Genomic DNA, 48288 nt, shown 5'->3' on the forward strand with positions numbered 1-48288 from the left:
TAAAAATTGACGTTTCACGTTGTTTGTTTCGTTCAGTTTTCAAAGAACTACGTTGTCGCTCACAAGCGACTTTATTAATATAACATTTTGTTATATTTTCGTCAACAACTTTTTTTAATAAGTTGTTTTTCGTTTGTTTTGCTTGTTACCTTTCGTGGCAACGGATATAAATATACCAGTTTAATTATTAAAATGCAATAGTTTTTCTAATAAAATTTTTAACTTAGTAAAAAAGTATAAAAACAGCACATTTCTTCTATATAAATATAATTTCTCGCACCATCAAGATCTATTATACCCACGCAACTCATACTCAAATAAAAAAAGCTTTGGAGAAATCTCCAAAGCTTAGTCTTGTTTATGACGCATAGCAGGGAATAATAATACATCACGAATAGATGGTGCATTTGTTAATAACATAACTAGACGATCAATACCGATTCCTAATCCACCCGTAGGAGGCATACCGTACTCAAGAGCTTCGATATAATCATCATCCATCATGTGAGCTTCGTCATTACCTTGCTCACGCTCTTTTAATTGAGCTTCAAAACGTTCTTTTTGATCAATTGGATCGTTTAACTCAGTGAATGCATTTGCATGTTCACGTGCAACGATAAATAACTCGAAACGATCTGTGAATCGTGGATCTTCGTCATTCTTTTTCGCAAGTGGCGAAATTTCTACCGGATGACCGTAAATAAATGTTGGTTGAATTAATTTATCTTCTACTTTTTGCTCGAAGAACTCATTAATGATATGACCAACTTCCATTGTATCCTTAATTTCTACATTATGTTCTTTTGCAAGCTCACGCGCTTCTTCTACACTCATCGGAGTCCAGAAATCCGCTCCAGAGTGTTGCTTAATTGCATCTACCATATGAAGACGTGTCCATTCTGGTTCTAGATTAATTTCATAATCACCATATTGGATCGTTGTTGTACCCAATACTTTTTTCGCAATATGAGCAACCATATTTTCTGTTAGTTTCATAATATCATTATAATCAGCGTACGCTTCATATAATTCAATCATCGTAAACTCAGGATTATGACGAGTTGATACACCCTCATTACGGAATACACGGCCGATCTCATAAACTTTTTCTAATCCGCCCACAATAAGACGTTTTAAATGAAGTTCAATTGCGATACGCATATATAATTCCATATCTAACGCATTATGATGCGTAGTGAAAGGACGAGCAGATGCTCCACCCGCAATCGCGTGCATCATAGGCGTTTCTACTTCAAGATAACCGTTGTCATCTAAATATCTTCTCATTTCACGAATGATTTTACTACGAGTAACAAATGTTTCACGACTTTCCATACTTGTAATTAAGTCTAAGTAACGTTGACGGTATCGTTGTTCAACATCTTTTAATCCATGGTATTTATCCGGTAATGGACGAAGAGATTTCGTTAAAAGCGTAAATCCTGTTGCTTTTACTGAAAGTTCTCCAACGTTTGTTTTGAACACTTTACCTTCAATACCTACTAAGTCACCTAAATCTGCTGTCGTAAATAACTCGTACTCTTCATCTCCAACAGTATCTTTACGAACGTAAATTTGAACTTGTCCGTGTAAATCTTGAATGTGTGCGAATCCAGCTTTTCCTTTACCGCGTTTTGTCATAATACGACCAGCGATAGAAACCGTGATTTCCTTCTCTTCTAATTCTTCTTTAGAGAATTCTCCATATAGACTTACTAAGTCGGTTGTTGAATTTGTGCGTTCAAATCGTTTACCGAACGGATCGATTCCTTGCTCACGTAAATTATGTAGCTTTTCACGACGAACAAGCAATTGGTCGTTTAATTCTTCGTGGTTCATGTTATCCATGATATTGATATCACTCCAGCTCTATTAATTTTTACAATATATACAGTATAGCATTTTCTACTCAACTAGAAAAACTGCCAGCAACTAACTGGCAGTTCTTCTTTCTTTCACGTAATTATAGGAAGTGTGTAGAAGAATGTCAATCTTCTCCGTCCTCCTTATTAACCAACGTAAATTGTTTGTTGTTTCGCCTCTACTTCTTCTACAAATGCACCTAATACATTCGCAAGGTCTTCACGCGTGTTGCAAGTATTGATACCATTACGCACACTCGCATTACCACGAACACCTTTTAAATACCAAGCCGCATGCTTTCTCATCTCTCTTACAGCAACATTTTCGTTTTTTAAATCGATAAGACGATCTAGATGCAACATACATACATCAATTTTCTCACGGACTGTTGGTTCCGGCATTAATTCACCTGTCTCTAAATACTTTACCGTACGATAAATCATCCATGGATCCCCAAGAGCTGCACGACCAATCATAACACCATCTACACCAATCTCATCAAGCATACGCTTCGCATCTTGCGGTGTTTCGACATCACCATTTCCGATAACCGGGATATTCACAGCTTGCTTTACTTGTTTAATGATATCCCAATCTGCTTTCCCTTCATACATTTGCACTCGCGTACGTCCGTGAACCGCCACAGCTTGTCCGCCAGCACGCTCAACAGCTCTAGCATTTTCTATTGCGAAAATATGTTCTTCATCCCAACCGATACGCATTTTAACCGTAACCGGCTTTTCAACAGCATCTACAACCGCTGCTACCATTTCGTATATTTTATTTGGATCTAGAAGCCACCTTGCCCCCGCATCACATTTAACGATTTTCGGTACTGGGCAACCCATATTAATATCAATAATGTCTGCTGTCGTATATTTATCTACGTATTTCGCAGCATCTACAAGCGTTTCTTTCTCTCCACCGAAAATTTGTAAACTTAATGGTTTTTCTCTTTCATCAATATATAACATATCTAATGTTCTTTTGTTATTCAGTAATATTGCCTTATCACTTACCATTTCAGCACAAACTAAACCTGCACCAAATTCTTTAACTGTTAAACGGAATGCAGAGTTACACACTCCCGCCATCGGTGCTAATACAACCGGATTTTTCATTTCAATATTTGCAATCTTTAACAATCAACCTACTCCTTCCTGCACAGTCACTTTGGCATTAATTCATCTATCGAAACATTTAACGCCTTAGCAACTTCTACTACAAAATCTTGAGAAGGCGATCGATTCCCTCTCTCAACTTCACCTAAAACAGATACTGATACCCCTAATTCTTTAGCAAAACCTTCTTGCGTGTAGCCTTTTAGCTTTCGAAAAGCACGAATGCGTCTTCCCCATTTTTCTGCTTCCATACCGTTACTCCCTCTCGCCTTTTCATTTCTTCTACTTGTGAACGTGAAATGTTTTGTTTTATATCCTGATTAATCTCTAACAACGGAACGATAACAAAAGCTCTTTCGAACATCCGCGGATGCGGAACAATAAGATTCTCTGCTTCAATATTCTCTTGATTATAAAGTAAAATGTCAAGGTCGATAGTCCTCGGCCCCCACCTAATTTCCCTTTTTCTTCCTAGGTCATTTTCTACTTTTTGTGTTACTTTCAATAATTCTTGCGGTGATAAATTGGTAGAAATTTTTATAACTAAATTTAAAAAACAACTTTGATCAGTATAGCCAACTGGATCAGTTTCATACACTGACGAAACATCATCAACTTGAATATACGGACTTTTATTTAAAAACTGAATGGCTTCAGTTAAATACGTATAACGCTCTCCAATATTTGACCCTAATGCAATGTACGCTATATTATTCATGGACGTTCTCTCGTAATTTCTACTGCTACAGCGCGATAATGGCCCGGTATCGGCGGATCTGGTTTAATCACCTTAATTGTACACCGTGAAATACTTTTATATTGCTTTAATATATCTGCAGCAATATTTTCAGCGATACTCTCCACAAGCTTATACTTTCTATCCTCAACAACTTTTCTACATAATTCGAAAAGCTCTCCATAATTGACCGAATGCTCTAAGTCATCACTTTCCCCTGCACGCTTTAAATCCAACTCCACCGTTAAGTCAACTTTAAATCTCTGACCTAATCTATTCTCCTCTGGAAACACACCATGATAACCATAAAATTCCATATCATGGATATAAATTTTATCCAATTACCTTACCCCCTTACCAATCATCGCATCCATCATTTTAGCCATACGCGCCATTTCTTTCACATCATGGACACGAACAAACTCACAACCCTTTTCAATACCAAGACAAACAGTAGCTCCCGTTCCCTCAAGGCGTTCCTCTACTGGCAAATCTAATACGTGCCCAATAAAGGACTTTCTCGAAGTACCTAAGAGAACCGGATAACCTAGCACATTTAACTGTTCTAAATTACGCATCGCCTCTAAGTTCTGCTCCGGTGTTTTAGCAAAACCGATACCTGGATCTAAAATAATATTCTCATCTCGCACACCAGCATTTTTAGCAATTTTAATACTGTCATACAAATCAGCAATCATATCCGCCATTAAATTACGATAATTCATATTATCACGGTTATGCATTAAAATGATGGGTACATCATAATGGGCTGCGACTTCAGCAATTTTCGGCTCCGCCTTCGCCCCCCAAATATCATTAATAATATGAGCACCAGCCTCAATTGCTTGCTTTGCAACTTCAGCTTTATATGTATCGATAGATATAGGTAATTTTACTTCTTTTGAAACTGCTTGAATCATCGGGACGACTCGCTTTATTTCTTCTTCTACTGATACTTTAGCAAAACCTGGGCGAGTAGATTCGCCACCAATATCAATAATATGAGCACCTTCACCTTGCATTTCTTTTGCGTGACGTACCGCAGCATCTACCTCGTTGTAACTACCACCATCAGAAAACGAATCTGGTGTTACATTTAAAATCCCCATAATTAATGTCTTTTCATTTAAATTCAATGTATATTCGCCGCAGCGTAAATCATAATCCCACTTCAAACTACACATCTCCTCTTCGTAATTCATTTCTGCTCCATAATTTCTCTCTTTGCATTCCATAAAGGTACATTAAACTTTTTGTAACCACTCCTACTTTACCCGGGAAATCCTGCGCTTCTATACGATAAAGCGGAACAATTTCTTGAATAGAGTTTGTTACGAAGACTTCATCCGCTGAAAGTAGCTCATCTTTTGTAAAGAAACCTTCCTTTACTTCTATATTTAATTCTTCAGCACTCTTTATAATAAACGCACGAGTGATACCATTTAAAATACCTGTCTCTAACGAAGGTGTATATAAAACATCACCTTTCACAAAAAATAGATTCGAAACAATACCCTCTGCAACATAACCTGCTTCAGTAAGGAAAATACCTTCCTTGCTCACAACATTTCCAATTTCACGCTTACCTAAAATATTATTTAAATAGTGATGAGACTTCAGGCGAAATGTCCCTTCCGGTGTATTTCGCACTTGTTTTAAAATAACACCTTCTTTTTCTACTACATCTCCTGGAGCTGTTAAAGGTTTTATAAAAACAATAACCGAAGGCTCTTCGTATATTTCCGTTTGTAATCCTATTTCATCTATACCCGCCGATACATTAAAACGTACATATGCATGCTTCAATTCATTCTTAGCGAGTAAATCTTTCAAAATAAGCATCACATCATTTTTTGTCATTGTCCATTTAATTTGCAATGTATCCAGCGCCTCTATTAAACGGTCATAATGATCATCCAATAAGAAAGGATGACCATTATAAATACGAAACGTTTCAAAAACTCCAAGACCATATAAATAACCATGATCATAAGGGGAAATTCTCGCTTCACTTGCTTCTACATACTGACCATTTACGTAAATTAACATAATGTCGCACTTGGACTGTATTTACGAATGAAATTCTGCAATAACTCTTTCCCATGAGAAGTCATAATAGATTCCGGATGGAATTGCACACCCTCTATCGGCAATGTCTTATGACGAAGCGCCATAATTTCCCCTTCCTCCGTCCAAGATGTTACCTCTAAGCAATCTGGTAACGTCTCTTTCTTAACAATAAGGGAATGATAGCGCGTCGCAGTAAACGGATTAGGAATATCCGAAAAAATCGTCTTTCCATCATGATGCATAAGCGAAGTTTTCCCATGCATTAATCGCTCTGCACGAACAACCTCTCCACCAAACACTTGTGCAATAGATTGATGCCCTAAACAAACTCCAAAAATCGGAATCTTCCCCGCGAAGTATTTAATAACTTCCATACTAATCCCCGCTTCATTAGGACTACATGGACCTGGAGAAATCATTAGAAAATCTGGTTTCATATTCTCGATATCTGAAATCGTCACTTCATCGTTACGTTTAACAACGAGCTCTTGTCCAAGTTCTCCAAGAAACTGCACTAAATTAAATGTAAAAGAATCATAATTATCAATCATTAATATCATTTCTCTCACCTAACCGTTTCTTCGCTACGTTCTTTTGCACGCCATAAAGCAATCGCCTTTTTTAACGACTCTTTATATTCATTTTCCGGATTTGAATCAATTACAATTCCCGCCCCCGCTTGTACATGAGCTTTTCCATCTTTAGCAAGAAGTGTTCTAATTACAATATTCAATTCTGTATCTCCAGAATAACCAATCCAACCGATTGAACCTGTATAAATCCCTCGGCGAACAGGTTCTAATTCCTCAATAATTTCCATTGTACGTATTTTCGGGGCACCAGTAATTGTTCCACCAGGGAATACAGCCTTCACTAAATCAAAAGCATCTTTATCTTCTTCCACCTCACCACGCACATTAGAAACAATATGCATAACATGTGAGTATTTCTCAATTACCATAAATTCATCTACTTCTACAGTGCCATATTTACAAACACGCCCTAAATCATTTCTTTCTAAATCCACAAGCATTACATGCTCTGCTCTTTCTTTTTCGTTCTCAATTAATTCTCTTGCTAATTCTTCATCCTCTTGCTCATCCGCGCCTCTAGATCTCGTTCCAGCAATTGGTCTTGTACTTACTTCAGTTCCTTGTTTCTTAATTAACAACTCTGGCGATCCACTAACAATTTGAAAATCCCCAAGCTCCAGGTAACCCATATATGGAGATGGATTAATTTCACGAAGACTTGTATAAATTTCTAGTGGATGCGTTTGTAAAGTTCTTTCTTGTCTCGTCGACAAGTTTACTTGGAACACATCACCCGCCCCAATATATTCTTGAATACATTCAACTGCCTTCATAAAGCTTGCTTCAGTAAAAGCAACTGCTTCACTTTTCTTTTCAGGACTTTCAAAAGGCACGGTCACTTCAGGCGCTTCTGTCGCCCAAAGACTCTTCCACTCATTTAACCGTTCTTTCGCCTCTTCATATTTATCTACATAATGCGTAATAACCCATAACACTTGTTCTTTTTGATCATAGACAAATACGTCATCAAATAATAAAAAGAAGATGTCAGGTATATTAATATCATCTTCCGCAAGAGAAGGCAGCTTTTCAATATAACGGATACAGTCATAACTGAAATAGCCAATTGCACCACCTTGAAAAGGCGGGTACTCTGGATTGTAGTCTGTTTTCCATTTCTCCATATATTCTTGCATTAAATCTAATGGATTCCCTCTTTTTATTGTTTCCTTACCGCTTTCACTTATATGTAACTTTTCACCCTTCCCTTGGATTACCGCTACCGGGTTTAAACCCACTATGTTATAACGACCGCCACGTCCACTTTCCAGCAAAATATGTTGCGTCTTATCCTGAGAAAGAAATTTATATTGCTTAAAGAAATCTAACTGATATGGAATAGAAAGCGCTAAAGATTTTCTTCGTTGCATATCAACACCCCGTCTTCTTTTATCCCACCCTCTTAGATGAACCAGCTCCAACTACATAAGTTATTTATATAGAGATTGATTATACTCGAAGGCTAGTGAAAATAATTTAATTATACTACCTCTTATTTTACATGAAGTTTTCTAGTCATTCACTCTTTTCCTATTTCCAATCCAAAAAGAAAAAGCATCCTTTTTCAAGGATGCTTTTTCAATCGCATTTAATTATGATTCAAATTGATAAAGTGGTGTACTTAAATAACGTTCACCGTTACTCGGGATAATAACAAGTACCTTTTTCCCTTTACCTAACTTTTTCGCAACTTCTGTTGCTGCATAAATAACTGCGCCTGAAGAGATACCAACTAAAATACCTTCCTCTTTAGCCACTCTTCTCGCATATTCAAATGCTTGCTCTGTTTTCACTTGAATAATTTCATCATATACTTCTACATCCAACGTCTCCGGAACAAATCCCGCCCCAATTCCTTGGATTTTATGTGGACCTGGTTTCCCACCAGATAATACTGGTGAATCTGCAGGTTCTACTGCATAAATTTTAATATCTTTATACGCTTCCTTCAGCACTTCACCAGCACCAGTAATCGTTCCACCTGTACCAATACCTGCAATAAACGCATCTAATTGTTCGCCCATTTGTTCAATAATTTCTGGACCTGTTGTTAAACGGTGAATTTCTGGATTTGATTGGTTTTTGAACTGTTGTGGTATAAAGTAGCCATGCTCTTTCGCTAATTCAGTCGCTTTACGAATTGCTCCACCCATCCCTTCAGGACCTGGAGTCAATACTAATTCAGCACCGTAAGCACGTAATAAATTACGACGCTCAATACTCATTGTTTCTGGCATTACTAAAATTGCATTATATCCTTTAGCAGCCGCTACCATCGCTAAACCAATCCCTGTGTTACCACTTGTTGGCTCAATGATTGTATCGCCCTCTTTTAACAATCCCTTTTTTTCAGCATCTTCAATCATAGCTAGTGCAATACGATCTTTAACGCTACTCCCTGGATTCATAAATTCTAGTTTTAAGTATATATCTGCGCTGTCTGATTCTACGATGCGGTTCAACTTAACGATCGGCGTTTTCCCGATTAATTCTGAAACTGATTGTGCCACTCGCATTCCTGTCACTCCTAACACCGAGTATTTTTATTGGTTTTATCTATATTTAGATTTTGTCAGAAAATTCCCTGTTTGTCAATCTATTCGGAGGGTTAATCCCCTTATTACAAATTCTCAATTAAATTTGTAATATCTTCTTTAGAGAACTTGTATCGTTCATTACAGAAATGACAATGAACTTCTGTTTCTTCTTCTTCTTCACGAATTTGCTCTAACTCTGTTTTACCTAAACTAATCAACACACTCTCAATACGTTCACGTGAGCACGTACAATTAAATTGAACATCCATTGTTTCTAATACTTTTACTTTATCTTCTCCAAGGACTGCATATAGTAGCTCTTCTGGAGAAAGACCTTGTTCGATCAATGTTGATACAGGCGGGATTTTTTGCAAACGATCTTCAATGAATGAAATTGTTTCTTCCTGTGCGCCCGGCATAATTTGAAGGATAAATCCACCCGCCGCTAATACGCTGTCATCTCCATTTACAAGTACACCCACACCAACAGAAGAAGGCGTCTGCTCAGAAACTGCGAAATAATACGTGAAATCTTCCCCTAGTTCTCCCGAAACGATTGGAGATTGACCGATAAACGGCTCACGCATACCAATATCTTTAATTACTGTTACAAACCCTTCTGTACCTACCGCTTGATATACACGTAATTTCCCTTGTTCCGTTCCTTCAAAATCAACATGTGGATTCGTTACGTAGCCACGTACATCTCCATTTGCATGAGCATCTACTAAGATAGGGCCAATCGGACCATTACCTTCTACCTTAATCGTTAACTTTTGATCACCTTTTAACATCGCACCCATCATTGTACCTGCAGTTAAAGAACGACCAAGTGCCGCCGAAGCTGTTCTCCATGTATCATGACGTCTTTGTGCCTCACTTACTGTATTCGTTGTACGTACACTATACGCACGTACTTCTCCATCAAACGCTAACGCTTTTACTAAATAATCTTTCATACTTATTTATTCACCTTTCTCATGCTGTAAATTTGCATTACGCTCATATAACATATACAAGCCTTTTAACGTTAAAAATGGATCTACAATATCAATTACATTCGATTCTTCTGAAATTAATTTCGCCAATCCACCTGTTGCAATAACTTTCGGTTCTTGTTTAGCTTCTTCTTTCATACGCTTAACAATACCTTCCACTTGTCCTACATAACCATAAAGAATGCCTGATTGCATCGCACTTACTGTATTCTTCCCAACAACACTGCTCGGTTTTGTAATTTCAATACGAGGAAGTTTTGCTGCCCTACTATATAAAGCCTCTGCTGAAATCATAATTCCTGGCGTAATAACTCCACCCATATAATGCTTTTCTTCATTAATATAACAATATGTAGTAGCCGTACCAAAATCAACAATAATAAGTGGACTTCCATACAATTGGATTCCCGCTACTGCATTTACAATTCGATCTGCGCCTACTTCACGTGGATTTTCATATTTAATATTTAGCCCCGTTTTTATTCCAGGCCCTACTACAAGCGGTTTAATTTTAAAATATTTTTCACACATACGTTCTAAAGCGAACATAATTGGTGGTACGACTGAAGACACAATAATACCTTTCACATCTTCAAACGAAAGACCCTCATGATCAAGTAACTGTTTTACAAGCATTCCATATTCATCTTCTGTCTTATGACGATCTGTTTCCATGCGCCAATGCTGACGAAGTTCCCCCTCTTCAAACACGCCTAGTACAGCATTTGTGTTCCCTACATCCAATACAAAAATCATATTCTCACCACTTATCTTATTTAATCTATATTTGTGTAGTATGTATAAAAACTTATAAAAACATCATATCACACATACTTATATAATCAGCTTTCCTATCCTCATCATTTTACAAAAAGATTGCTCTCTATTTCAATTTTTAATACTAGTTTTACTTAAATTACTTTATCCACTAAGCCCTTAATAGTAATTAACAAAAATCTTAACAAACAAAAAAGGAGTGACGATAGTCACTCCTTCATTTCTTACTTATCTTCTTTATCTTCATCGTCTTTCTTCATATTGATGTTTACTTTCACATCATCTGAAGATGTTGGACGCTCAGGTAATCTGCCATAATCATATAAATGATTAATTTGCTCTGCGTCTAATGTTTCTACTTCAAGTAACGTTTTCGCGATAATATCAAGCTTATCTCGTTTTTCAGTAAGAATATGTTTCGCACGAGCATAACATTCTTTAATAATTGTTTGCATTTCCACATCAATTTCATGTGCGATTGCATCACTGTAGTTTTGTTCTGAATGGAAGTCTCTTCCTAAGAATACCTGACCACCTTGTGAGCTACCAAATTGCATCGGTCCAAGCTTATCACTCATACCGAATTCCGTAACCATACGTCTTGCAATACCAGTTGCACGTTGGAAATCGTTGTGAGCACCTGTACTTGCTTCACCAAATACAATCTCCTCAGCTACTCGACCACCAAGTAAACCAGTGATTTTATCAAGTAACTCTGGCTTTGTCATGAAGTAACGATCTTCCTTCGGAAGCATTACCGCATATCCACCAGCCTGACCACGAGGGACAATTGTTACTTTATGAACGACATCAGCTTCATCAAGAACAACACCAATTACAGTATGGCCTGCTTCATGGAAAGCAACGATATTACGTTCTTTTTCAGAGATAACACGACTTTTCTTAGCTGGACCTGCAATAACACGATCCGTTGCTTCATCGATATCACTCATGTCAATCTTCTTCTTATCTCGACGTGCAGCTACTAAAGCAGCTTCGTTTAATAAGTTTTCAAGATCCGCACCAGAGAATCCTGGTGTACGAGTCGCAATTGCTCTTAAATTAATATGCTCATCAAGCGGTTTATTACGCGCATGTACTTTCAGTACAGCTTCACGGCCATTTACATCTGGACGATCTACTGTAATTTGACGGTCAAAACGACCTGGACGTAATAACGCTGGGTCAAGAATGTCTGGACGGTTTGTCGCAGCAATGATAATAATACCTTCGTTTGCACCGAATCCATCCATTTCAACAAGTAACTGGTTCAATGTTTGCTCACGCTCATCATGACCACCACCAAGACCTGCGCCACGTTGACGACCTACTGCATCAATTTCATCAATGAAAATGATACAAGGAGCATTTTTCTTTGCATTTTCAAATAAATCACGTACACGTGATGCACCGACACCGACAAACATCTCTACAAAGTCAGAACCACTGATAGAGAAGAATGGAACGCCAGCCTCACCTGCAACAGCACGTGCTAATAAAGTTTTACCTGTACCTGGAGGTCCAACTAATAGGACACCCTTCGGAATACGGGCACCAACTTCAGAAAACTTACGAGGGTCTTTTAAGAATTCAACTACCTCGACAAGTTCTTGTTTCTCTTCATCCGCCCCAGCAACATCTCTGAAACGAACTTTTTTCTTTTCATCATTATATAACTTCGCCTTACTTTTCCCGAAGTTCATAACACGGCTACCGCCGCCTTGAGCCTGGTTTAATAAGAAGAAGAATAAAATGAAGATGATGACAAACGGAATGATTGAAGTAAAGAATGTTACCCAAGCACTTGTTTCTTCTGCTGGTTGATACTTAACTTCGGCACCTTTCGCTTTATCATTGATTTTCTTTTGTAATTCCTCAGTATTTGGTGCATAAGTAACAAATTGTTCTCCTTGGCTAGAGTTATTGAATTGTCCTTTTACCTCAAATACACCATTTTTCGGTTGAAGTTGCACATTACGCACTTCACCGCTTTCTAGTTTAGTAATGAATTTGTCGTAGCTAACTGATGTCGTTTTTTGTGTCGAACCATTAAAATAGCTCACGATTCCAATTACTACTAAGAATATCAGTAAATAAAAGATGGTATTACGGAAGATACGATTCATTCCTAACCTCCTCTCACGGCATAAACACTATAGTAAATCGTAACATAGAAAAACTTTCCTATACAATTGTAAAGCCTGTATTTAATTAATTTGAGTAAACGCTTGGTTTTAATACGCCTACATAAGGAAGATTACGGTACTGCTCTTTATAATCTAATCCATATCCTACTACAAATTCATGTGGAACAGTAAATCCAACATAATCCGCTTTCAGATCAACCTTACGGCCTGTTGGCTTATCTAATAATGTAACAATTTTTACAGACTTCGCTTTACGATATTTGAATAAGTCTACTAAGTAGCTTAGTGTAAGACCACTATCAATAATATCTTCGACGATTAAAATATCGCGACCTTCTACAGAAGTATCAAGATCTTTTAAAATTTTCACTTCGCCTGTTGAAACTGTAGAGTGACCATAACTAGATACAGCCATAAAATCCATTTCAAGATATGTATCTGTTCTCTTTAATAAATCTGCCATAAATGGCATTGCGCCTTTTAATACACCAATTGCAAGAGGTACTGTGTTTTTATAATCCTCTGCAATAACTGCACCTAGTTCGCGCACCTTTTCTTGTATTTGTTCTTCAGAAATTAATACTTTTTCGATATCTTGATTCATCATTTCATTATCCTCCCGGAAGACTCCTTGCTTTTGTAGTGAATGATCATATATTTACCCTTCTTTGCCATCTCTTTCGAAATTGCAAATGCAGATCGCTTCAACAAGGGTACCCAAATAATGTTCCCACTTGCATCACAAACGACCGGCCATTCTTCTCTTTTTTCTTTTGGTACTTTCGCTTCGATAAAAATAGCTTTTATCTTTTTCGTGCCATCCATACCTTGTATTGACATGCGATCTCCATTTTCCCTAGAACGAATACGAAGTGGATATGATATATCATTATACTTAGCAACAAATACTGTTTCATTCATGTTACTTGGTATATCTTCGCTCACCTCTGTTACAAATTCATCCCCGTTCAATAGTGTAATGGTCCCGGGTACTGATAAATCTTGCAAAAAAGGAGAGACAATTTCTTGTTTAAATCTAAAGCTACACTCCTCGTATGTGCGAACAATTTTCAAATCACCTGGAAAATCAAGTGAACCTGAAGGTTGTGTCCGCTTAAAAAACTCAATCACCTTGTCAATATGTATAGAAGAAAGAGAAGATGGAATCTTATATTCATAAAGATAGTTTAATATTAGTTGAATCCCTCTTCTTTGTAAAGGCATAGACATGGATTCAAAGGCAGGAATTGATAAGCTAATTTGTTTATCACTTTTTTTTGTAATTACTTTATTCATTTTCTCAAAAGCTAATTCCTGCAAATAAGCCTCATCCTCTTGCATCTGCACGCTAAATTTTTGGAATTTCTCATGCATTTGTGGATTTTCTTCTTTTAAGTGAGGAAGGACATATTTACGTAATCGATTCCTTGTATATACTTCCTTTTTATTACTCGGATCTATACGTGGAATTAAATTTAGCTTATTACAGTAATCAACAATTTCTTCCTTCGTTACCCCAAGTAACGGCCTAATTAAATATCCATTATGAAAAGGACGCTTCACTGCAATTCCTGCATATCCTTTCGGAGTACTCCCTCTTACAAGACGCATTAAAATTGTCTCGACTTGATCATCTCCATGATGTCCAAGAGCAACATATCTTGCATCATATTTCTTCATTATTCTTTCCAAAAATGCATATCTGCATTCTCTAGCAGCAACCTGTGCATTCATTCCGTATTGCTGTTGATATTGTGATACATTAATCCTTATCGTTTCACAAATAATTCCCAGTTCTTCACAAAGGTCCTGCACAAACTGTAAATCCTCATGAGATTCATCACCTCTAAACATATGATCCACATGAGCTACTACAATTTCCAACTGTTTTTCCGCTCTTTTTTCTAATAAATAATATAAAAGGGCTAACGAGTCAGGACCACCAGAAACTCCCACAACAATTGTTGAATCATTCTTTAATACATCATGCTGCTTTACAAAGTCATCTACTTTTTCAACAAATGTATCTTTCAACTTCGCAATCACCTTTCATTAAACAAGAACAGCAACGTTAGTTACCTTGTCTATAATGGTACAACTTTTACAAACATTGTGCAAAAAAAAGATATACAAAAATTACATTTTTATCTTACATCCTCCGTGTATATTCATAAAATCAATAACATTACCTTTTCCCACAAAAAAACCTAGGTATTCACCTAGGTTTTTAAAATCAAATTATAGATAAACATTCCACTTATATTTTACTGCGCCTGCATTCCTACAATCGGAATCGTAGCCCACTTCGGCATATTTTTCTTCACTTTTGCCACCACAATAGTCATATCATCATTTATATAACCATCACAAGAGCGAATCACTTCTTCCATAATGATATCAGCAATTTCTTGCGGGTCTTCGGTTTGCAATTCTTTAATTTTCCGCTTCATCCATAATTCATGATTCTCTACATGCTGCGCGCCTTCAAAAATCCCATCGCTCATCATAATAAGGATATCGCCCGTTTTTAATTGTTCACCCACCACATCAACTTCAACATCTTCGATGATTCCCATCGGCAAATTACTTGCTTCAATTTTCAAAATATTATTCGCGCGTTTAACAAAACTCGGCGTTGATCCAATCTTTAAAAACCTAGCACTCGCATCCCGCAAATCTACCATAGCTAAATCTAATGTTGTAAACATCTCTTCTGTCGTTCTCAAAGAAAGGATTGAATTGATAGACTTAATAGCTATTTCTTCATCAATACCCGATTGGAGTATTTTTTGTAATAATTTCACCGTTTCCTTACTTTCCATATGAGCTCTTTGCCCATTACCCATACCATCACTAATCGCAAGTGCGTATTTACCAACACTTAAATCCATCATCGCATAAGAGTCACCCGAAACAAACCCACCGCCTTTTGCGGCTGTAGCCAATCCTGTATCAAGAGAATACGTCTTCGCCGAACCAAATGATATTAAACTGTGACCATTCGGATAAGAAGACTTTTCTTCATGTTTAACGACAATATTTTCTTTAAGGATATCCGAAAGCATCGGTGCAACTAACTTTTCACATTCACCATGTTCATTAGATGCAACTGGAATCAACATTTCAATATCAATACTTCCTCTATCTAAACAATAAATATCAACATGCTCTACTTCGACACCAAAATCACGGAACGCTTGCATAATCTGCTCTTCCTGCACTTGATGATTTTCACGCTCTCGTTGTATCTCCTTAGCAAAATCTTCCATAACTTTTGATACACCTAATAGTTGCTCCGCTACTATTCTACGATTTTCCTTCATTTGTTTTCGCAATTTTTGTCCCTCATAGAAGTGATCTAATTCACCCGCTACTAAATCCGTCACTTTTTTCCCTCTCACACAATGCTTGTCCCACTCACGAACTAATTTACGATTATGTTGCAGGGTTCCTTCTTCCGTTTCATTCATTATTTGTTTCATATAATCGTACGTTTTATCGAAATTCACTACCCAGCATTGATCCTTTTTAAAGCACGTTTGACATGTTTTCGCAGTAATTGTACTCAAAAACAAATCTGCTTCTGTCTCTTTATCTTCTTCCTCTACATACCCATATACAGAAAAACTATTAGATAAAGCAGCAAATACATTTGCGAATTGGTTGATTTTGTTCGCTGTAACATCACGCATCCTTCTTAAATATTGTTGTTGATCTTGCGAATGCTCTTGTGTACCTGGCATAAATTTAGCAATACGATCCAAAACAAGCTTTGGCGTTAATAAGAAGATAGCAATCGCTACACCTGACTCAATTAAAGTTGTTACAATATTTGTCTGCTTGTCTACATATAATGTAATTAAGCTTGTCCCTATTAATAAACCTAAACTAACACCTAAACGCTTCCCTTCTTTTAACAACCCACCAAGTAATCCAGAAAAAGCGAGAAGGCTAAGCTGAGACAAACTAGACACATTTGCTAAACTTAATATCAATCCTGTTACGACCCCCACTGTAGATCCTGTAGCAGCACCCGCAATAAATGCAAATACTAGTACTAAATACCTTGTAAAAATATGTTGAATAGAAGCATCATATACAAACCAATCTGTTGTACCCGTTAAAACAGATGCTAGTAATATAATCAAACAAACAATTTCTTCTGTCTCTAAAGCCTGTTGTTTTCCTTTCCTTTCCACTAAAAGCGGGACACTTTGTAAAAATATCATAGTTAATACGAAACTAAGCCCAGCCTCAATGGTACTAACGAGTAAATCGTACATGGTGACAGTTTGTTGCGCAAAATATACAACAACTAAGTGTGCGGTTAATGCGGAGATAAATACTTGAAATGGAACAAGTCCAACGGTTTTACGTGTAAATCTACTAAAGAAGATATTATAAATGAAGAAAGTAAAGATAGATGCAAAAGTAAAAAACAAATTATCTATCGAGACTGAAAGAGCTCCTCCCATTAGAGCTAAAAATGCTAGCGGCATCTTATCCCGCTTCATAACATAAACAGCAGCAAAAAACGGTAGTGCAAACGGTAAAATATTTGTTAATATATATGCTCTTCCCAAAAGAAAACCAATAACAACAATAATAAATCCCCATCTAAAGAAAACTTGTTCGAATTTCATTCGCAACTTACTCGTCCACTTTATTCCTCCAAGCTGACTCTCATTCATTGCCAATGCACTTGTATTCATAGTATTCCTTCCTGCTTTAGGCATATTTTTAACACCACCTGCATAGTTTAATTACTGTCATTATAAAAGATGATTGTTGGGATTTTTGTCAAAACAACAGTTTTCACTTTTATAATCGTTCGACTTTTTATTCGAAATAACTCTACAGATATACACGGTATGTAAGTTATCCTTGATTTTTTAATTAAATATTCAGAAAATATAGGGTGATTTTGTAGAAGTGTTGTATGTCTTAATCCATTTAACAAAAAAAGATCATGCAAATTTGCATGATCTTTTTAGATGACCCGTACGGGATTCGAACCCGTGTTACCGCCGTGAAAGGGCGGTGTCTTAACCACTTGACCAACGGGCCGTTAAAATAAATATAGCGGCGGAGGGGATCGAACCCCCGACCTCACGGGTATGAACCGTACGCTCTAGCCAGCTGAGCTACACCGCCATGTCGTCTTATTTAACGGACAATTAGTATCTTACATCAGATATTATTTAAAGTCAACACATCTTGAAAACTTTTTTAAAATATATTTTCACATATAAAAAAGCACCCTGAGCCATCACTCTGGGTACCTCTCTATATGTTAAAAACTAAACGCCTTATTATCCGCGACGTGCGCCACGGCCACCACGTTTAGACTCTGTGTTACGCTTTAAAGAAGTTAAACGATCTTCGCTATCCTTTAAGAAGCGTGCCATCTTTTGCTCAAATGTTTCTTTTGGAGCTCGGTCGTTACCGCCACCACGATTATCTCTGTTGAAAGAGCGATTATTACGTTGTGGACGTCCAGAACGTTGTTGATCACCACCGCGTTGGTATTCACCGCGTGGACGATCTCCTTCTGTTTTTTCACGTTCTTTCGCTTTTTTGATAGATAAACCAATCTTTCCATCTTTTTCAACATTAATAACTTTTACTTCTACTTGGTCGCCCACTTTTAAGTGATCGTTAATATCTTTTACATAGTTATCAGCAACTTCACTAATATGAACAAGACCAGTTAAGCCTTCTGGCAGCTCCACAAAAGCCCCAAAATTTGTAATACCTGTTACTTTACCCTGTAACTTGCTGCCTACCTCGATTGACATAAAAAAAATGCTCCTCCTTAGTGGTTAAAAAGTCAAATTTTACTTTATTATATATAATCCTAAAATATAGTGTCAATAAGACATACTCTACTTCGAAACAGGAAAAATTATCTCCCCTTTACCAGAGAAGAAATAATCCCTTCTAGCAATCTTTAATACGTACTCTTCATCATTTAACTTTTGAACTTCGTCTTTTAGACTTTTTTCTTTATTCGTTAATGAATCCAGTTCTTTTTTCATGTCCTTAACTTTTGCTTCTTTTGCTTTAATGGAACTGTTTTGTTGATAAAACGTTACACTAATACTCGCAATAATTGTAAAAGTAAAGACAAGAAAAACCGCTAAACGGCGATAAAGTCGCTTCCTGTTCTCATCCGTTTGTATTATATGCTCTTTAACAGGATTTGGACTCTGTTTTTCGATTGTTCTTTGTCTCAGTTCCCTCATTTCCGAGGTCCCCCTAACTTCTTTTTTATACGCTCCCATATTTGGAAGATATGTCCCTTCAATTTTGCTATATATTGCAGGAACCCTATATGTTTCACTATAAAAAGTTTAACACGATTAGGGAGAAGTTTCCATATGAGCGAAGCAATAAATCGAACAGGCCAGAAAAAAACTTTCCATATGAAAAGTAATATCCAAATCACAATTTTCCATAACACATGTCCAATTGAAAGCAGTATACGAAATAAGAATAATATAAATGCAATAAATAGCTGCGCTATAATAATAACAGGTTTTATCATGAGTAGCTGTATAATTCGAACAAAAAAATATGTTGTTTGCATAAAAATATAGATGAGAAAATTTAACAGCTTCATGTATAGTGCTTTCAGTAAGCTTTGATATGCCGCAAAACCACATAACAATGCCAAAAACACATATATACGTAGTTCAGCTTCATTTACGAGAAGCAATACATAAAAGACGAATAATGCTTGGACAATCCAAAATAATATATCTTGTATAAATACAAGCCAACGTTTACGTTCTTGGCGCTTTAAAAAACGTTGATATGTATCTAAAGACGCTCCAATCCAAGCACCCATTCCAATCATTGAAAGCATTGTATACAACTGAATTGTTAGACTCATTTAAACAACTTACTAAAGAAACCTTTAGTTTTTTCTCCTTGATTTTCATCAATATACAGCATCTCATTAACTTTCCCTTTAATCGACACAATACCTTTTTCTACATCTAAATTTTTCATTTGTAAATTTTGACCACGAATCGTTAAAAAACCCATTACGGTCTCTAGCAAAAACTCTTCGCTATCAAAACTCTCTACCTGCTTCACACCGGTAATATCAATTATACGCCTGCCACGCATAATAATGTCATGTTCTACAGAAACATTTTGTTGATTAGAAGACGTAGGTGAGTAACCATTATTCACGTAAATCCCCCCATAGGTTTTTACTAGCTAATAGTAATGTATGAGGGGATACATAATTTTAGAACAAGCCTTCTTCCGCTTTTACTTTTTCTTCACGAACTAAGCTATACATATTTGCTGCATCTTCTTTTTTAGTTGTTTCTTTCAATTCATTTATTTTTACAGTCACTATTTTTTGACCAAAACGAATTGTTAATTCATCAGCTACTTTCACATCAGAACTCGCTTTTGCCACTTGACCATTAATAGATATTCTTCCTTGATCAGCTACTTCTTTCGCTAATGTTCTTCTTTTAATTAAACGTGACACTTTTAAAAACTTATCTAGACGCATATCAAATCCCCCTATTAACGCTCTGTTTGTTTCGCTTCTTCCCATAAAACATCTAACTGTTCTAATGATAAATCTTCCATCTCTTTATTCATTTCAGCTACTTTTGCCTCCATGTATAAAAAACGACCAGTAAATTTCTCATTAGTTGAACGTAACGCCTCTTCTGGATCTATTTTATAATGACGGGCTATATTAACAAATGCAAATAGTAAATCACCAAACTCACCTAGCATCTTTTCCTCATCCATGTTTGTAACTTCTTGCTGGAACTCTTGCCATTCTTCCAAAGCTTTCTCTATCATCGGCTGCACATCAACCCAATCAAATCCAACCTTACCAGCTTTCTTCTGAATTTCAAAGGCGCGTAGTAACTGCGGCAAACTTTTAGGAACGCCATTTAAAACAGATTCTTTCACGAATCCTTTTTCTTGTTTTTTAATTTCTTCCCAATTGGCAATCACTTCATCAGCATTGTTTACATCCGTATTTCCAAATACATGTGGATGGCGACGAACCATTTTCTCAGATAGAGTTCGAATGATATCATCTATAGAGAACCAACCTTCATCTTCTCCGATTTGAGCATGAAGCATAACTTGTAATAATATATCACCTAATTCTTCTACTAAGTGATCATCATCCTCTTCATCAATTGCTTCCAACACCTCATAAGCTTCCTCAATTAAATATTTCTTTAATGATTGATGCGTTTGCTTTTTATCCCACGGACAACCATTTGGACCACGCAGGTCTGCAATAATTTCTCTAAGAACATCAAACTGTTGATACAAGGACGCACGCTCCTGAACAGGTGGCACGTACACACTTGTTAAATTATTCAATTCCGTTTCATGATCTAACATGTACAACGGTACCTTCTTTACTTGTTCAAATGAAGTTCCTGCAGCTGTTACGATATACACTTCATAATCATCTGGCAACATCTCCATTAATGTTAATTTCACATCAGATGCAACGAATGCATCATATACTTGGCAAAAGATTAAATGTTGACGTAATTCTAATTGCCCTCTTTCAAATGATGTAGCATCAAGTAATTGAAATCCTTCAATCGGGTCAATTTTTAGGCTTGCAAACATAGGATCAAGGAAACTTTGTCCACCCTCAATTCGCACTTCAACATTTGAAACGTCTCCTTTTTCCAACAATAGCTGAACTGTTCTTTCTGCTACAAGTGGATGTCCCGGAACCGCATAGATAATTTCTGTACCTTCAGCTTGTTCTAGCAATTTATTCGCAATTGTTTCATATACAATTTCAAACGTATCATGTGCTTCATATACAGCATCAAAAGCCGTATATTGTATGCCTTCTTTCTCTAATTCTTCTATAACCGGATGTTCCTTCGTTCTAACAAACAGATGGTCTGCTTCTTTTATTTTTCGATATACACCCATCGTTAGCTGATCTAATTCACCAGCACCTAAACCTAAAACAGTAATGATTCCACTCACAACCTGTCACCTCTATCCACTCTTCTTCAATGAACCTTCTTTTTTCTCTTGTTTCATAACAGTTCCTAATTCTTTTTTTGTAAATACACGTAATTTTAAAATAAAAAACATATATGTCAATCCGCCGATGGCTACACCTAACAACGCTTCAAGCGTCGCGCTCGCTCTATGTTCCGTATCAATTACTAATCCAGACATCTGCAACACACGCGTGAACATCATTAATACAAATCCCATACAGATACCACTAATTACTACACCTAACATATTTCGCTTATTGATAAGTGACCCTGATACAGCTCTCATAAGCAACAAACTATTTAGTCCAGAAATTATGATTAACGCACATAAAGTCGCTAAGGCTGCCCCTTTCACACCAAAATAAGGCATGAATATATAATTTAACGCTAACTTTAAGCAACCTCCAAATACAACAAATAATGCTGGCTTAAATGTTTGTCCCAACCCTTGTAAAATAGAAGCCGTCGTAATTGACAATGAACTAAATAAAATAGATAAAGATAAAATAGATAAAACATCTGATCCATCACTATTTTCAAACAACATAATATTCGTAGGTTGAATAATACAAGTTAGTCCAATAGCTGCTGCAAATCCAATAACAAATGTTATTTTCATTGCTAACTTTACCTTTTCTTGAATAAAGGAAAGATCTCCTCTTTCCTTCGCCGCTGTAATAATTGGAATAAGTGATAACGAGAAAGAAGTCGTCACAACAGTACCTAATTGCATTAGCGGAATACTTCTATCATAAACACCCTTTAATACTTTTGCACTTTCAGCCTGTTCTCCCGCACCAATAAGTAAAGTGTACAAGGACATTGAATCAGCCATCTGTATAAAAATAAGCACTAAATTACTAACACAAATCGCTAACCCCTGCCAAAAAAGGATTTTAATTATCTTCCTTTTACCCTTAATTCTCGCTACACGTTTAAAAAATATGGAACGAAAATCTCGACGCATATACAACATAAGTACAATAATCCCAATAAGTCCACCCGCAATTGAGCCTAACATAGCCCCTGCACCAACTGTATATAAATCAAATCCGTGAGCAATTAGGAATAGCGATAAAAATACAATAATAGAAACTCTAATTGTTTGTTCTATTACTTGCGAAACAGCCGTTGGCATCATATTATTGAACCCTTGAAAATACCCTCTTGCTACAGACAAAAACGGCATCAATAAGAACGAAAATGAAATAACACGTAGCAACTTATCTAAGTGCATATCGCCCATAGCTATCGCGATTGTTTCGGCCCCAAAAAACAATGTAAAGAAACCTATAAAACCAATTCCTAATAAAAACCAAAAAGATACACAAATAATTTCTTCTGCTTCTTTCTGTTTTCCCCACTCTAGTCGTTCTGCAACCATTTTTGAAATGATAACAGGAAACCCATAAGTAGCTAAAATTAAACAAAATCCATAAAACGGGTAAATTTGTTGGTAAATATAAAAACCAATATCCCCTGCTATATTTTGATATGGAATACGGTAAAAAGCGCTTAATACTTTTGTAACAAAACTTGCAATCGTTAATATAATAGCCCCACGCCAAAAGGCTTGATACTTCTTCGCTTCCATACAAGAAAACTCCTTTTTCTATTCTCACCTCTCGTATTATATCATAAAGAAAAGCACAAACTCCCTTACCACCACGGGTAATACTAGGTCCCTACACGTTAAAAATATTCAACGAAAAAAGGTAGCAAAGCGCTACCTTCATTCAATATACATATATCTCCAAATAATTGATTTCTCAAAAAGAAAGATCATAATTAGGAAAGATTGCTACTTCTAAAACCAATATACCCTTACTGTTCCATTTGTTTCGCTAAGAAACTGGCAGCAGTATTAACCGCTTTATGCTCGATTTCGCTTATAATAGCTTCTTTTGAAAAAATAATGACGGCTCCAATTGGGTCTCCGTTTGCAACAATCGGTCCAACTGTATAAGAATGAACCTTTTCTGTTACACCATCGATAATGGAAATATCACTTTCGTCCGTCATAATAACAGACTTTCTTTCTTCCATCGTTTTTTCGATTAGATCGCCAACACTTTTATTTAAGTATTCTTTTTTCGATACGCCTGATACTGCGATGATAGAATCTCGGTCACAGACAAGCACATTATGTCCTAAGCTGTCATATAAAGCCTCAGCATATTCCTTTGCAAAATCACCTAGTTCACTAATTGGAGAATACTTCTTTAAAATTACTTCTCCATCGCGATCAACAAATATTTCTAGTGGGTCTCCTTCTCGAATACGTAAAGTTCTACGAATTTCCTTTGGGATTACTACCCTGCCTAAATCATCAATTCGACGTACGATTCCAGTTGCTTTCATTCTAATGCTGCCTCACTTTCTACTGATGATCAAAGTGGTGAATTTACCTGTTCATGTAAAAATCACCAACTGTTAGACATAGTATTTTACACATTAGTTCTTCTATGCACGTCGAATTGTATTTTTTTATCTTATTTTAGGCATTTATTACTTCTTTTTTCACATCTGGTAAGCCTTTTAATAAATTTTCAGCAATTGTTAACCACTTCGATGTCTCTAAGCCATTTGTTTTCATAACAATTTTCAATTGTGATCCTTCCATTCCTAGACCGATCATACGCCCAAAACTATTTCCGAGCATGAATAATTTTCCACCATCAATATTTTGACTTGCTTGTTCAGAAAACAGGAATGTTACTTCAAATTTATTCTGCTTAATTAACTCAATTTGTTCTTTCATTGCCAACACTTTAATATTTGCAATTTGTAATAAATAACCAACTTCTTGTGGGTAATCACCGAATCTATCGATCATTTCTTCCTGCAATTCTTCAATATCCTCAATTGCAGAAACACCTCTAAATTGTTTATACATCATAATTTTTTGCTTACTATCTGAAATATAAGCATCTGGTAAGTATGCATCTACCTCTAAGTCAATTTCAACATTAACTGTATTTTCAGCCCCATCTGTTCCTCTTCGCTGTTCAATTGCATCTTTTAACATTTGAGAATACAGATCAAATCCGACAGAATCAATAAACCCATGCTGTTCTGCTCCTAACAAATTACCTGCTCCACGAATAGATAAATCTCTCATCGCAATTTTGAAACCAGATCCAAGTTCTGTGAACTCTTTAATTGCTTGCAGACGCTTCTCTGCAACTTCTGACAGCACTTTGTCACGTTTATAGGCAAAGTATGCATATGCAACACGATTAGAACGTCCAACACGCCCACGAAGCTGGTACAACTGTGATAACCCCATACGATCTGCATCAAATACAATTAACGTATTTACGTTCGGAATATCTACACCCGTCTCAATAATTGTTGTACTTACAAGAACATCATGCTGTCCTTCTAAAAATGATAGCATAACAGACTCTAATTCACTTTCGTTCATTTTCCCATGTGCGTACGTTACGCGAGCATCTGGAACTAACATCGAAATTTCATCTGCTTTTCTTTCAATATCCTCTACACGGTTATATAGGAAGTAAATTTGACCGCCTCTTGCAAGCTCTCGCTCTATCGCCTCTCGCATTAATGCTGGATTATACTCTACTACATACGTTTGGACTGGGAAACGATTTTCTGGCGGTGTCTCAATAACAGATAAGTCGCGCACACCAAGCATAGACATATGAAGCGTCCGCGGAATCGGAGTTGCCGTTAATGTTAATACGTCAACATTCGCCTTCAATTGTTTAATTTTTTCTTTATGCGTCACACCAAATCTTTGTTCTTCATCAATAATAAGAAGCCCTAAATCTTTATAAGTGACATCTTTAGATAAAATACGATGTGTTCCAATTACAATATCTATTGTGCCATCCTTTAAGCCCTTAATCGTTTCATTTTGTTGCTTTCTCGTACGGAATCTACTTAATAATCCTATATTGATTGGATAATCTTGAAAACGCTCTCGAATTGTTTCATAGTGTTGCTGCGCAAGAATCGTTGTCGGTACTAAAATCGCAACTTGTTTTTCATCCATAATTGCTTTAAATGCCGCACGAATAGCCACTTCCGTCTTTCCATACCCTACATCACCACAAAGGAGCCTATCCATCGGGCGTCCGCGTTCCATATCTTTTTTAATCTCGTCAATAGAACGTAACTGATCCTCTGTCTCTTGATATGGGAAAGATGATTCGAACTCTTGTTGTTCTGCCGTATCTGGCGTATATGCATAGCCTTTTGAAGCTTCGCGCTCAGCATATAGTTTAATTAGGTCATCCGCAATGTCTTGTACAGATTTTTCAACTTTCGTTTTAACCTTTTTCCAATCATTTCCGCCTAATTTGTAAACTTTCGGATCCTTACCTTCAGACCCTACATATTTTTGGACTTGATCAATTTGTTCAATTGGAACGTATAACTTATCATTACCTTGATATTTAATATTTAAATAATCTTTATGAACACCATTAATCTCTAATGTCTCAATACCTAAAAATTTACCTATACCATGATTTACGTGAACTACATAATCTCCAACTTTTAATTCCGAATAACTTTTAATACGTTCAGCATTCGATAACTTTTGTTTACGTTGTGATTTTTTAACTTTCTTATGAAAAAGCTCCTTTTCAGTAATGACAACAAGCTTTTGCATCGGCATTTCAAACCCTGCATGTAAATCACCTACAGCAATTTGTAGCCTTCCAGGCAATAAGATATCTGTGCCTTCTACAATATCTGCCTCAATATCATAATCACTTAAAATGTGTTGTAATTTCTTCACACGTTCATCATCTGTTCCAAGTACAACAGTCGTAAAATGCCCTTCATTCCATCTATCAATTTCTGTTTTTAACAAATTCATCTGTCCATGGAAATCTTGCATTGTTTTACATGTTACATTTACAATATTTTGCGGATGTGTGTGTGCGATATGACGCAAGAATAACGTTAAATATACAAAACTTCTTTTTTTATGATGAAGAAACCCCTCAAATGCGTGAGAGAAAGATAAATCTTGAATAATTGTTCCTTCACCAAGAAGTGATATATACCATTCCGCCTCTTCTGTTTCAAGATGTGATGCTGTTTCTTGAATACGGGAAATCTCATCTAAAATTACAACACCATCTTCTGGTAAATAATCTATCAGACTAGCAGGTTCTTTATAGAAAATAGATAAGTATTTAAACATCTGTTCTATACTTTGCCCGTTTTTCAACATCTCAATTTCATGACTTACCGTCTCAAGCACTGTAGTCTTTAGTTTATCATCAGAAAGTTTTTGCATCGTCTTAGTCAAACCTTCTTCAAGATGCTGAATTCCTGATTTTAATTCTTCCTGTGAAAATAAAAACTCTGTTGCCGGACCAAACCTAACGCTTTCTTTTTTACCTTGAGAACGCTGTTCATCCACATCAAATAATCGAATAGAATCGACTTCTGTATCAAAAAATTCAATACGAAATGGTAGTTCTTCAGTTAAAGGATAAATATCTAATATTCCCCCGCGTAAACTGAACTCCCCTGGAGCTTCTACCATCGACTTACGTTCATAGCCAATATGATGTAAAGTATGCAAGAGCGCATCTAAATCAATCTCTTGCCCTAGATTGATTTCAACTTGCTTTTGCTTCCACAATTCTTTTATTGGTAAAAATCTACGCAATCCTGCCACTGGCGCTACAATGATTCCATTCTCTCCCGCAGCCAAGCGATTTAACACTTCTATACGTTGCGCCTTCAATTCTGGACTTGCAACCCCAATTTCCGATGCTATCAGTTCATTCACTGGATATAGCCACACATCTTTTTCACCAAGTAACGCCACTAAATCTTCATGTACTTTTTGTGCTTGGTATAAGTTATGTGTAACGATTAATTGTGATTTTTTTGTTTTTTTATATAAAGCCGCCATTAATAATGAACGAGAAGACGTTGCCATCCCTGATATAAGTTGTTCTTTTAACCCATCTTCTAATCCATTAATAACCGATTGTATCTCTTCATTTTTATAAAATTGCTCTAATAAACCTATCATTTTTAAAACTCCTCTCAACATAAAGAGCAAGTCATTCTATTTTATGCAAATATTTTGGAAAAGGAAAACAGAAAAATGCTTTGGACATGCCAAAGCGACAACATTTTATTGCAGAAATTTTTCATACTCATAATACTCAGGATAAGATGCGAGCGTTTCTTGACACGATTCACAAATTGTTTTTATATATATATTTCCATTCTCATGAAAATGAATCATCTCTACTACTTCTTGCTCTGTTAGTTGAAATAAAACGTCGCTATATACTTTTTCTGCGTTAATGGAGCCTACATTACCTCCGCAGTGTCTGCAATAATAATACCCTTCCATACTAGCCTCCTAAAAATTCAATTACTACTAGTATGGGTAAAACAAAAGAGAAATATTCCCAATCTCATTTTTAACTATTGAAAGTATTCATGATTTGGAGAAAAGGCTTATTTAGCCACTCTTCACATGCATCCGCTGCTTTTTCAATAGAATGGTTAACATCCGGAATCTCTTCAGATGTAAAGCGTCCTAATACATAATCGACTACCTTCATTCCATTTTTCGGGCGATCGATTCCCATACGGATACGTTGAAATTCTTGTGTTCCTAGGTGCGAAATCGTTGACTTTACACCATTATGTCCACCAGCACTACCTTTCATGCGAAGACGCAATTTACCTACAGGAATGTCTAAATCGTCGTACATAACAACGAAGTCCTCAACATCAATTTTATAATAATCCATGAGTGGACGAATACTTTCCCCAGATAAATTCATATATGTTAGCGGCTTTAATAAGATTACCTTTTCTCCATTAACAAACCCTGCACCAAATACACCTTTAAATTTTTGTTCATTCAAAGAAATGTTCCAACGCTTCGCAAGTTCATCAATGGCCATAAATCCAATATTATGCCTTGTTAATTCATATTCTCTACCTGGGTTCCCAAGTCCTACTATCAATTTCATTCTTGTACCACTACTTTCTTTTTTCGATACGAAAAGACGTAACCAAAATTGGTTACGTCTCATTCTATCCAATTAATTGAATAATACACTCACAGATTCTTCTTCGTATACACGAATGATTGCTTCTCCAATTAATGGAGCAACTGAAAGTTCATGTACTTTGTCGATTTTCTTCTCTTCTGGTAATACGATAGAGTTCGTTACAACTAACTCTTTAATATTTGAATTTTGAATACGCTCAATTGCTGGGCCAGATAATACTGGGTGTGTACAGCAAGCATATACTTCAGAAGCACCGTTCTCAACAAGAGCGTTTGCTGCTAATGTAATTGTACCAGCTGTATCAATGATGTCATCAATTAAAATCGCTGTTTTTCCTTCAATATTACCGATAATGTTCATTACCTCTGATACGTTCGGGCGAGGACGACGCTTATCAATAATAGCGATTGGCGCTTTTAGACGATCTGCCATTTTTCTTGCACGAGTTACACCACCATGATCAGGAGACACGATTACAATATCTTTAAGACCTTTTGTTTCAAAGTAATCAGAAAGAATCGGTACACCCATTAAGTGGTCGATTGGGATATCAAAGAACCCTTGAATTTGTGGAGCATGTAAATCTAGAGTGATTACACGAGTTGCACCTGCTGTTTCAAGCAAGTTTGCTACAAGTTTCGATGTAATTGGTTCACGAGAACGCGCTTTACGGTCTTGACGCGCATAACCATAATAAGGAATAACAATATTAATTGTTTTCGCAGATGCACGTTTTAATGCATCGATCATAATAAGTAATTCCATGATATGTTCGTTTACTGGGAAGCTTGTAGATTGAATAATGAATACATCGCAACCACGGATACTTTCTTCAATGTTAATTTGAACTTCTCCATCACTAAAACGATCAACAGAACATTTTCCTAGTCCTACTCCAATATGCTTTGCAATCTGCTCAGCAAGTTCCTTATTAGAGTTTAAAGAGAATACTTTCAAATTAGAATTTAGATATTGAGTCGACATCTAGATTAACCCTCCACATTATGATTTTTTCTTATTCAGCAATTGATCAACATAGTCTTCTTTGTTAACTTGACGTGCACGTGCTACCGATAATGCTTTTGATGGAACATTCTCTGTAATTGTAGAGCCTGCTGCCACATAAGCACCATCTTCAACTGTTACTGGAGCAACAAGGTTTGAATTACATCCAATAAATACCCCATTACCAATCACAGTTTTGAATTTATTCTTACCGTCATAGTTCACCGTAATTGAACCACAACCAAGATTCACGTCTTCTCCAACTTGTGCATCCCCGATATAACTCAAGTGTGAAGCTTTACTTCTATTACCAAAGACAGTTTTTTTGATTTCCACGAAGTTTCCAACGCGTACTTCGTCTCCAATAACTGAATCTGGGCGAATGTGTGCAAATGGACCAATCGATACTTCTGTACCAAGTTTACTATCATGTACAGTAGATTGACGAATTGTCGTACGATCTCCAATTTCACTATCACGAATTACTGTATGCGGTCCAATTTCACAATCAGAACCAATTACAGTGTTCCCCTCAATAATTGTTCCTGGATGAAGAACTGTATCACTACCGATAATTGCATCAGCAGAAATATAAGTGTTACTTGGATCAATAATTGTAACACCATTTACCATGTTCTTTCGGTTGATACGGTTTTTCATAATAATTTCCGCTTGCGATAGAGCGACTCTGTCGTTAACACCTAACGTTTCATCGAACTGCTCTGTTTGATAAGCTGATACGATATGACCTTCATTTTTTAAAATCTCAATAACATCTGGAAGGTAATATTCACCTTGTACGTTATCATTTGAAACTTTAGAAAGTGAAGCAAATAAAGCCTTATTATCAAAACAATACGTACCTGTATTGATTTCTTTAATAGCTAATTCTTTCTCATTTGCATCTTTATGCTCAACAATCTTTTCAACATGACCATTCTCATTACGAACAATACGGCCATATCCAGCAGGTTCTTCTATGTACGCTGTTAGCACCGTCGCCATTGCTCCTGCTTCTTTATGTTGCTGAAGTAATGCTTCCATCGTTTCAGCAGTTATTAGCGGCGTATCCCCACAAATAACTAAAGTTGTTCCTTCTTCATTTGCAAGTACACTTGCAGCTTGATCTACAGCATGTGCTGTACCAAGTTGTTCTGCTTGTAATGCAAACTCACTTACGTTTCCTAGCTGTTCTTGTACCATTTCAGCACCATGCCCAACAACCGTTACAAGTTTCTGCAATCCTAATTGAGATACTTGATCGACTACGTGTTGTACCATAGGTTTTCCACATACAGGATGCAGCACTTTGTATAGCTTAGACTTCATACGTGTGCCTTTACCTGCAGCTAGAATCACTGCAAATCTGTTTGACATATAGACCCTCCATCGCAACCTATTTATCCATTAAAGATATTATCCTAAATCATCATATATTTCAAGAAACACATTTTAACTATTAAATTTTACCATAATTCTTATAAGATGTTTTACTCTTTAGTATCTTTTTTAAGAAATAAGCTATACTATTTAAAATGATTTTGAAAAAATTAGTAGTTTCTTCTTTTTATGTTAATGAATTATGAAATTTTCAAATATAAAGCAAAAAAAACAAACTCCTGTAAATGCTTACAGGAGTTTGCTACAAAATTATAAGGCTTTTCGTCAAAGCCCTTTTCATTCGAATTTTACGAAGCACCTGCTTCTTCAAACTCAACCTCTTCTAACTCGCCTAAACGATGATACTCTGTTAAAACCGCATCTTGAATTTTAGAGCGTGTACCAGAATTAATCGGATGTGCAATGTCACGGAACTCTCCATCTGGAGTACGTTTACTTGGCATTGCTACAAATAATCCATTATTACCATCAATTACACGAATATCATGAACAACAAATTCATGGTCCAAAGTAATAGAGGCAATTGCTCTCATGCGGCCTTCTGTGTTTACGCGGCGTAATCTTACGTCAGTCACTTCCATCTTGTGTTCACCACCCTTTTCTAAATAAGCGATATATTTGTATAAATTCCACAAATTTTCTATTTTCCCTTTAATTTTTTAAAAATTTTTAAGATAAAAATTTTTAATGTAGTTGAATATAGAGATTAGTGGAGGTTATCGCTTACAAAAGGTTACTTAACTAGGGCGATTACTTCAATTTCAACGGAAACATCTTTCGGTAATTTTGCTACTTGCACACAAGATCGAGCTGGTTTATGAGTAGAGAAATAAGAGCTATATACTTCATTCACAGCATTAAAATCATCCATGTCCTTTAAAAATACTGTTGTTTTTACGACTGTATCAAATGAAGCACCCGCTTCCTCTAATACCGCTTGTAAATTTTGAAATACTTGTTCTGTTTGTACTGTTACATCTCCTGTTACAAGCTCCCCATTTTCCGTTAATGGAATTTGTCCTGAGCTATAAAACATATTATTTACAATAATCCCTTGTGAGTAAGGTCCAATCGCTTGTGGTGCCTTGCTTGTTTGAACAACTTTCATACTTTTCACCCTTTTATTATTTATTTTACTCTTTAAAAATAGTGTACGAAAGGCAGTTTGTCCATCTATTTTATAATCTATAAATAAAATAAAAAAAGATAGAGCTATCTGCTCTACCTTTTATTCAGCCTCTACAAGCCCTTCATCAAATGGTGCAAGAGAATAATTCCCTTTTTCCACTTGAATCGTTTTTTCTTTCACATCAACTTCCGATAGACGAATTAATGATACAAAATTATTAATTAGTCGTTCTTCAATATCTGTGGATTCTACTAATACACCAATACCAACAACATTAGCCTTGAACTCTTCTAACATACTCATCATACCTTGAATCGTTCCGCCAGCTTTCATGAAGTCATCAATAATTAAAACATTCGATCCTTCTGGAAGGCTGCGTTTTGCTAACGTCATTGTTTGAATTCGTTTAGAAGAACCCGACACATAGTTAATACTAACAGTCGGACCTTCTGTTACCTTATTATCTTTCCTTGCAATTACAACTGGTACATCTAAGTAATTTGCCACTGCATAAGCAAGTGGAATCCCTTTCGTTGCCACTGTCATAACCGCATCAATTGATTGCCTAGCAAAAACAGAAGCAAACAAACGACCTGCGCCATTAATATGGCGAGGATTACTTAATAAATCTGTCATGTATAAGTAACCGCCAGGCAAAATACGATCTGGATTTTCAAATAAGCCACAAAGCTCATCAATAATTAGATCTGCCTCTTCTTCACTTATATACGGTATATATTTCACTCCTCCTGCTGCTCCTGGTATCGTTTGCAATGTGCCGACCCCTTGTTGTTCAAACGTTTGCTTAATAATAACTAAATCCTCACTAATGGAAGACTTAGCCGATTGATACCTTTCAGCAAAAAAAGTGAGAGATACTAGCTGACGAGGGTTTTGTAGCAAGTAATAAGTCATATCGACTAATCTTGTACTTCTTCTAATTTTCATACTCTCACCTCAAATCACGAATATTCTAAACAAATCATAACGTATTATACGTCTTTATTCAAGCGTTTCTCGCTCTCCTAATAAACGTACCGCATAGACCTGTTCACAAAATCCTTTTAATCCGTTATAAATGCGATGCATTCGAGAATCATGGTGTACAAGTCCAAATACAGTTGGACCACTTCCACTCATCAATACAGCATCCGCTCCGAATCGCTTCATCTGTGATTTAATACGTGCAACTTCAGGATGCATTCCAAATGTTACATCTTCTAAAACGTTACCAACAGTATCACAAATCCCTTTATAATCTCCAGAATTTATGACATCAACCATTTTATCTACATTTGGATGTGTAACTCGATTTAACTTTAAATTTCCATACACATCAGCAGTAGATACACCTATATGTGGTTTCGCTAAAATAACCCAACAAGAAGGCGGAGTCTTTATATGCTCAATTTTCTCTCCTCTTCCAGTGGCAATTGCTGTGCCGCCATATACACAGAAAGATACATCTGATCCAATTTCTGCGCCAAGCTCTGCTAACTCATCAATTGTAAGCCCTAAATTCCATAATTTATTAAGACCACGTAATGTCGCTGCTGCATCACTACTTCCACCTGCTAATCCAGCTGCTACTGGAATCGTTTTTTCAATAGTAATAGATACACCTTTTTTTACATTAAACTTCTCTTTTAATAATTTCGCTGCCTGATAAGCTAAATTTCGTTGGTCGTCTGGGACATACCGATTATGGGATAAAATTTCAATACGGTCTTCTGCTAATTCCGTTAGTTCTAGACGATCTGCTAAATCAATGGTTGTCATAATCATTTTCACTTCATGATATCCGTCTTGTCTTTTTCCCAGTACATCTAACGACAGATTAATCTTTGCTGGTGCTTTCACTAGTAGCTTCAATCTATTCACCCACTCTATGTACTCAATCTTTTATCGTTTATTTTACCATAAATTTATAGTAAGACGATGACACTTCCCTAATTATAACGAAAAGCATTCAGAATGAAACTACTTATGTAAAATGATGGCACCTTTTAGAGTACAAAAAGCCGAGGAATGTCTCCTCGGCTACCGTAGCATAGAAAGTATCTTACAACTACTGGTTTCGTTTCATTAATTGCTGTTCTGCAATTTCTATAGCACGTTTCACCATGTTACCAGCATCTTTCGCACGAATTCCGCCCCATCCTTCTTTCTGAACAACATCATAAAAGCCAAGCTCTTTTGCTAGCTCTTCTTTAAATTGGTTTGACATGACACCTCTTCGTCTACTCAATGCAGAGTCCCTCCTTATTTTGCTACGGTATAGTTAGTATGCAAAATAATATAGCTTTTCATTTATGGGAATATATGTAATGATATATGGATTATAAAATGACCTCATCATGAGGGTCTCCATAAAATGTTAACTCTACTGTCTCTGTTAAAACATCTGCATAACTATAAGATACACGTTGCAACGCATCTTCTTGTTGATCCAATTGTACAACAAAAACAGAACGGTATGTTTCTGCTAGTACACCTGATTGCTCCACAGTTTTTCTTCTTCCACTATTTGCTTTTAACATAAGTCGCTGTCCAAGATGGTGATCTAATTCGCTTTTAATTTCATCTAAACGTTTTGACATATACTTCGCTACACCTCGCTGTAATTTAGATTGAACACTTAAAACACGATATATCTATCCTAATTATTAACCTCGATTCACAGCTAATATCATCTTGCGTTTGAATAGATAGAAGAAATACTATATTGTAAAAGTATCATTACGTAGTCTGTACGTTCTTGTCTCTTTTTATCCAAATTCATTTAAATCCTTCCATACAAAAAAGCAAGATACATATGTACCCTGCTTACTCTTCGTAATGTTGAAAAGGTAATCCCGTTCGTAAAATCCCTCTCGTTTCAATTCCACCTAGTCCCTTTTCACCAGTAATTGTATTACGTACGACATCCCATACATTGACTCTCTCCATAAATGAAGTAAAACTAATTTTACCAACTACATATACAGGATCTAGTGCATGAATATTAATTCTAGATGGTGAACTAGCGAAATTGGCCCCTGCACGAATTAGTGCCTCAAAGTGCGATTGACATGCCCCAGCAAAAATAACAAGTTGATCCAATGATGGATATTTTTTTCGCACTTCTCGAACAGCCTGTACAAAATGCCTTGAATGCCTATATGCCGCTAAATCTCCCTTCACTCCTTTCGATTTTGTATATGCATCATGCCCCGTAATAACGAGAATGTCTGGGCGAAAGTGATCTATTAAGTCTACTACTTTTTCATGCATCTCCGTTTCTTTACAATGAATACCTTGTACAGGAACGCCAATTTTGTTATATAAGTCTAAGCACTTGCGCAAATATAAAGGGTCTCCATCTATATGCAATACACGTCCCGGCATTTGAAAATAATTCACCTCACTTGTGTATCCACCAGTTGAAGTATGTTCATGCCTTTGTTTCATTAACACATAATCTTGTTGAAACAAACGATACGTGCGCTCCATTGTTTCTTTCTCACGCTTCACCCTTTTTTTATGTTCTCGTTGATCTATACTAATTAAATCTTCAAGTGGCGCATCCGCCACCAGTCTAATTTCCTCTCCAAACAATATAGCTATCTCGCCTTTTATTTCTATAATACGAAAAAGAATATCCCTCTTATGAGAATATCGTTCCACTAATTCTCCAACATGTAAAGCCATTCTCCTACCTCCAAACTCATTAGGCCATCTTACCTGTTTTTAAAATATGAATTTAGAGGGAGAAAGGTGACAAAAGGGACAGTTCAAGTTGAACTGTCCCTTTCATATTCTTATGATAATTTATGAAGAACCAATGCATTACTTAATGTTGCAAACTCTTCAATAGATAGCGTTTCGCCTCTTCGCTTTGGATCAATTCCTACTTCTGTTAAAATTCGATCCAATAATTCCTTATCTTTCGGGAAACCATTTAAATTATTTGATAAATTATTCATCAAAGTTTTACGGCGCTGTGCGAAACTTGCTCGTACTACTTCAAAGAAGAATGTTTCATCTGTCACCTCTACAACCGGTTTCGGACGCTTTAGAAGGCGAATAATTGCAGAATCAACATTTGGCTGTGGTACAAACACTGTACGCGGTACAGTCATAACTGTTTCAACTTCTGTATAATACTGAATAGCAATCGATAAAGAACCATACTCTTTCGTTCCAGGTTTAGCAGCTAAACGATCTCCAACTTCTTTTTGCATCATAACAACAAATCCACGAACTGGTAACTTTTCTTCAAGCAATTTAAATAAAATTGGCGTTGTAATATAGTATGGCAAGTTAGCTACTACCATTACATCTTGCCCTTCTTCAAATTGCTCATTAAATACTTCATGTACATCCGCTTTTAGTACGTCTTTATTAATAACTGTAACGTTACCATATGGTGCTAACGTCTCATCTAAAATTGGTAATAGTCTTTGATCAATTTCAAAAGCCACTACTTTTTTAGCACGCTTCGCTAATTGCTCTGTTAATGCACCGATACCTGGTCCAATTTCAATTGCACCACTTTCTGAACCAATTTCTGCATGATCGACAATACGATTTAATACATTTGTATCAATTAAAAAGTTTTGTCCTAAACTTTTTTTGAATGAAAATCCATACTTTTCAACAATGTCTTTTGTACGATTTGGCGTTGCGATATCCTTCATTTTTTTTCCTCCTGTATTACTTGCTTATAAGCTTCTCCAAATGATTCCTTTGAAACTTGAAACATCTGTAATCGTTTATGTAACTGTTTTGCATTTGTATAACCAATCTTTAATAGCTTACCCATTCTTTCTCTGCGGCTCTTTGCCATTTCTCCGCCCACTAAGCCTGCATCGACTAAATCACTCCAACTAATTTCACTTGTATAAGCTTCCATTTCTTCATGTATATTCTCTAGAGCACGGCGAATCGACTCATTAGAAGCATGTTCGATCCCAACTCCCTTTTTCCTTTTAGCAAGCGCTTCTTCCTTCGGTAAAAAGGCATGCTTACAGCCGGGAACCTTGTCAGAAATAATTTTTCGAATACGCTCTCCAGGATAATCTGGATCTGTGAAAATAATAACGCCCCTTTTTTGCTGCGCTAATTTAACTTGCTCAATAACATGATCACCGATTGCTGAACCGTTCGTTTCAATTGTATCCGCATCAACAGCACGCTTAATCGCAACTGTATCATCTTTACCTTCTACAACGATAATCTCTTTTATTTTCATGCTTGCCTCCACACTCGTTTCGTCTCTACTTAGTAAAACAAAAAAATGACGACTTTTCCATTATTATTTTCCTCATTCTTATATTTTAAAAAATAGAATAGAAAAATCTTTGTTCTCTGTCCTTATTGTAACACTTCATCATTCACATTTATTTTCTTCATCACTTCTACTAGTGTTTTTTCAAAATAAAAAAGAACAGGTTTCCCCATTCTTTTTTATTCAACACCAAATAAAGCTTTTGCATTTTTGGTTGTCATTTCTGCTACTTCCTCATAAGAAACACCTTTTAAATTCGCAATTTCTTCTGCTACGAGTTTTACATAACTCGGTTCATTTCGTTTCCCTCGAAATGGATGCGGCGTTAGATATGGACAATCCGTCTCTATTAACAATTTCTCTAATGGAATCTCCGTAGCAACCTCTTTCGGCTTTTTAGCGTTTTTAAATGTAACTGGTCCGCCTAACGAAATTAGAAAGTTCATATCAACACATCGCTCTGCTACTTCTACGCTGCCGCTAAAACAATGCATAATGCCTCCTACTTCAGCTGCATTCTCTTCTTCTAGAATATCAACAATATCTTGAGTTGCATCGCGATTATGTATAATAATCGGCAATTTCACTTTTTTCGCTAATGCAATTTGTTTACGAAATACTTCTTTCTGTATTTCTTTTGGAGACTTATCCCAATGATAATCTAAACCCATTTCTCCAAGTGCAACGACTTTAGGATGAGAAGCAAGTTCTTCTAACCAAGCTAAATGTTCTTCTGTCATGTCAATTGCATCAACTGGATGCCATCCAACCGCAGCGTAAATAAAATCATAAGCTTCAGCTAATTCCATCGCCTTTTTTATCGTTACTTCATCAAAACCAACAACAACTGTATAAGTAACTCCCGCTTCTTTCATTCGGGCAATAACTTCTTGCAAATCTTCTTCAAATTGCTCTGCATTCAAATGCGAATGTGTATCAAACAACATAATACATAACTCCTTTTATATTGAAATCCAGTTTATTCTACAAAAATAAGTTCTTTAATAACTTAACGATAACAATACTACAATCTTAATGCAAAAATAGAGAATGTAAAAAGAAAAAAGACGCTTCACACATGTTACACGTGAAACATCTCTTTTCTTGTCTTAATTACTTGATTTTTGTACCATTTGGTAGATTTTGGTCAATTGATGCTAATGACAATACGCCATTCTCTTCACCCGCTAAAATCATACCTTGCGATAATTCACCGCGTAATTTTACAGGTTTTAAGTTTGTTACACAAATAACCTTTTTACCTTTTAGGTCTTCTGGCGAATAGAATTTTGCAATTCCAGAAACAACTTGACGCTTTTCTGTGCCTAAGTCTAGTTGAATTTTTAACAACTTGTCTGCTTTTTTCACAGGTTCAGCAGATAGTACTTCAGCTACGCGTAATTCTACTTTAAAGAAATCATCAATTGTAATTTCTTCTGCCTTCGGCTCTTCTTCTTTTTTCTCTTCTACTTTAGGGGCAGAGCTTTTCATTTGTTCTTTAATGTACTCTACTTCCACTTCTATTTCTAAACGAGGGAAAATTGGGTTTCCTTTTTCTACTTTTGTTCCAGCTGGAATACAGCCAATTGTAGATAGACTTTCCCAAGATTTATGAGCCTCATCAGTAAGGCCAAGCTGAGCAAACATCTTGCTTGGTGCTACTGTTAAGAATGGCATAAGCATAATACCTGTTTGACGAAGTACTTCTGCTAAATGAGCCATTACGGAAGCTAACTTTTCACGATCATTCTCATCTTTTGCTAATACCCATGGTTGTGTTTCATCAATATATTTATTCGTACGACTAACCAATTGCCAAATAGATCCTAACGCTACAGAGAACTCCATATTCTCCATTGCTTCTTCTACTTTTTTCAAAGTATCTTGTGCAAACGCTACTAACGTTTCATCAAATTCTGTTACATTTGCTTTAAATGCAGGGATTTCTCCGTTAAAGTACTTATCAATCATAGCTACTGTACGATTTAATAAATTACCTAAGTCATTTGCTAAGTCGAAATTAATACGCTCCACAAATCCTTCTGGTGTAAATACGCCATCAGATCCAAATGGAACTTCACGAAGTAAGTAATAACGTAATGCATCCAATCCATAACGATCGATTAATGTAACTGGATCTACTACGTTTCCTTTTGACTTACTCATCTTTCCATCCTTCATTAAAATCCAGCCATGAGCAAAGACTTTCTTTGGAAGAGGTAAATCTAATGCCATTAAAATTATCGGCCAATAAATTGTATGGAAACGAACGATTTCTTTCCCAACTAAATGCACATCTGCAGGCCAGAATTTTTTATATTTCTCTTCATTTGCTGTTCCATAACCTAACGCCGTAATATAGTTAGATAATGCGTCAACCCATACGTAAATAACGTGTTTTGGGTTACCAGGAACACGAACTCCCCAGTCAAATGAAGTACGAGAAACTGCTAAATCTTCTAATCCTGGTTTAATAAAATTATTAATCATTTCATTTTTACGAGACTCCGGCTGAATGAAATGTGGATTATCTTCATAGAACTTTAATAGTCTGTCGACATATTTACCCATTCTAAAGAAATAAGATTCTTCACGAACAAGTTCTACATCATGACCACTATCTGGGCTTTTCCCTCCAACTACTTTGTCACCTTCCATAATTGGATCTACTAATTGATGCTCTGTATAGAACGTCTCATCTTGTACAGAATACCAACCTTCATATTCATCAAGATAAATGTCACCTTGATCTACTAATTGCTTAAAGATTTTTTCGACAACATCTTTATGACGATCTTCAGTTGTACGAATAAAATCATCATAAGAAATATCCATCTTCTCCCAAAGCTCTTTAATTCCTGCAACAATATTATCAACATATGCCTGTGGCGTAATATTTAACTCTTCTGCTTTCTTTTGGATCTTCTGTCCATGCTCATCAGTTCCTGTTAAATAATGCACATTATATCCTTGCATACGCTTATATCGTGCCATCGCATCTCCTGCTACTGTCGTATAAGCATGTCCAATGTGTAATTTTCCACTTGGATAATAAATTGGGGTAGTAATATAAAAGGACTTATTTTCCTCTGTCATTGTTTTGGACCTCCCGAATAACCTCATATGTATTTATAAACAGTATATCAAAAACTCATATATAAAGTGAAACTTTAATCAGTGGGGTTTTTCTTCATCCCCACTGATTATTAGCCCACATCAATCGGGCTTTTACGAGCAGCCCGAACCTCACTTATCTTCTTTAAGCCAACCTAATTTTGAATTCTGGGTCTTAATGCTCGATATCTTTATCATCTATTGCTCATATTTCAAAAAAATATACAATCTTCACTTGAAATTTGTTATTTTTTTCTGAAAATATTGTAAATAATTGTGGAATTTCCTCTCAATCTATTATATATAAGAAATAAGAAATCTATAAATCTTTTTAAAAAATATAGAATTTAAGAATTGACGGAAATGTAAATGATTGGTATCATATGTCCATAGGGTATTTTGTCGAAAAATGACGAATCTAAAAATAGACTCGAAACTTATAAACTATTTATTTAGGAGGAAAAAAATTATGAAATCTACTGGTATTGTTCGTAAAGTTGATGAATTAGGTCGTGTAGTAATTCCAATCGAATTACGCCGTACTTTAGGTATTGCAGAAAAGGACGCTCTTGAAATCTATGTTGATGACGAAAAAATCATCTTAAAGAAATATAAACCAAACATGACTTGCCAAGTAACTGGTGAAGTATCTGACGGTAACCTTTCTTTAGCTGAAGGTAAAATCATCTTAAGCAAAGAAGGCGCTGAGCAAATCTTAAACGAACTTCAAGATTATATCGAAACAGCAAAATAAGCTTCTCAATTATGAGAAGCTTATTTTTTATCGACATGATAGATTTGATATACATCTCTTTTCGACAAATCTCGATCTTTAGCGACTGTTTTAATCGCTTCTTTTGAATTCATACCTTTTTCATTTATATAGTGTTCAATATGATCATATACTGAAAGAGATTCCCACCATTGTTCTTCTGGAGCAGGTTCTTCTGTTGAACCAGCTACTAAAATACAAAACTCACCACGTACTTCATTTTGCTTCGTCCACTCAATTGCTTCTTGAATTGTCCCTCGAATAAATTCCTCAAATTTTTTCGTTAACTCTCGACACAATACAATCTCTCTATTTCCCAACACTTCCTGCATCGAAATTAAAGTATCATCTAAACGATGAGGCGCTTCATAAAACATCATTGTAGTTTGTACATAACGAAGCTTTTCTAACTCCATCTTCCGTTCCTTTTTGTTTCTCTGCAAGAAACCATAGAAATAAAACTGCTTTGTTTCAAGACCGGATGCAATTAATGCTGTAAGGGCTGCATTTGCTCCAGGAAGCGGAATTACATGATATTGCTCAGCTACTGCCTCAACAACAATATCGTAACCCGGATCAGAAATACACGGCATACCAGCGTCACTAACAAGTGCTACATTCTTTCCATCCTCTAACTTCTCTAATATTCTCTTTCCACTTACTTCTTTATTATGCTCATGATAACTCGTGACAGGTGTTTCAATTTCAAAATAATTACAAAGTTTTTTCGTTTGTCTCGTATCTTCAGCAGCAATTAAATCAACTTCTTTTAAAATTCGGATTGCACGAAATGTCATATCTTCTAAATTTCCAATAGGAGTTGGTACTAAATATAAAACTCCCTTTTCATTTTGTTGAAAGCTTTTTTGTTGCCACATAGCGTTCTCCTTTTTGCATATATGCCTCTTTTTGTTTTCTCGTTAATTGCTTAAAGTAATACTCCGCTTGCATAGCTGTACGCTTATCATCATGGGTCTCTACATATTTTAAAACGACAGGAAGCCTGACGCGTGTATACTTAGCTCCTTTGCCGCTATTATGAGTCTGTATTCGTTTTTCTATATGGTTTGTATATCCAGCATAATAACTTCCATCAGAGCACTCTACCACATAAAAAAAATGCTTATTCTTCTCCATATAAAATTGAACGTATCTCCTTTGTATATTCGTTATTGTTCTCATATACAACGAGAGGTGGTAAAATTTTTAAATCTGCATTTCCATCCTTAATTCCTTCAATTAACAATGTATTTGCTTCTTTTCCAACCTTAGGATAAACAAATCGCACACGCTTTGGTTCAATTTTATATTTACGCATTAATGTGACAATGTCGAGTAATCGCCCTGGACGATGTACAAACGCCACTTTCCCACCTTGTTTTACTAACTGACTACTTGCAGATACAACATCTTCTAATGTACACATAATTTCATGACGAGCTATCGCTAAATGTTCATTCATATTTTTCTCTGAAGTTTGAGGTGTTTGAAAATATGGTGGATTACATGTAACAACATCATATTGATGACGTCCGAGTTTCTCTGGCATATCTTTCAAATCTCCATGTATGAGGTGAATTCTTTCTTCCAGCCCATTACATTGAACACTTCTTACTCCCATATCATATAAGCGTTCTTGAATTTCCACACCAGTAATCTTTCCTTTTGTTCTTGTACTTAATAGAAGGGGGACAACTGCGTTACCTGTACACAAATCAAGTAAATTCCCCTTTTGAATTGGTACCCATGCAAAATCTGCCAGTAAAACAGCATCTAAAGAAAAATTAAATACTGATGGGCTTTGTATAATCTTCATGTCTTGCGCTAATAAGTAATCTAAACGTTCATCTTCATATAAATTCATATACTGCTCCTTTTCTTACCCTTAACCTACCCTATTTCATGTATAAAAAATTACCTTTCCAATTATAATTGGAAAGGTAATTTCACTTTTTATTTAAGAATGACAGACAGAACAAACAATCTCCCTCTTTACGTACACTTCCATAATGCAGATTGCAAATATGAAAACCTTCTTGATACAGTCTCGCTAAATTGTCATAGCCTTCACCAATATCTGTTTTCGGCTTCACTTCTTTACGCTTTTGAGTTTTTTGTTTTTCTTTATTCTGCACTTCTTCAAAACGGTGTCGCAAATTGTTATTTTCCATTTTTATATGCTGGTTTTCTTCCAACAACTCTGCAAGATGCTGTTTTAACTCTCCCAGCTGTTTGTATAAATGTCCAATTTGCTCTTCCATACTAGAAACCGATTCAAAAATATCTTTTTTCTCCACAAGCACCCACCTCATTAATCTGTGGTTTGACTCGAAACGACCCCTTTATTCACTAACTCATCTAACGTATATTCTACTATCCGTTCCTTGTCTACTAGTTCCACTTGAATTAATCTTTCTAAAATATTTAATCCGATCACACGGCCAGTACCATGCGGGGTTTGTATACGTTGATCTAAATCAGGAAGTTGTTCCTTTGCTGCCTCATATTCATCATTCTCATATTTTAAGCAACACATTAAGCGACCACATAAACCAGAGATTTTTGCAGGATTTAATGATAAATTTTGATCCTTTGCCATTTTAATGGATACAGGTTCAAAATCTCCTAAAAAAGTAGAACAACAAAGCATACGACCACATGGACCAATACCACCTAGCATCTTCGCTTCATCACGAACACCAATTTGTCTTAGTTCAATTCTTGTTCTAAAAATTGCCGCTAAGTCCTTCACTAGTTCGCGGAAATCAATCCGACCATCCGCAGTAAAATAGAAAATAATCTTATTACGATCGAATGTATACTCTACATCTACAAGTTTCATATCAAGATTATGCTCTACTACCTTTTGCTGACAGACTTGATATGCTTCTTTTGCAGCATGTTTGTTCTCTTCAACAATGGTACGATCATTTTCATTTGCAATACGAATAACCTTTTTTAGCGGTAATACAACGTCGTTTTCATCAACTTGCTTTTTGGTAATAACTACTTTTCCGTATTCAATACCTCTTACCGTTTCTACAATAACAAACTCATTTTCAGAGATATCGAACTGATTTGGATCAAAGTAATATACCTTTCCGGCCTTCTTAAAGCGAACACCTACTACATCATACAAAACGGTCATCCCTCCTGCAACCGCAACACTAACTGTTCGAACACAAGCTGCGCATTTACATTAGCGTTGATTCTATTTTTTGCCTCTAATATATTAAAGAGAGCTGATACAATGCGCTTCTGAGCATAGGAAAACGATTCAAACATCTCTTTCTGCTCATGAAAAACAAGACGATCTTCTTCTCCAAGTTGAACATATAGTAAATCCTTATAAATAAGGAGTAACATATCTAACCCTTGCTGTAATTGTTCTTTCTCTCCAAAGTGTTTTCCCCATTTTTCTTGTACAAAAAAAATAGAGGTTTTATCTTTTTCGAGCGCTTCACATAATTTTATCACTAAAGCTCGTGCTTGTGCAAACCATTCATCACTACATAAAGCTAAAGCTTCATCAAAACTATTTGTGAGTTGAGCAGCAAGTGTCGATAAAGATGCTGTAATACCTTCTTCCTGTAATCTTCTAATTAAAGATTCTGTAGGTAACGGTCTAAACGTAACAACTTGGCAACGAGATAAAATCGTATTTAAAATTTGATGACTTTGTTCAGTAAGTAAAATAGCGGTTGTATCACTACTTGGTTCTTCTAAAAATTTCAAAAGTGTATTTGCCGCATTTGCTGTCATACGATCTGCGTGCTCAATAATATATAATTTTTTATTTGCCTCTAATCCTGTTTTTGAAAACTCTTCTTGTAAATCATGAATTTGCTGCTTCTTAATAGATAATCCGTCTGGTTTTACAATATGTAAGTTAGGGTGGTTACCTGAATCAATTCGCTTACAATTTGTGCATACATGACAGGGCTCTACTCCATTCCGCTGAGAACAGAGGAAACTCTTTGCCATTTGAATTGCTGTCGCAAACTTTCCCGTACCTTTCCCTCCCTCTAACAAGTAAGCGTGGGATATACGCTCTTTTGCAATGCTATTCATCAACATTTTTACACCGATGGGTTGTATAGCAGAAAGCTGCTCCCACGTCTTCATCATAATGCATACCTCACTTATTTCATTCTTTCCTTCTATTATAACAATTTATCTTCTATAATCTGAACAACTTCTTCTATAAGTTTTTCCATCGGCTGATCAGCATTTACCAATACAATACGCTCCGAGAAACGTTCTACAACTTGTAAATACCCTTCGCGCACACGTTTATGGAAAGAGATATCTTCCATATCTAGTCGATTTACTTCACGTCCTGCATCTTTTTCAATCCGAGCCAAGCCAACCTCAGGCTCGATGTCTAGATAAATTGTTAAACTAGGCATACAGTCCTCTGTTGCGAAACGATTTATTTCAAATACCTTATCCATACCCAATCCTCTTGCATAGCCTTGATATGCTAAAGAGCTATCTATAAAACGATCACATAACACGAGATAGTTCTCATTAAGTGCTGGCATAACTTTTTCTACTAAGTGTTGTCTGCGCGCAGCAGCATAAAGAAGCGCTTCTGTACGTGCTTCCATCATCGTATATTCTTGTTTATGTAAAATCGTCCTAATGTCCTCAGAAATTGCAATACCACCTGGTTCCCTTGTCGCCATTACCTTTTGTGCTTTTTGTTCAAAATATGGCAATAAGCTTTTAATTAACGTTGTTTTACCTGAACCTTCTGGGCCTTCAATTGTTACAAATAATCCCTTCATCCTAAAACCTACTTTCTATATCATACACTTTCATATATTTCGTATTACCTTGAAAACGAGCTCCTGCTCTCTCTAAATACATAATTTGCTCTTTATGCTCTGAAGTAATTCTCTCTCCATACATAACCAATGGAATCCCAGGTGGATACGGAATCACCATTTCCGCCGCTATCATTCCAACAGCCTCTTCTATAGATACTATCTTTGTTCCATATCTTTCTAGTTGTTTATACGTATACGGCAAAGGAGAGAATTCACCTTTATAAGTATAACGAATAGATTCCCTCTTGTCTTTCACGTCATAATGTTGCAATGCTACTCGGATCATCTCTATAGCCTTCATATACCCCTCATTTGCTTGCAGGGGTAAAATAAATAGGACATTGTACGGATCAGCCATCTCTGTATATATACCGACCTTTTCAAATACGGACTGTAATTCGTACCCTGATAACTGACAACGAGTTTGTACGGTAACCTTTAACTCGTCTTGCAACGGATATTCTAAAATGGCGATTTGGGGAATAGAACGTAACCGTTCCTTAAATCTCCGTAAAAACTCAACAATTTCACCATGACCTTCTTCTTTTATACGCGCCATTGTAAAGCGTGCTATATCCAAGGAAGCCATAATTGGATACGATGGACTACTAGATTGTAGCATACTTAAATAAGTAGTAACCTTCTCTTCGTCTACTAAGTAACTATTTATATGTAAATAGGAACCCATTGTCATTGCGGGTAATGTCTTATGTGCAGAATGCACTACAATATCTGCACCATATGTTAACGCTGATTTCGGGAATGGTTCTCCTAAACAAAGATGTGCCCCATGTGCCTCATCTATCAAAACAGGGATTTCATGTGCATGTGCAAAAGCGATGCTTGCCTCTAAATCCATGCCCATACCATAATAATTAGGATGCGTTAGAATGAGTGCTTTCGCATTTGGATATTTTCCAATTGCTTTCTTAATAATTTCATTACGAACTCCCACTGGTACGTTATAAGTTTCATCAATCCATGGATCTAAAAAAATGGGATTTGCTCCCGCTAGTTTTAAACCATTAATAATTGATTTATGACAATTTCTTTGTACAAGAACAATATCATGTTCCCCACAACAAGACAAAATCATCGCTAAGTTCCCGACTGTTGAACCATTAATTAAAAAATAACTTTTCTTTGTATCATACACTTCAGCCAATAATTGTTGTGCCTCATCTATACATTCAAACGGACTATGCAAATCATCTAGTCCTGCTAACTCAGTTACATCAATAGATAGAATATCTTTAAACTCTCTTATTGCCTTCTGAGGGAAGTTTAAACCATTCTTATGACCTGGGACATGAAAGGATAACGGCCCTCTTTCTTTAAACTCGATTAACGCCTCATATAAAGGCATATGCTTTTGATTCATCTACATCTCTTCCTTATTATTCATTCTCCATCTATTATACAGAACAAAAAAAATAATAGGCATATGCCTATTTAAAAATATGATACTTCTAATTTTCGAAGTTGCTTTAAATAATGTATATATTTCGGGTCATCTGTCTCTGTATTCACCATATCCTTTTCACATTCATAACATATTAAATTATTATAAACATATATACCTTCTTTTCTTTTTGTCTCACAAACAATACAAACTTCACTTTGTAATTTCATAACCTTCCCTCCCTATTTAAGTGAACCTATTTTATACTTCTAATCCTTAACAATTTCCAGAAAAATATACACCCATCTCTTATATAATATGATTAACTCTTGGGCAACGTGTTTGTATTACCATTACTTCTTTCCCATTCTTTTTAACAATACAAAAAAACACAAGTCAAAAGACTTGTGTTTTTAGTTGCTTGGCGACGTCCTACTCTCACAGGGACAAGGTCCCAACTAC

At 36.1% G+C, this 48288-nt stretch carries 50 protein-coding genes and 2 tRNA genes; 1 reads left to right on the plus strand and 51 read right to left on the minus strand.

Annotated elements, in window-relative coordinates; genetic code table 11:
* Window positions 1-348 precede the first annotated feature (348 nt).
* The 42 genes from lysS to metG form a co-directional block, all read right to left on the minus strand.
* On the minus strand, window positions 349-1848 hold the full coding sequence (gene lysS / locus IBT51_RS25765; protein ID WP_000369686.1) for a lysine--tRNA ligase: 1500 nt from the start codon (window positions 1846-1848) through the stop codon (window positions 349-351).
* Window positions 1849-2009: 161 nt separating this feature from the next.
* Entirely contained in the window at window positions 2010-3008 is a 999-nt protein-coding gene (gene dusB, locus IBT51_RS25770) for a tRNA dihydrouridine synthase DusB (RefSeq protein ID WP_000912249.1), read from the minus strand.
* Between the two features lie 23 nt (window positions 3009-3031).
* A complete protein-coding gene (locus tag IBT51_RS25775; protein WP_000387030.1) occupies window positions 3032-3235 on the minus strand; it encodes a helix-turn-helix domain-containing protein in 204 nt (67 codons plus the stop codon).
* A complete protein-coding gene (folK, locus tag IBT51_RS25780) occupies window positions 3187-3702 on the minus strand; it encodes a 2-amino-4-hydroxy-6-hydroxymethyldihydropteridine diphosphokinase (protein WP_001059456.1) in 516 nt (171 codons plus the stop codon). Before folK ends, IBT51_RS25775 begins: the two co-directional genes overlap by 49 nt.
* Window positions 3699-4061, minus strand: a complete 363-nt coding sequence (gene folB / locus IBT51_RS25785; protein WP_000358070.1) for a dihydroneopterin aldolase — start codon at window positions 4059-4061, stop codon at window positions 3699-3701. Before folB ends, folK begins: the two co-directional genes overlap by 4 nt.
* The gene (folP, locus tag IBT51_RS25790) at window positions 4062-4922 is read right to left on the minus strand and encodes a dihydropteroate synthase (protein ID WP_002103948.1); all 861 of its coding nucleotides are present in this window, start codon (window positions 4920-4922) and stop codon (window positions 4062-4064) included.
* Window positions 4897-5769, minus strand: coding sequence for an aminodeoxychorismate lyase (gene pabC, locus IBT51_RS25795; RefSeq protein WP_016513295.1), 873 nt, complete (start codon window positions 5767-5769; stop codon window positions 4897-4899). The genes folP and pabC overlap by 26 nt, the downstream gene beginning before the upstream one ends.
* A complete protein-coding gene (gene pabA, locus IBT51_RS25800; RefSeq protein ID WP_000602297.1) occupies window positions 5763-6350 on the minus strand; it encodes an aminodeoxychorismate/anthranilate synthase component II in 588 nt (195 codons plus the stop codon). The genes pabC and pabA overlap by 7 nt, the downstream gene beginning before the upstream one ends.
* 5 nt (window positions 6351-6355) lie before the next feature.
* Complete coding sequence (gene pabB, locus IBT51_RS25805) at window positions 6356-7753, minus strand: aminodeoxychorismate synthase component I (protein ID WP_200458875.1); 1398 nt, start codon at window positions 7751-7753, stop codon at window positions 6356-6358.
* A 222-nt stretch (window positions 7754-7975) separates the two neighbouring features.
* Entirely contained in the window at window positions 7976-8899 is a 924-nt protein-coding gene (gene cysK / locus IBT51_RS25810) for a cysteine synthase A (RefSeq protein WP_088022615.1), read from the minus strand.
* Between the two features lie 104 nt (window positions 8900-9003).
* A complete protein-coding gene (gene hslO / locus IBT51_RS25815) occupies window positions 9004-9879 on the minus strand; it encodes a redox-regulated molecular chaperone HslO (protein ID WP_000656367.1) in 876 nt (291 codons plus the stop codon).
* A gap of 6 nt (window positions 9880-9885) precedes the next feature.
* Entirely contained in the window at window positions 9886-10674 is a 789-nt protein-coding gene (locus tag IBT51_RS25820; protein WP_000578365.1) for a type III pantothenate kinase, read from the minus strand.
* Between the two features lie 245 nt (window positions 10675-10919).
* Window positions 10920-12821, minus strand: coding sequence for an ATP-dependent zinc metalloprotease FtsH (ftsH, locus tag IBT51_RS25825; protein WP_001079669.1), 1902 nt, complete (start codon window positions 12819-12821; stop codon window positions 10920-10922).
* A gap of 85 nt (window positions 12822-12906) precedes the next feature.
* Entirely contained in the window at window positions 12907-13449 is a 543-nt protein-coding gene (hpt, locus tag IBT51_RS25830; RefSeq protein WP_000981846.1) for a hypoxanthine phosphoribosyltransferase, read from the minus strand.
* Entirely contained in the window at window positions 13446-14876 is a 1431-nt protein-coding gene (gene tilS, locus IBT51_RS25835) for a tRNA lysidine(34) synthetase TilS (RefSeq protein WP_000655457.1), read from the minus strand. The genes hpt and tilS overlap by 4 nt, the downstream gene beginning before the upstream one ends.
* Before the next feature lie 230 nt (window positions 14877-15106).
* Entirely contained in the window at window positions 15107-17578 is a 2472-nt protein-coding gene (spoIIE, locus tag IBT51_RS25840) for a stage II sporulation protein E (protein ID WP_001123550.1), read from the minus strand.
* A 259-nt stretch (window positions 17579-17837) separates the two neighbouring features.
* Window positions 17838-17909 (minus strand) — tRNA-Glu (locus IBT51_RS25845).
* A gap of 13 nt (window positions 17910-17922) precedes the next feature.
* Window positions 17923-17996: transfer RNA gene (locus tag IBT51_RS25850), tRNA-Met, on the minus strand.
* Window positions 17997-18154: 158 nt separating this feature from the next.
* A complete protein-coding gene (locus IBT51_RS25855) occupies window positions 18155-18640 on the minus strand; it encodes a S1 domain-containing RNA-binding protein (RefSeq protein WP_000021451.1) in 486 nt (161 codons plus the stop codon).
* Between the two features lie 87 nt (window positions 18641-18727).
* Window positions 18728-19087 (minus strand): cell division protein DivIC, encoded by a 360-nt coding sequence (gene divIC, locus IBT51_RS25860; RefSeq protein WP_001208739.1) that lies wholly within the window; start codon window positions 19085-19087, stop codon window positions 18728-18730.
* Entirely contained in the window at window positions 19084-19737 is a 654-nt protein-coding gene (gene yabQ / locus IBT51_RS25865; protein WP_000059781.1) for a spore cortex biosynthesis protein YabQ, read from the minus strand. Before yabQ ends, divIC begins: the two co-directional genes overlap by 4 nt.
* Entirely contained in the window at window positions 19734-20042 is a 309-nt protein-coding gene (gene yabP, locus IBT51_RS25870) for a sporulation protein YabP (RefSeq protein WP_001059104.1), read from the minus strand. The genes yabQ and yabP overlap by 4 nt, the downstream gene beginning before the upstream one ends.
* Before the next feature lie 58 nt (window positions 20043-20100).
* Window positions 20101-20376: an RNA-binding S4 domain-containing protein gene (locus IBT51_RS25875; protein ID WP_001234876.1), complete on the minus strand. Its 276-nt coding sequence runs from the start codon at window positions 20374-20376 to the stop codon at window positions 20101-20103.
* Window positions 20377-20390: 14 nt separating this feature from the next.
* Window positions 20391-21851, minus strand: a complete 1461-nt coding sequence (gene yabN, locus IBT51_RS25880) for a bifunctional methyltransferase/pyrophosphohydrolase YabN (protein WP_000014278.1) — start codon at window positions 21849-21851, stop codon at window positions 20391-20393.
* Window positions 21852-21863: 12 nt separating this feature from the next.
* Window positions 21864-23465: a putative polysaccharide biosynthesis protein gene (locus IBT51_RS25885; RefSeq protein WP_000387594.1), complete on the minus strand. Its 1602-nt coding sequence runs from the start codon at window positions 23463-23465 to the stop codon at window positions 21864-21866.
* Between the two features lie 230 nt (window positions 23466-23695).
* The gene (spoVT, locus tag IBT51_RS25890; RefSeq protein ID WP_000648306.1) at window positions 23696-24232 is read right to left on the minus strand and encodes a stage V sporulation protein T; all 537 of its coding nucleotides are present in this window, start codon (window positions 24230-24232) and stop codon (window positions 23696-23698) included.
* A 136-nt stretch (window positions 24233-24368) separates the two neighbouring features.
* Window positions 24369-27899 carry a transcription-repair coupling factor gene (gene mfd / locus IBT51_RS25895; RefSeq protein ID WP_000579684.1) on the minus strand — a complete coding sequence of 1177 codons (3531 nt, stop codon included), beginning with the start codon at window positions 27897-27899 and terminating at the stop codon, window positions 24369-24371.
* Window positions 27900-28004: 105 nt separating this feature from the next.
* Entirely contained in the window at window positions 28005-28229 is a 225-nt protein-coding gene (locus IBT51_RS25900; protein WP_000399438.1) for an anti-sigma-F factor Fin family protein, read from the minus strand.
* 70 nt (window positions 28230-28299) lie between these two features.
* The gene (pth, locus tag IBT51_RS25905; protein WP_000767702.1) at window positions 28300-28860 is read right to left on the minus strand and encodes an aminoacyl-tRNA hydrolase; all 561 of its coding nucleotides are present in this window, start codon (window positions 28858-28860) and stop codon (window positions 28300-28302) included.
* A 72-nt stretch (window positions 28861-28932) separates the two neighbouring features.
* Complete coding sequence (locus tag IBT51_RS25910; RefSeq protein ID WP_000107420.1) at window positions 28933-29886, minus strand: ribose-phosphate diphosphokinase; 954 nt, start codon at window positions 29884-29886, stop codon at window positions 28933-28935.
* Between the two features lie 18 nt (window positions 29887-29904).
* Window positions 29905-31284: a bifunctional UDP-N-acetylglucosamine diphosphorylase/glucosamine-1-phosphate N-acetyltransferase GlmU gene (gene glmU / locus IBT51_RS25915; RefSeq protein ID WP_053563253.1), complete on the minus strand. Its 1380-nt coding sequence runs from the start codon at window positions 31282-31284 to the stop codon at window positions 29905-29907.
* A 311-nt stretch (window positions 31285-31595) separates the two neighbouring features.
* The gene (gene spoVG, locus IBT51_RS25920; RefSeq protein WP_000454041.1) at window positions 31596-31889 is read right to left on the minus strand and encodes a septation regulator SpoVG; all 294 of its coding nucleotides are present in this window, start codon (window positions 31887-31889) and stop codon (window positions 31596-31598) included.
* Between the two features lie 152 nt (window positions 31890-32041).
* Window positions 32042-32416 (minus strand): RidA family protein, encoded by a 375-nt coding sequence (locus IBT51_RS25925; protein WP_000869823.1) that lies wholly within the window; start codon window positions 32414-32416, stop codon window positions 32042-32044.
* Window positions 32417-32536: 120 nt separating this feature from the next.
* Window positions 32537-33385 (minus strand): pur operon repressor, encoded by an 849-nt coding sequence (purR, locus tag IBT51_RS25930; RefSeq protein WP_000702467.1) that lies wholly within the window; start codon window positions 33383-33385, stop codon window positions 32537-32539.
* 54 nt (window positions 33386-33439) lie between these two features.
* Entirely contained in the window at window positions 33440-34309 is an 870-nt protein-coding gene (gene ispE / locus IBT51_RS25935) for a 4-(cytidine 5'-diphospho)-2-C-methyl-D-erythritol kinase (protein WP_000772104.1), read from the minus strand.
* 196 nt (window positions 34310-34505) lie between these two features.
* Complete coding sequence (gene sspF / locus IBT51_RS25940) at window positions 34506-34685, minus strand: acid-soluble spore protein SspF (protein ID WP_002094215.1); 180 nt, start codon at window positions 34683-34685, stop codon at window positions 34506-34508.
* A 91-nt stretch (window positions 34686-34776) separates the two neighbouring features.
* Window positions 34777-35037 carry a biofilm formation stimulator Veg gene (gene veg / locus IBT51_RS25945; protein ID WP_000044346.1) on the minus strand — a complete coding sequence of 87 codons (261 nt, stop codon included), beginning with the start codon at window positions 35035-35037 and terminating at the stop codon, window positions 34777-34779.
* A gap of 226 nt (window positions 35038-35263) precedes the next feature.
* Entirely contained in the window at window positions 35264-36127 is an 864-nt protein-coding gene (gene yabG, locus IBT51_RS25950; RefSeq protein WP_001173734.1) for a sporulation peptidase YabG, read from the minus strand.
* Between the two features lie 110 nt (window positions 36128-36237).
* A complete protein-coding gene (rsmA, locus tag IBT51_RS25955; protein WP_000651548.1) occupies window positions 36238-37116 on the minus strand; it encodes a 16S rRNA (adenine(1518)-N(6)/adenine(1519)-N(6))-dimethyltransferase RsmA in 879 nt (292 codons plus the stop codon).
* Window positions 37113-37670: a ribonuclease M5 gene (rnmV, locus tag IBT51_RS25960; protein WP_000692837.1), complete on the minus strand. Its 558-nt coding sequence runs from the start codon at window positions 37668-37670 to the stop codon at window positions 37113-37115. Before rnmV ends, rsmA begins: the two co-directional genes overlap by 4 nt.
* 215 nt (window positions 37671-37885) lie before the next feature.
* Window positions 37886-38653: a TatD family hydrolase gene (locus IBT51_RS25965; RefSeq protein ID WP_000895840.1), complete on the minus strand. Its 768-nt coding sequence runs from the start codon at window positions 38651-38653 to the stop codon at window positions 37886-37888.
* A gap of 166 nt (window positions 38654-38819) precedes the next feature.
* Window positions 38820-40802, minus strand: a complete 1983-nt coding sequence (metG, locus tag IBT51_RS25970) for a methionine--tRNA ligase (RefSeq protein ID WP_000134131.1) — start codon at window positions 40800-40802, stop codon at window positions 38820-38822.
* Between the two features lie 487 nt (window positions 40803-41289).
* Between metG and IBT51_RS25975 the strand changes: the two genes are divergently transcribed.
* Window positions 41290-41574 carry an AbrB/MazE/SpoVT family DNA-binding domain-containing protein gene (locus IBT51_RS25975; RefSeq protein WP_000843036.1) on the plus strand — a complete coding sequence of 95 codons (285 nt, stop codon included), beginning with the start codon at window positions 41290-41292 and terminating at the stop codon, window positions 41572-41574.
* Window positions 41575-41594: 20 nt separating this feature from the next.
* On the opposite strand, the gene rsmI is transcribed toward IBT51_RS25975, so the two are convergent.
* The 9 genes from rsmI to IBT51_RS26020 all read right to left on the minus strand — a co-directional run bounded on the left by rsmI (window position 41595) and on the right by IBT51_RS26020 (window position 48056).
* Window positions 41595-42470 carry a 16S rRNA (cytidine(1402)-2'-O)-methyltransferase gene (gene rsmI / locus IBT51_RS25980; RefSeq protein ID WP_000267824.1) on the minus strand — a complete coding sequence of 292 codons (876 nt, stop codon included), beginning with the start codon at window positions 42468-42470 and terminating at the stop codon, window positions 41595-41597.
* Window positions 42439-42729 (minus strand): GIY-YIG nuclease family protein, encoded by a 291-nt coding sequence (locus IBT51_RS25985; protein WP_000414350.1) that lies wholly within the window; start codon window positions 42727-42729, stop codon window positions 42439-42441. The genes rsmI and IBT51_RS25985 overlap by 32 nt, the downstream gene beginning before the upstream one ends.
* A complete protein-coding gene (locus IBT51_RS25990) occupies window positions 42716-43456 on the minus strand; it encodes a tRNA1(Val) (adenine(37)-N6)-methyltransferase (RefSeq protein WP_069354731.1) in 741 nt (246 codons plus the stop codon). Before IBT51_RS25990 ends, IBT51_RS25985 begins: the two co-directional genes overlap by 14 nt.
* 82 nt (window positions 43457-43538) lie before the next feature.
* Window positions 43539-43889, minus strand: a complete 351-nt coding sequence (yabA, locus tag IBT51_RS25995) for a DNA replication initiation control protein YabA (RefSeq protein ID WP_000412063.1) — start codon at window positions 43887-43889, stop codon at window positions 43539-43541.
* 14 nt (window positions 43890-43903) lie between these two features.
* Window positions 43904-44731 carry a PSP1 domain-containing protein gene (locus IBT51_RS26000; protein WP_000272429.1) on the minus strand — a complete coding sequence of 276 codons (828 nt, stop codon included), beginning with the start codon at window positions 44729-44731 and terminating at the stop codon, window positions 43904-43906.
* A gap of 5 nt (window positions 44732-44736) precedes the next feature.
* Entirely contained in the window at window positions 44737-45720 is a 984-nt protein-coding gene (gene holB, locus IBT51_RS26005) for a DNA polymerase III subunit delta' (protein WP_000978578.1), read from the minus strand.
* Between the two features lie 35 nt (window positions 45721-45755).
* On the minus strand, window positions 45756-46382 hold the full coding sequence (gene tmk, locus IBT51_RS26010) for a dTMP kinase (protein WP_000677220.1): 627 nt from the start codon (window positions 46380-46382) through the stop codon (window positions 45756-45758).
* Window position 46383: 1 nt separating this feature from the next.
* Window positions 46384-47805, minus strand: a complete 1422-nt coding sequence (locus tag IBT51_RS26015) for an aminotransferase class I/II-fold pyridoxal phosphate-dependent enzyme (protein WP_200458874.1) — start codon at window positions 47803-47805, stop codon at window positions 46384-46386.
* A 71-nt stretch (window positions 47806-47876) separates the two neighbouring features.
* Window positions 47877-48056 carry a sigma factor G inhibitor Gin gene (locus IBT51_RS26020; RefSeq protein WP_000776279.1) on the minus strand — a complete coding sequence of 60 codons (180 nt, stop codon included), beginning with the start codon at window positions 48054-48056 and terminating at the stop codon, window positions 47877-47879.
* Between the last annotated feature and the right edge of the window lie 232 nt (window positions 48057-48288).

This window comes from Bacillus sp. S71, assembly GCF_016625265.1.
Classification (GTDB): Bacteria; Bacillota; Bacilli; order Bacillales; family Bacillaceae_G; genus Bacillus_A; species Bacillus_A cereus.

Excerpts from the sequence above, each read along its gene's own strand:
- IBT51_RS25900 (WP_000399438.1), bottom strand. The coding sequence starts at position 28,229 with ATGGAAGGGTATTATTATTGCAGACACTGCGGAGGTAATGTAGGCTCC.
- IBT51_RS25925 (WP_000869823.1), bottom strand. The coding sequence starts at position 32,416 with ATGAAAGTTGTTCAAACAAGCAAGGCACCACAAGCGATTGGACCTTAC.
- lysS (WP_000369686.1), bottom strand. The coding sequence starts at position 1,848 with ATGGATAACATGAACCACGAAGAATTAAACGACCAATTGCTTGTTCGT.
- pabB (WP_200458875.1), bottom strand. The coding sequence starts at position 7,753 with ATGCAACGAAGAAAATCTTTAGCGCTTTCTATTCCATATCAGTTAGAT.
- rsmA (WP_000651548.1), bottom strand. The coding sequence starts at position 37,116 with ATGAAGGATATCGCAACGCCAAATCGTACAAAAGACATTGTTGAAAAG.
- rsmI (WP_000267824.1), bottom strand. The coding sequence starts at position 42,470 with ATGTGGCAACAAAAAAGCTTTCAACAAAATGAAAAGGGAGTTTTATAT.
- ftsH (WP_001079669.1), bottom strand. The coding sequence starts at position 12,821 with ATGAATCGTATCTTCCGTAATACCATCTTTTATTTACTGATATTCTTA.
- IBT51_RS25975 (WP_000843036.1), top strand. The coding sequence starts at position 41,290 with ATGAAATCTACTGGTATTGTTCGTAAAGTTGATGAATTAGGTCGTGTA.
- IBT51_RS25875 (WP_001234876.1), bottom strand. The coding sequence starts at position 20,376 with ATGCGTCTAGATAAGTTTTTAAAAGTGTCACGTTTAATTAAAAGAAGA.
- IBT51_RS25990 (WP_069354731.1), bottom strand. The coding sequence starts at position 43,456 with ATGAATTTATATGAAGATGAACGTTTAGATTACTTATTAGCGCAAGAC.
- metG (WP_000134131.1), bottom strand. The coding sequence starts at position 40,802 with ATGACAGAGGAAAATAAGTCCTTTTATATTACTACCCCAATTTATTAT.
- purR (WP_000702467.1), bottom strand. The coding sequence starts at position 33,385 with ATGAAAATTAGAAGAAGTACAAGATTAGTCGATATGACTTATTACTTG.
- spoIIE (WP_001123550.1), bottom strand. The coding sequence starts at position 17,578 with ATGCCTAAAGCAGGAAGGAATACTATGAATACAAGTGCATTGGCAATG.
- hpt (WP_000981846.1), bottom strand. The coding sequence starts at position 13,449 with ATGATGAATCAAGATATCGAAAAAGTATTAATTTCTGAAGAACAAATA.
- folP (WP_002103948.1), bottom strand. The coding sequence starts at position 4,922 with ATGAATTACGAAGAGGAGATGTGTAGTTTGAAGTGGGATTATGATTTA.
- IBT51_RS25910 (WP_000107420.1), bottom strand. The coding sequence starts at position 29,886 with ATGTCGACTCAATATCTAAATTCTAATTTGAAAGTATTCTCTTTAAAC.
- tmk (WP_000677220.1), bottom strand. The coding sequence starts at position 46,382 with ATGAAGGGATTATTTGTAACAATTGAAGGCCCAGAAGGTTCAGGTAAA.
- IBT51_RS25885 (WP_000387594.1), bottom strand. The coding sequence starts at position 23,465 with ATGGAAGCGAAGAAGTATCAAGCCTTTTGGCGTGGGGCTATTATATTA.
- spoVT (WP_000648306.1), bottom strand. The coding sequence starts at position 24,232 with ATGAAAGCAACTGGAATCGTACGTCGAATTGATGATTTAGGCAGGGTA.
- cysK (WP_088022615.1), bottom strand. The coding sequence starts at position 8,899 with ATGCGAGTGGCACAATCAGTTTCAGAATTAATCGGGAAAACGCCGATC.
- IBT51_RS25820 (WP_000578365.1), bottom strand. The coding sequence starts at position 10,674 with ATGATTTTTGTATTGGATGTAGGGAACACAAATGCTGTACTAGGCGTG.
- veg (WP_000044346.1), bottom strand. The coding sequence starts at position 35,037 with ATGTCAAAACGTTTAGATGAAATTAAAAGCGAATTAGATCACCATCTT.
- yabQ (WP_000059781.1), bottom strand. The coding sequence starts at position 19,737 with ATGAGTCTAACAATTCAGTTGTATACAATGCTTTCAATGATTGGAATG.
- pabC (WP_016513295.1), bottom strand. The coding sequence starts at position 5,769 with ATGTTAATTTACGTAAATGGTCAGTATGTAGAAGCAAGTGAAGCGAGA.
- yabG (WP_001173734.1), bottom strand. The coding sequence starts at position 36,127 with ATGGCTTTACATGTTGGAGAATTAGTGGAACGATATTCTCATAAGAGG.
- rnmV (WP_000692837.1), bottom strand. The coding sequence starts at position 37,670 with ATGAAAATAAAAGAGATTATCGTTGTAGAAGGTAAAGATGATACAGTT.
- pabA (WP_000602297.1), bottom strand. The coding sequence starts at position 6,350 with ATGATATTAATGATTGATAATTATGATTCTTTTACATTTAATTTAGTG.
- IBT51_RS25855 (WP_000021451.1), bottom strand. The coding sequence starts at position 18,640 with ATGTCAATCGAGGTAGGCAGCAAGTTACAGGGTAAAGTAACAGGTATT.
- IBT51_RS25985 (WP_000414350.1), bottom strand. The coding sequence starts at position 42,729 with ATGGAGAAGAATAAGCATTTTTTTTATGTGGTAGAGTGCTCTGATGGA.
- spoVG (WP_000454041.1), bottom strand. The coding sequence starts at position 31,889 with ATGGAAGTGACTGACGTAAGATTACGCCGCGTAAACACAGAAGGCCGC.
- IBT51_RS25775 (WP_000387030.1), bottom strand. The coding sequence starts at position 3,235 with ATGGAAGCAGAAAAATGGGGAAGACGCATTCGTGCTTTTCGAAAGCTA.
- hslO (WP_000656367.1), bottom strand. The coding sequence starts at position 9,879 with ATGAAAGATTATTTAGTAAAAGCGTTAGCGTTTGATGGAGAAGTACGT.
- folK (WP_001059456.1), bottom strand. The coding sequence starts at position 3,702 with ATGAATAATATAGCGTACATTGCATTAGGGTCAAATATTGGAGAGCGT.
- holB (WP_000978578.1), bottom strand. The coding sequence starts at position 45,720 with ATGATGAAGACGTGGGAGCAGCTTTCTGCTATACAACCCATCGGTGTA.
- divIC (WP_001208739.1), bottom strand. The coding sequence starts at position 19,087 with ATGAGGGAACTGAGACAAAGAACAATCGAAAAACAGAGTCCAAATCCT.
- glmU (WP_053563253.1), bottom strand. The coding sequence starts at position 31,284 with ATGTCAAACAGATTTGCAGTGATTCTAGCTGCAGGTAAAGGCACACGT.
- pth (WP_000767702.1), bottom strand. The coding sequence starts at position 28,860 with ATGAAATTGATAGTAGGACTTGGGAACCCAGGTAGAGAATATGAATTA.
- IBT51_RS26020 (WP_000776279.1), bottom strand. The coding sequence starts at position 48,056 with ATGAAATTACAAAGTGAAGTTTGTATTGTTTGTGAGACAAAAAGAAAA.
- IBT51_RS25965 (WP_000895840.1), bottom strand. The coding sequence starts at position 38,653 with ATGTTGTTTGATACACATTCGCATTTGAATGCAGAGCAATTTGAAGAA.
- IBT51_RS26015 (WP_200458874.1), bottom strand. The coding sequence starts at position 47,805 with ATGAATCAAAAGCATATGCCTTTATATGAGGCGTTAATCGAGTTTAAA.
- mfd (WP_000579684.1), bottom strand. The coding sequence starts at position 27,899 with ATGATAGGTTTATTAGAGCAATTTTATAAAAATGAAGAGATACAATCG.